Genomic DNA, 46416 nt, shown 5'->3' on the forward strand with positions numbered 1-46416 from the left:
GAGGCAAGGTTGTCACTGAGCGCGCGCAGCGACGTGGCGAGGCGGTTCTCGGTGTCGCCGCTCTGGGTCGCGATCGATCGAAGGCGGGCGTCGAAATGCTCGAGTTCAGCCGTCACCGCACGCGCGCGCTCGCTCAAGCCATCGGCCTGGTGGCGATGGCGCTCGAGGCGCTCGGCGATCGCGGCATCGAGCTCGCCCAGCATGTGTTCGATACGTGCCAGTGCGTGGCGTTCCTGTTCAACCTGACGGGTCTGCCGTTCCTGTGCCGTGGAGGCGAATTGCGCGTCACGCTCACGCAGGCGCGCATCGACGTCTTCGGCCTGGGCGGAGATCGCGGAAAGGCGTTCACCGAGAAGGCGCAGCGCGGCGTCCTGGCTGGCGCTGATACGCTCTTCGGTCGAGCCGATGTCGCTACGAAGCGCGGAGGCTCGCTGGCCGAGTTGCGCCATCGCGTTGTCGTGGGCGGCGGAGAGCTCGGCCTGGGCGCCTTGCTGTTCGTCGCGCAGCGCCGCGAAGTTCGCGCGAACCTCGTTCCCGGCGATCTGCTGCGCCTCGGCGATGCTGCGGGCGACCACGCCGCATTCCTCGCGCAGAGCCGAAAGGCGCGCGCGCAATGACGTCAGGCTGCTGGCTTCGTTCTCGTCCAGTTGCTCGCGGGTCTGGTTGATTTCGCCTTGCAATGCGTTGGCGCGCGTGCGGATCGAGGCAAGGGCCTGGACTTCGTGGCGTTCAAGTTCGGTGCGGAATTGCTCGCCCTGCTCGGCGAGTGCGGCAAAGCGCTTGCGCGCCAGGACTTCCAGGTCTTCGCACTGCCCGGCGAACTGCGCGAGCGCCGCGTCGACGGATGTGCGCACCGATGCGATCTGGCGCTCGTTGGCCTGGCCGAATTCGTTCAGCCGATGGAAGCCACTGATCATTTCCTCCAGTTGGCCATGCGCCATGCGCCCGGCGTTCGCGATGTTGCTGGTGACGTCCTTGGCCGAACTGGCGATGACCGGCAGTTGCCCGCGCAGACGTTCCATGTTGTCGAGCGCGGTGCTGCTCACGCTGGCGATCGTCTCGACCCGGCCGTTGTTCTCGAGGACGAGTTCCTGCAATCGCTGGGCGTTCGTCGAAAGCCGCTCGGTGGCGAGCCGGCCCAGCGATTCGAGGTCGCGGGCCTGCGCTGCTACGAATTCGCGCGCCAGGCTGAGCTCGCGGTTGACGCTGACCAGGCGTTGCTCGAGGTTCGCGCTTTCGTGCGACAGTGTGCGCGCGACATCGCCGAAACGTTTGCCCTCACGTGCGGAATGCCGCAGCGCCAGTAGCCAGACGAGGCCGACAAGAAGCAGCGGGACGCACCATTGGGTCACGAGCGCGGGAACATCGGAAAACGCGATGCCGGCCTTGAGTGCGGGCCACTGGGAGGCGACGAAAAGTCCACTCCAGCCCAGCGCCGTGATGCCTGCAAGCATGGGCACAAGCCAGGCCCGCGATGCGTCGGGATCCCATTCGGGCTCCGCCGAAGCATTCCCCGAGACCCAGGCCATATCCCAATCGCCTTCGCTCTCGGCGTCCTTTTCGCCGTTCGTCGAGAGGGCGTCGCGCAGCCGGGTTTCCTCGGTGCCTTGCGCGTTGGTGCCATGCGCATTGGTGGCGTCCTCGGCGGGTGTGCCGCCGAACGATATGATCCTGCTATCCCCAGACATGGTGGGAGGATACCACGACGGGGGGCTCAGGAAACCCCGGATTAAGACTTGGTCTCGTAAGCTGGGGATATGGCGTACGAGGCTGGAGCTTTCGAGGCGACGTTCGCGGCGGCTGCAGGGGGCGACCCCCAATTGCTTGCCGAGCTTCGCGAGGCGTACCGCGAGAGCGTGGTGCGCCAGATCGATCTGCTCGTTCGCGCGCGCTGCGATGGGAATTGGGAACTGGCCGCGACGCGGCTGCGAGGTCTTGCCGCCAGCTTTCATTCCGGGGAATTGCTGGGTCTTGCCGAGGATGCCCTTGCCAGTGCCCCGGGAGAGCCGAGGGTCATTCGCCGTCTTTGTGCCTATATCGACGCCTTTCCGAAGAGTTGAGCGCGCCGGCGCTTGGCACGTGGCGGCGTGCGCCCTAGATAGGGGCTCGTCGGTGGAGTGAATGATCTGCGAATAGCCTTGATATCGATGACGGAGCCTGCCGTCGCCGGACAGCCGTACCCGCGTGCGGCCCTGCGTGTGGCGGGAGCGAGCCTGGCGCAGCATCAGCTCGGGCTCGCGCTGGCACTCAAGTGCCATCGCATCATCTGTCTTGCGCGCGAGGTCTCGCCCGAAGTGATCGCGGTCCAGCGACTTGCCGAAGACGCGGGCGTTCAGTTCTACATTGCCTCGGGGCCGCGCCAGGTCTGCGCCCAGGTCAACGCCTGCGACGATTTCATCATGATCACCGAGGGACTCTTCGCCGATCCGGCGGGCGTGGTGCCGATGGTCGAGGCGGCAAGCAACGTCGTCCTCGTCCAGCCCGTCGAAGGAGCGCAGACGGCGGGCTTCGAGCGCATCGACCTCAATCGCTGCGCCGCCGGACTTGCGCGTTTGCCGGGAAGCCTGGTGGAGCGCCTTTGCGAAGTCCCCGACGAATCCGACACCATCTCGATCCTCACCCGCATTGCATTGCAATCGCGCGCGGAAATGCGTGAGGTTCCCGCCACGTTTCGTACCGGAGTTTCCTGGCGTCTCATCCGCAGCGAGGCCGAGGCCATCGAGATCGAACGGGAATGGCTGAACCAACAGTTCACCGGGCCGGGGCTTCATTCGCCCGGCCGCCTGCTTGCGCAATATGGTGCGCTGGCCTTCGGCGCTTCACTGCTCCAAGTGGGGCGCGCAAGCAACGTCATCAGCGTCGCGGTCGTCGCGCTCCTGGCACTGGCGGCCTTCCTGGCCTGGCTGGGCGTGACGGTTCCGGGCTTTGTGTGCGCCGGCGTGGCGTGGATCATGATCGAGGCCGGCCGACGCCTGCGGGCGGCTGAAAGGCGGCCCCTGGGGGTACTCGTCCCGGCGATCGAGAGAGCCGATGCGATGATCTGGCTGGTCGACCTGGCGCTGGTCGGGCTGGTGCTCGCGGCCACCGCTGCCATTCCCGGACAGAGCGTGCTGACGTGGTTCTTTGCGCCGGTGACGCTGTTTCTGTTGCTGACGCTGGCCCCGCGCACGCTCGATGCCCGGACGGCGGCCTGGATTGGCGATAGGGCGGTGCTGGCACTCGTGCTCGCGGTGGCGACGGTCTTCGGGCAGGTCCTGACGGTCGTCCAGGTCGTCGCCTTGCTGATTCTCGTGGCCCAACTTCTTCTTGTGAAGCGCCCTTAGATATAACCTCGATTTAACCAAGGCCGGTTTAGGCAGGCGGGATGAACGATCAGGTTTCACACACGGACAGTGCCCGTCAGGTCGAACGCCTCATGGGCGAGGAACTATCCCGTGGAGACGCGTCCGCGCAAACCGTTCTGCCGATCCTGAGGCACCTGATTTCCGCTGAGGACAATTCGGTGTTCAGCGACGAGATACTCGCCCGGGTGCGCGGGATGCTGAACGACCTCGCCGCCCAGTTGCTGGAAGCCCTGCGCGATCATACAGGCGAGCGGGCGGCCGATGAAGAGGCTCACGGCCAGTCGGCAAGCCTCGCGCAGGCCTTCATCGATAATCCCGAGTTGCTTGCCCATGTGCACGCCCTCGCGCTCGAATGGCAATTGTCCGAGCGTTTGCAGGCGCGCCTGGCACTCGATCCCGTGGTCTCGCCTCTGCTCCAGGCCCTCATCGCGTCGTCGGACCAGGCGACGCAGGACACCGCGATGCGGTTTCTCGCGGCCCAGGCGCGCTGGTGCCAGGCCCAGCGTCGCATGCGCTTGCCGCTTGGCGAGCTGCCCGGCGAACTGCTTCACGCGGCCTTGATGACCCTTCGCGTACTGCGCATCGAGGATCGCGCGTTCCTCGACAGGTGCGCGCAGGTCGAAAGCGAAATTCGCGCGCGCTACGATGAAGGCGCCTCACGGCTTGGCCTTGCCTCGCACCTCCTCTTCACCTTGGGGGGAGGGGCCCAGGCCGCCCTTTCGGTCGCCAGCGCCGGGCCCGCGCTTTTCCTCAGCGCTTTGGGGTTGGCCTCGGGGCAGGACCGCGATCTCGTGGTCTATTCGACCCACGAGAGCCAGATGGCGCGTTTCGCGCTCGCGCTGCGAGCCTCGGGGCTCAAGGGTAATGCGGTCGAACAGGAATTCCTGGCGATACATCCCGAAGTTCTTTTGCCCGAAGGGTTCGGGGCGATCGGTGTCGATCGGGCGGCGGCGCTGCTCAACGCCGGGTACGGCGCGAACTGATGCGCTCCGATGGCACCATTCTCGCCCGCGGCTTGAGCGATGGAGAGGATTTCCTGCTGAGCGCCGACGAACCGCTCGCGGGATTGCACTTGCGGTGCGGGGGCCAGTTGCCCGGCCCGATCGCGGTTCCCGAATTGCTCGAACTCGTACGCAAGGCACGGCGCTATGGTTTTCGCCTGGCGCGTGCGGTTTCGGCGCAGGACGGATCCGAGATCGTCACGGCCTGGGTCGAAGCCGAGCCGCGCGACGGTTCGCAAGGATGTGAAATTCGTGTTCGCAACTGGCGAAGCGCTCCCCAGCCGGCCGAGGACTCGACGGCCAGCGAGGCGCGGCGTGCCACGACCGACCGGCATCTGGCGGAACTTTCGGCCCGGCTCGATGCTGGCCAGCGGGTTCTCGCAGTGGAGACCGACAATCCCGAATTGGGAGGCATCGCCGCGGCGATGGAAGCGGGCATCGGCCGGCCTTGGACTGACTTCCTTCCCCCCGAGAATGTGACCCATCAACAGCCGCTGCACTGGAGGTTGCTGGATGGCACGCGCGTGATCGTCGCCGGTTCAACGCGGACCTTCCAGGTCCGGCTTATTCCCGCGATGCAACCCGGTTTCGATCCGGCGGGCTTCGAATTGCTGCTGCTCTCGGACGAGCCGCCGCCACGGCTTGGCCCAGTTGGCGCGGGCGCCTTGCCGACGAACCGGCGCGGCCTCGTCGGGCAGGAGCTTGCGCCCGTGCTTCGCCAACCGATCTCGCGTATCATCGCCAATGCCGAGACGATCCGCACCCGCATGGCGGGGCCATTGCCCGACGCCTACGCGGGTTACGCGAGCGAGATTTCGAGCGCGGGCCGGCTCCTTCTCGATCTGCTCGACGATCTTTCCGATCTCGAAGTCGTCGAGGCACGCGATTTCCAGACCGCACCCGACCAGATCGACCTCGGCGAGGTATCCCGTCAGGCGGCGGGCATTCTGAACGTGCGCGCCCGTGAAAAGGCGATCACGCTGCTCGCTCCGGGGGCGGACGCCAGTCTCGGCGCAATTGCCGAGTTTCGCAGGGTTCTCCAGATCCTGCTCAACCTGATCGGCAATGCGATCCGCTATTCCCCGCATGGGTCGCGGATCTGGATCGATCTGGAGCGGGCTGGAGCGATGGTTCGCGTCGTGGTGCGTGATGAAGGGCCGGGCTTGACCAGCGACCAGCAGGCGCGGGTCTTTGACAAGTTCGAACGGCTTGGGCGCTTTGGTGACGGGGGATCGGGCCTCGGTCTGTTCATTTCCCGCCGTCTGGCGCGCGCGATGGGCGGCGATCTTACCGTTGAGAGCGCCGAAGGCGAGGGCGCCCGCTTTATCCTTACGGTCCCGGCCGACCCGGACGCAATCTAGCCGCACCGGCGCGATTTCGCGTGTCCGTCAGGCAGGTGAATGGCTCCGCCTTGGCGCGGGAGGATGCGCTGCGCGTTCGTATCGAGCGCCTTTCAGATGCCTCCACAACGAAAAAGGCCCCCGCTTTCGCGAGGGCCGATTTCGTTCAGAAGCCCGTCAAGGGCTGCCTGATCAACGCTTGCCGAGCGGCACGTAGTCGCGCTGCGTCGGGCCGGTGTAGAGCTGGCGCGGACGGCCGATGCGCTGGCCGGGATCCGAGATCATTTCGTTCCACTGCGCGACCCAGCCCACGGTGCGGGCGAGCGCGAAGAGCACGGTGAACATGTCGGTCGGGAAGCCGATCGCCGAAAGCACGACGCCCGAGTAGAAGTCGACATTCGGGAAGAGCTTCTTCTCGATGAAGTACGGATCGTTGAGCGCGATTTCCTCGAGGCGCATGGCGGTCTCGAAGAGCGGATCGGTGACGTTGAGCGCTTCGAAGACTTCGCGGACGGTCGACTGCATGACGGTCGCGCGCGGGTCGTAGTTCTTGTAGACGCGGTGACCGAAGCCCATGAGACGGAACGGATCGTTCTTGTCCTTGGCACGTTCGATGTAGTGCGGAATGCGGTCCGGAGTGCCGATTTCACGCAGCATGTTGAGGCAGGCTTCGTTCGCGCCGCCGTGGGCCGGGCCCCAGAGGCATGCGATGCCGGCCGCGATGCACGCGAAGGGGTTGGCACCCGACGAACCGGCGAGGCGCACGGTCGAGGTCGACGCGTTCTGCTCATGGTCGGCGTGGAGGATGAAGATGCGGTCCATCGCCTTTTCGACGGCGGGGATCACTTCGTATTCCTCGGCGGGAACGCCGAACGTCATGCGCAGGAAGTTGCCCGTGTACGACAGATTGTTGTCGGGGTAGAGCATGGGCTGGCCGACCGAGTACTTGTACGCGGCTGCCGCGATCGTCGGCATCTTGGCGATCAGGCGGTGGCTGGCGATCTTGCGCTGCTCGGGATCGGTGATGTCGGTCGAGTCGTGGTAGAACGCCGAAAGCGCACCGACGATACCGCACATGATCGCCATCGGGTGCGCGTCACGACGGAAACCCTGGTAGAAGTGACGCAGCTGCTCGTGGATCATCGTGTGGCGGCTGATCGTGTATTCGAACTTCGAGAGTTCGTCCTGGCTCGGCAATTCACCGTTGAGCAGCAGGTAGCTGACTTCCATGAACGAGGAGCTCTCGGCGAGCTGGCCGATCGGATAGCCGCGGTGCAGCAGGACACCCTGGTCGCCGTCGATGTAGGTGAGCGCGGATTCGCAGCTCGCCGTCGAGGTAAACCCGGGGTCATAGGTGAACTTACCGGTCTGGCCGTAGAGCTTGCGGATGTCGATGACCTCCGGCCCAACGCTGCCCTTCAGGACGGGGTACTCGAAATCCGCGCCGTCCGCGCTCAGTTTAACCTGATCACCCACCAGTTCTTACTCCTTATGCTTGTGTCTCGGTCTCCTCCCCGGCCTGCGCAGCGATGCGCGCGAGACTTTCGTCCCGGCCCAGGAGTACCAATACGTCGAAAATCCCCGGCGAAGTCGTCTGACCCGTCAGGGCTGCCCGCAGCGGTTGTGCAAGCTTGCCGAGGCCCAGTTCGAGCTCTCCGGCCATTGCCTTAAGGCTGGCTTCCAGCGCCTCGAGGTTCCATTCGGAAACCGCGTTCAGTCGCTCATGAATTGCGGCCAGGCGCTCGCGCGCCTCGTCGGTCAGGAGCTTCTGTGCCTTCTCGGTCATATCGAGAGGGCGCTTGGCGAAAAGGAAGGCAGCGCCTTCTGCAAGTTCGTTGAGATCCTTGGCGCGGACCTTGAGTTCGGCCATCGCGCGCGCCAGCAGGTCCTTGTCCGCGTCCGCGTATCCGGCCGCGACAAGGCGCGGCAGCACGAGCTCGGCAAGATAGCTGTCGTCGGCTTCGCGCAGATAGTGGCCATTGAGATTGAGCAGCTTGGCGAGGTCGAAGCGCGAGGCGCCCTTATTGACGTTGACGATGTCGAACCATTCGACCGCCTGGTCGCGGCTGATGATTTCCTCGTCGCCATGGCCCCAGCCAAGACGCAGCAGGTAGTTGAACACCGCGTCGGGAAGCAGGCCCATCTCGTCGCGATAGGCATCGACGCCGAGCGCCCCGTGGCGCTTGGAAAGCTTGGCTCCGTCGGCGCCGTGAATCAGCGGGATATGCGCGTAGACCGGGTCGTCCCAGCCGCCCTCGATCGCGTTCATCGCGCGCAGGATGACGAGCTGGCGGAAGGCGTTGTTGATGTGGTCGTCGCCGCGGATGACGTGGGTCACGCCCATGTCGCGGTCGTCGACGACGACGGCGAGCATGTAGGTGGGCGTGCCGTCCGACCGCAGGATCACGAAATCGTCGAGTTCGCGGTTCTGGACGGTGATTGCGCCCTGGACCTGATCCTCGATCGTCGTCTCGCCCTCACGCGGCGCCTTGATGCGCACGACATAGGCGTCGCCGTCCGGCCATGTCGATGCGTCCGCGTCGCGCCATTCGCTGTCGATGCGGAACGGGCGGCGCTCTTCCTGTGCCTTCTGGCGGCGTTCGGCGAGCTGCTCGCTGGTCAGGTAGCAGCGATAGGCGTGCCCGGCCTCAAGCAGTTGCGCCGCGACCTGGGCATGGCGGTCCGAGCGCGCGAACTGGAAGACGGGCTCTTCGTCCCCGGCCAGGCCCAGCCACGAGAGTCCGTCGAAGATGGCCCCGATCGCGGCGTCGGTCGAGCGAGCACGATCGGTGTCCTCGATGCGAAGCAGGTACTTGCCACCGTGGTGGCGCGCGAAAAGCCAGTTGAACAGCGCCGTTCGGGCACCACCGATGTGGAGGAAGCCGGTTGGCGAGGGGGCAAAGCGCGTAACGACGGCCTTCGTGCCGTTCGATCCGCTCGATGCACTACCACTTGCCATTTTCATCACCTTCCTGTCCAATTCCGGGGATGGCGCAAGAGGCCGTGATCCCCGGTGAATTCATGAGCCCGGACCCTGCGTCCGGGGCCGCTGCACTGCGGCGTCGGCAATGGAACAGCGAACGCAACTTGTCGAGTGCTTTGGCGGCAATTGAAGGATTTCTTTCGCAATCGGGTCACGATCATCTCCCGTGGCTTTGCGTAGCCTTCGGCGCTGGAATCGTGGCCTGGTTCGCGCTTCCCTTGCCGGCCTTCTGGATCGCGTTGATTTCGTTGTGCCTTGCAGCAAGCCTTGCGGCTCACGTCTTATGGCGGCGATTTGGTGTCTACGCGTACCTGTCGCAAGCTTTTTTTTGGATTCCCTTGCTGCTCGCGGCTGGGTGTGCCCTTATCTGGGCGCGTTCGGAGCTCGTCGGCACGGCGCCGATCGAGAGGCCGATCCTTGCGAGCCTGAGCGGGCGCGTGTTGTCGGTCGAGACGCAATCCGCGCTCGGGCGTCGTCGTCTGATTGTGGCGACGCGCGAACCCGGAACAGGCCGTGCGATCCGGATTCGGGTGAATTTGCCCGATCCTGTGGGTTTACAGGATGCTGTGCCCAAGCTCGCACCGGGCATGCTGGTGCGCTTTTCCGCCCGGCTCATGCCGCCCGCGCCTCCAATGTTGCCGGGGGGGTACAATTTCGCCCGTACGGCCTGGTTTTCCGGTCTCGCGGCCAGCGGCACGGTTACCGGGCGGATCGACGTGCTCGACGATACGCGCCGGGCAGGACGTGTCGCCGAGTTGCGGCAGCGGATCTCTGCACATGTGCTCGAGCGGGTGAATGGCCCCGGGGCGGGGATCGCGGCCGCGCTTGCCTCTGGCGAGAGAGGGGCAATCGACGCGCGGGATGACCAAGCCATGCGCGATTCCGGACTGGCTCACCTCCTCGCCATCAGCGGCCTGCATGTGAGCGCAGTCATCGGGCTTCTCTATGTCCTGACCCTGCGCGGGCTTGCACTTTGGCCCGCCCTGGCGCTGCGGGTTCGCCTGCCGATCGTCGCCGGCGGCTGCGGAGCCCTGGGCGGGATCGGCTATACCTTGATGACCGGGGCGCAAGTGCCGACGGTCAGGTCTTGCATTGCGGCGCTCCTCGTCCTGCTTGCACTGGCGCTCGGGCGCGCACCGCTTTCGGTCCGGATGCTGACGGTCGCCGCGTTCGGCGTGCTGGCGCTGTGGCCCGAGACCATTACCGGACCAAGCTTCCAGATGAGCTTTGCCGCAGTCCTTGCGCTGGTTGCGCTCTCATCGAGCGCTTGGATGCACCGTTTCCTCGCTTCGAGGGACGAAGGCGTCATCCTTCGGGTCCTGCGCTGGTTGGCCTTGCTGATGCTCTCGGGGCTGGTGATCGAGCTGGCACTGATGCCGATTGCCTTGTTTCATTTCCACCGCGCAGGGATCTATGGTTCGCTTGCCAACCTCGTCGCGATCCCGATGACGACCTTCGTGATCATGCCTGGCCTCGTCTTCGCCCTCGCGGCCGATCTCGTAGGCCTTGGTGCGCCGCTTTGGTGGACCGTCGGGCGTGCGATCGAGATCATCCTCGCGATCGCGCACTGGGTTTCCGCGCGGCCCGGTGCCGTCACCGTCTTGCCAAGCCAGGGGGGGGCGGTGTTCGCGCTCTTCGTTGCCGGTGGCCTCTGGTTGGGGCTCTGGACCGGTCGAATCCGCATGCTGGGGCTGATACCGGCTGCGCTCGGCACCTTCAGTCTCGCCCAGCTTGAGCCCCCGGACCTGTTGATCGCGGGCGATGGCCGCAATGTCGGTATCGTGACGCAGGTGGATGGCGAGCCATCGCTAGCGTTGTTGCGGCCCAGCCGAAGCGATTACGTGCGGGAGAACTTCCTCGAGCTGGCGGGGTTGCGCGGAGAGGCCGGAGACCTCGGCGAGCACGCTGACGCACGATGCTCGCTCGATTTCTGCACGTTTGCGCTCGAGCGCGATGGCCAAACCTGGACGATCCTGCTTTCCCGGACCCGCGACCCGGTATCCGAGAGGGAACTTGCGGCCGCCTGCGACCGCGCCGACATCGTGATTGCCGACCGCTGGTTGCCGCGCAGTTGCCGTCCACGCTGGCTGAAGGCCGATCGCAGGCTGCTGAGCGGGACAGGCGGTCTCAGCGTCTATCTTGCGGCCGGGCGCGTGACGAGCGTAGCACAGGGGGAAGGCGAACACGGGTGGTGGCGATCAGCTCGTCCGCCTTCGGAGCTCACCGAGGTGGCTGCGCCCGCCTTGTCCGATATGGCAGGACGGCTACCCGCCGAGGTTCAGTGGTAACGGCGCAGCAAGCCTGCGAGCTTGCCCTGGACCTCGACTTCGTCCGGCCCGTAGATCTGAGGTTCGTAGGCGGCATTGGCCGGGTCGAGTCGGATCATACCTCCCTCGCGGCGCAGGAATTTCAGGGTCGCTTCCTCACCACGGATGAGGGCCACGATGATTTCGCCATCGCGTGCCGTCCCCGTGCGCTTCACCAGCGCGAAATCGCCATCGAGGATGCCAGCTTCGACCATCGAGTCGCCCGAAACCTCGAGGGCGTAATGTTCGCCCGAGCCCAGGAGAGCAGCTGGCACGGGGAGCATCGCCTGTCCTTCCAGTGCCTCGATCGGGACGCCCGCAGCGATCCGGCCGTGAAGCGGGATTTCGACGACATCGTTGGCAGGCATGGGAAGCGAGCGCGAAGCCGGAACGGCGCTCGCAGGTTCGCTGGTTTGCGAGCCTGGCGCCGAGGAGGAGGGGCCATCTTCGGCGCGGCGCAGGACTTCGAGAGCGCGGGCACGGTTGGGCAGGCGCCGGATGAAGCCGCGTTCCTCGAGCGCCGAGATCAGGCGATGGACCCCCGACTTGGACTTGAGGTCGAGCGCTTCCTTCATCTCTTCGAAGCTGGGCGAGATGCCGGTGTCGTCAAGCCGGGTCTGGATGAACCGGAGCAATTCATGCTGCTTGCGGGTCAACATCGTCGCTGCCTTCTTTCTTGCGCCTGCCGAAGCCCGAACAAGGAAGAGTTCGGCCTTCAACGGTTTTCAGGAATGTTCCAATCGTGAACATTGCAAGAACAATTAAGCAACGAAAATACACCCGTCAAGCGATACCACCATTTCCGAGCGGGTAAACGCGAACCGCCCCGCCAGCTGCGAGCAATGCGCTGTTCGCGGGGCGATCTATGAGCACGTTGCTGGCCGCCAGGGCCGCGAGAGCGCCGCTGTCCTGGGTCTTCGCGGTCTCTACCCTTTCGCCATTCCAGATGCCGCGCAGGAACTCGCGGCGCGGACCGGTGGGGGGCAGTTCGTTGGCGAGCAGGGTGGTCACGGCGAGCGGGAGTGGCCTTGCCGCACCGAGTAATGCGCGCAGCAGCGGCAGCAGGAAATGGTAGCCGGTCACCAGCGCCGAGACCGGATTTCCCGGCAGGCCGACGATGACCTGCCGGCGTTGGCTGCGCTGGCGCGTCGCGACGAGGAGCGGCTTGCCGGGTTTGATGGCGATGCGCCAGAAGTCGATCGTCGCACCCCATTCCGCGAGGGCTGGCCGGATGAGATCGTGATCGCCCACAGAGGCGCCGCCGCTGGTGACGATGACGTCGGCATGCGCGGCCTGTTCGAAGGCGTTCAGCAGTGCTTCAAGCGTGTCGGCGACCGGGCCGATCCGCGTCACCGGAACCGCGAGATCGGCCACCATCGCCTCGAGCATGGCGCCGTTGCTCGCGGGGATCTGGTGGCGCTCGCAGGTTTCGGGATCGGCGGAAAGCTCGTCGCCGCTGTCGATGATGGCAACGTGCGGGCATCGGAATACCGGCAAATGCTTGTGGCCGGCCGAAACCGCGAGCGCGATCTGAGCGGGGCCGATCCGCGTGCCGGCGGGAAGGATTTCACGTCCGTCGACGAAATCGGCGCCGGCGCGGCGTACGTGACGATCCTGGGGGCTCGGCGCGGTTCCAGTGAGACGCAGCGCATTGCCGTCGCGGGCCATGTCTTCCTGGACGATGACCGCGGCGGCATTGTCGGGCAGGAGCGCGCCGGTCGAGATGCGCACGGCCTCTCCGGCGCTCAGCGATCCGGAGTAAGGGTGACCGGCGGCGCTTTCGCCAATGATGCGCCACGGTCCAGCGAGATCGCTGTCGTACACCGCGTAGCCGTCCATCGCCGAGAGGTGCGCAGCGGGCTGCGTGCGGCGCGCCGTGAGCGGCTCGGCAAGGTAGCGCCCGATCGCGCCCGCCATATCGACATGTTCGCGCGGCATCGGGTCGGCGAGCGCGAAGAGGCGGGCCTGGGCGACCTCGAGCGGGATGGGCGACGCCTTCGCGGGAGCTTCCGTGGTGTTCATGCCCAGTCGCTGGCCTTCCAGTGCCCCGACTTGCCGCCCTGCTTCTCGACGAGACGAATGTCGGAGATGACCATGCCTTTGTCGAGCGCCTTGGCCATGTCGTAGATCGTCACCAACGCGATCGAGACGGCGGTGATCGCCTCCATTTCGACTCCGGTCCTGCCCGTCACGGCGGCCGTCGCGCTGGCGCGGATCGCGCCGGTGAATTCCTGTTCGTCCTCGAAGGCGAAATCGAGGTTCACCGCGTCGATCGCCAATGCGTGGCACATCGGGATGAGCTCGGAAGTCTTCTTTGCGGCCATGATGCCGGCGATGCGTGCGGTTCCCAGTACGTCACCCTTGGGGGCATTGCCGGCCTTGATCGCGGCGAGCGCTTCGGCGGTCATCGTGATCGTGCCCGAGGCGACGGCGAGGCGGCGCGTCTCGGCCTTTTCGCCGACATCGACCATGCGGGCGGTTCCGTCCGTGTCGATGTGGGTGAGGGAGGTGCTCAAGCCGGGGCTCCTTTGGCGCAAGGTTGCAGTCAGATCGTCGCAGTTCGGGAAAGAACTCGTCACCCTCTTTCCGTCTGCGCTCTATGCGCAAAGGCCAAAGGGAACGGGCGATTAGGGATCACGCGCGGCGATGGTGCAACCTTTGCAGATCGGCCACGTGCAGGACAGCCCTTTTCAGGCGCCGGTGAGAAGCGCGCGGGTGGCCGCTTCGACGTCGGCCTCGCGCATCAGGCTTTCGCCGACGAGGAAAGTGCGCGCGCCGCAGGTGGAGAGGCGCACCAGATCCTCGTGCCGGTTGATCCCGCTCTCGGAGACAAGAAGCGCGCCCTCGGGCGCCAAAGGCGCGAGGCGTTCGGTGATGCCGATGTCGGTGACGAAGCGCTTGAGGTCTCGATTGTTGACGCCAATAAGTCTTGATTTCAAGAGGCTTGCGCGTTCCATTTCAAGTTCGTTGTGAACTTCGACAAGGCAATCCATGCCACGTTCGTGCGCCGCGGCCTCGATCTCGGCCATTTGCACGTCGTCGAGCGCGGCGACGATGATGAGGATCGCGTCGGCTCCGATCGCACGCGCTTCGGCCACCTGCCAGGGGTCGATCATGAAGTCCTTGCGGATCACCGGCAGCGCCACGGCGGCGCGCGCGGCGACCAGGAAATCCTCGTGACCCTGGAAGTAGGGCGCGTCGGTCAGGATCGAGAGGCAGGCCGCGCCGCCCTTTTCGTAAGCCATGGCGTGCTCGGCCGGGTGGAAATCGGGTCGGATCAGGCCTTTGGACGGACTTGCCTTCTTGATTTCGGCGATCAGCGCGAAGCCGTCGGCAGCTTTCGCCCGCAGCGCCGCCTCGAAGCCGCGCGGGGCGCTCTGGAACGAGGCCTGCGCGTCGAGCTCGGAAAGCGTCGAGAGGGTCTTACGCACCGCGACTTCGCCGCGTTTGGTCTCACAGATTTCGGTCAGCTTGTCGGACATCGTCTTCTCTTCGTGATGGGGCGGGATGGGGTTTGTGCCCACGGACGCCCGGCGCGATCAGGGCTGCGTGGCTGCGATCCAGCAATTGAGCAGGGCATTGGCAAGGCCCTTGTCGATGGCTTCGGCGGCTTCCTCGACGCCTTCGGCCCAGCTTTGCGCTTCGCCCGCTACCATCAGCGCGGCGGCCGCATTGAGCAGCACCGCGTCGCGATAGGCGCCAGGCTCGCCCTCGAGCAGGCGGCGCAGCGCGGCCGCGTTGTAGGCCGGATCGCCGCCGCGGATGGCATCGACCGGCGCCGTCATAAGCCCGAGCTCCGCTGCCGTGATGCGCTTCATCGAGACTTCACGGCCGAGCACTTCGGCCACTTCGTTGCCGCCTCCCAGGCTCAGTTCGTCGAGCCCTTCGTCGCCCGAAATGACCATCGCGTGCTCGATCCCGAGCCGGGCGATGGCCTCGGCGTAAATCGGCACGTAGGCCGGGCGCGCGATACCCACGAGCTGGCGGCGGACATTCGCGGGATTGGCGAGCGGGCCCATCAGGTTGAAGATCGTGCGTTCGCCGATCGCCTTGCGGATCGGCATGATGCGGCCCATCGCCGGATGGTGCTTGCCCGCGAAAAGGAAGCCGATGCCGATCTCGCGCAAGGTTTCCTCAGCGGTTTCGGCGGCGCGGTCGAGATTGATGCCGAGCGCCTCGAGCGTGTCGGCCGCGCCCGACTTGGAGCTGGCGGCGCGGTTGCCGTGCTTGGCGACGGGAACGTTGCAGGCCGCGACGACCAGGCTGACGGCCGTCGAGACGTTGAGCGTGTGGTGCCCATCGCCGCCCGTGCCGCACACGTCGATCGCGCCTTCAGGGGCCGCAACCGGTATCATCCGCTCGCGCATCGCGCGCGCTGCGCCGGCGATCTCGCTGGCGTTCTCGCCGCGCTTCGAGAGGGCGACAAGGAAGGTTTTGATCGCCTCGTCCTCGACACGGCCGTCGAGGATCGCGGCGAAGGCCTCGTGGGCCTCGGCCTCCTCGATCGGGTGCGCGGGATCGGGCAGGGTGATCATGGTGCTCATGCCGCCGAGAGCCGTGCGGGCATCCTGGCTTCGAGACCGCAGATCTTCAGGAAGTTGGCGAGCATGGCGTGGCCGTGCTCGGTCGCGATCGACTCGGGGTGGAACTGCACGCCGTGGATCGGCAGTTCGGCATGTCGAAAGCCCATCACGTGGCCGTCGTCCGAGCGGCAGTTGACGAGGAGGCATTCGGGAATGTCCTCGACGATCAGCGAATGGTAGCGCGTCGCGGTGAAGGGCGAGGGCAGGCCTTCGAAGAGGCCGGTATCGTCGTGCGTCATACGCGAGGTCTTGCCGTGCATCAGCCCACCGCGCACGACCTTGCCGCCGAAGTACTGGCCGATCGACTGGTGGCCGAGGCACACGCCCAAGAGAGGGACGCCTGCCTTCGCCGCCGCACCGACGAGATCGAGACTGATCCCGGCCTCGTTGGGGGTGCAGGGGCCCGGCGAGATGAGGAAGCCCTTCGCACCCGAAGCGAGTGCCTCCTCGATCGTGAGCGCGTCGTTGCGCACCACCTTCACTTCGGCGCCCAGTTCCATGACGTAGTGGACCAGGTTCCAGGTGAAGCTGTCGTAGTTGTCGATGACGAGGATCATGGCTTTCCCTTTCTCCCTTGCGCCTTTGCGCGTTTCTCCACGACGATCAAGGGGCCAAGCTCGGGCCCGCCGTCGACGCGGCCATGTTCGGGGTCCCACAGCGAGGAGACCGAGCCGTCGAGGAACAGCGCGTTGCGGCACTGGAGCACGTCGCGGAAGTAGCGCGCGAGCTTGCCGAACGAGACCGGCTCCTCGGAAATGACGAAATGGGCCTGCCCGATCGCGTCGACGCCGACGCCGTTGCGCAGCTTCTTCGAGGTGCCGTCCTCGTCGATCGCAGGGTGCAGCTTGCCCTCGATCACCAGCATCGGGCCCGACTGGGTGCCGAAATCGGGGCGGTGGTCGATCTTGCCGGCGAAGTCCTCGGAACTGACCACGCGCCAGTGGCCCGTGGAATCGCCAAAGAAGACGCCATTGGGCTTCATGTGGAAATTGCCCGGCCCGTCGTTGGTGTTGAGCGCGTGGAGGCGCTGGCCATCCTCGACGTAGTAGCCGATCGGATAGCCTGCGCTGTCGAACATCCCCGCGTTCATCGCGAAGGCGACCGCCGGGCTTCCAGCGGGACGGCTGACCGCGAGCTGGCTCATCGTACGGTAGGGCTTGCCACCCTTGGGGGCGAGCACGGTGTGGATCGTGTTGCGCCCGGGCACGGCGGTGCAATGCGTGAAGGCCGCGCCTTCGAACTGCGCGCTCTCGCAAGGCGGCGGAGGCGGAGCCTCGGGCCCCTTGTCCGATTTCGACGAACAGGCGGCAAGCAGAACAAGAGGCAGCGCGAGCCCGGCGACCGACAGCCGCCGTAGTGCCGTCATTGCCCGAAGCCCGGCTCTCCGGCGACGCGGATCGCCTCGCGTGCGGCGGCGAAAAGCGCGCCGGACTTGTGGAGGCACTCGTTCTGCTCGGAAACCGGATCGCTGTCGGCGACGATGCCCGCGCCCGCCTGGACGTGGAGCACGCCATCCTTGAGCACGCCGGTGCGCAGAACGATGCACGAATCGACCGAGCCGTCGGGCGAGAAATAGCCCACACCGCCCGCATAGGCCCCGCGCGTCTCGGGTTCGAGTTCGGCAATGATCTGGCAGGCACGCACTTTGGGCGCGCCCGAGACGGTACCTGCCGGAAATCCGGCGAAGACCGCGTCGATGGCGTCGCTTCGTGCGGTGTCGAGCGTGCCGACCACGTTCGACACGATGTGCATGACGTGGCTGTACCGCTCGATCGTGTAGCTGTCGGTCACTTCGACCGAGCCGGCGGTCGAAACGCGGCCGACGTCGTTGCGCCCGAGGTCGAGCAGCATGAGATGCTCGGCACGTTCCTTCTCGTCGGCGAGCAGGCTGCTCTCGTTCGCCTTGTCCTCGGCTTCGTTTCTGCCGCGCGGACGGGTGCCCGCGATCGGTCGGATCGTGACTTGCGGCTGCCCCTCTTCGTCCTTCCGCACGCGCACGAGAATCTCGGGGCTCGAGCCGATCAGCGCAAAGCCGGGCAGATCGAGGAAATAGAGGAACGGCGAGGGGTTCACGCGGCGAAGCGCACGGTAGAGCGCAAGCGGCGGCAGGGGGAACTCGCACGTAAAGCGCTGGGCGAGGACGATCTGGAAGATGTCGCCCGCCTCGATGTAGTCCTTGGCGCGCGCCACCATCGCCTCGTATTCGCCGTCCGCCAGCACCGGGGTCTGCACCGGTTGGGGCAGGTCGGCGAGGAGGGGGGCAGCGGGAACCGGCTGCGCAAGGCGGCGCAGGGTTTCCTCGATGCGCTCTTCGGCGCTGGCGACCAGCGCCGCGGGTTCCCCGGCCGAGGGCCAGAGCGGTGCGACGCAGAACAGCTCGTCGCCGAGCGAATCGAACACCAGCAGAACCGAGGGGCGCACGAAGAGCATGTCGGGCACGTCGAGCGCGCTTTGGGCTGCACGCGGCAGCTTCTCGACAAGGCCGATCGTTTCATAGCCGAAGTAGCCGACCACGCAGGCAAGCGCGGGGGGGAGTTCGGCAGGAACGTCGATCCGGCAGCTTTCGACGAGCGCGCGTAGTTCGACGAGGCTGTCGCCAGGCAGCGCCGCGAAAGCTTCCGGTGCCTGTTTCCAGTTGCGGTTGATCTCGCAGCCATGGCCTTGGGCGCGGAACACCAGGTCGGGATCGAGCCCGAGCAGACTGTAGCGCCCGCGCGCCGCGCCGCCTTCGACCGATTCGAGCAGGAAGTCGCCGCGGCCGTCCTCGAACAGCTTGAGTGCGGCGCCCACCGGCGTCTCGGTATCGGCCACGAGCCTGCGCCAGACCAGCGCCGGCTTTCCGTTGGAAAGCTGGTCGAGGGCGTCCTTGCGGATCGCGTCGCTGGGCGTCTGGCGCTGTGTGGTCATGGTCCTGTCAGGTGCTGGAGTTGACGTATTGGAGATAAGTGCCGGGCGCGATCAGGCGCCGGGGGCGGGAACGCCCGCCGCGCTGCCGCCGAGGCGGTCCTTGACGGCCTTGATGGTCGCGGCGTTCTTCTCGACCTTGAGGTCCTTGGCCACTGCCTTGCTCAGTGCGGTCACGAAGCCTTCGCCGAGCTGGCCACCCAGTTCCTTGCGGGCCTGCGCGATGATTGCGTCGGACTGTACCTTGCCGGGGGTGATGTCCTTGAGCTGGACGACGAACCATCCGCGTTCGCCCTCAGCCGACTGCACCTTCACGCTGTCCTTGGTCATGTGGAACATGAGCGAGACGGGCGGGGGCACCTGGCGGCCCGACTGAAGCGCACGGCTGAGCGTCGCGCGCGACATGCCGACTTGTTCGATCGGGGGCAGCTGGCGGCCGAGGTCCGCCATCGCGGCGTTCATCGACTTGCCCTTGGCCATCTCGGCCTGGACCTTGAGCGCGGCGGCCTTGGCGGCCTTCGAGCCCGTGTCCATCGCCCAGGCGGCCTTCACGTCGTCCTTGATCTCGTCGAAGGGCGCCGGCGCGGACGGAGTGATCTGGGTCACGTCGTAGATCACGAAAGGACGGCTGGCGGAGAAGTCCTGGCCCTGGCCCATCTGGGTGAGCTGGGGCTGCTCCTGGTCCATCTTGAAGGCTGTCGGCAGCAGCGCCTTGAGGCCGTCATCGACGCTTTCGCCTTGCGTCATGTAGACGCGGCCGTCGGCGGTGACCGGTTTGGTCGACTGCACTTCGACGCCGAGCGACTTGGCGACTTCGGGCAGGCTCGCGCCGTTCGAGAACTTGTCCTCGATGCCTTCGAGCTTGGCGGCGAAAGCCTTGCGCCGTTCGTCGGTCTGGATTTCCTTGACCAGCTCGTCCTTGACCTCGTCAAGAGTGCGGGCGGGCTTGGTATCGGCTTCCTCGACGCGCACGACGTTCCAGCCCAGGGCCGACTTGGCGGGCTCGGCGAGGCTGCCGACGGGGGCCGCGAAGACGGCGTCGGCGACGGCCTTGGAGAACTGGTCGCTAAGTTCCTTGCGGCTGAAGAACTCAAGCTTGGCGGCCGAGAGCCCCTTGGCCTTGGCCGCGTCCTCGAGCGTCTTGCCGCCCTTGACCGCGGCGACGATGGCCTTGGCGTCGGCTTCGCTGGGCGCGATCACCTGGCTGATGCGACGATCGTCCTTGGCGGCGTAGCGGGCTTCGTCCTTCTTGTATTGGGCCGCGATCTGCGCGTCGCTGGGGGCCGCGGGCTCGGGCAAGCTGTCCATGGTGAACGTGGCATAGCGCAGCACGCGGCGCTCGGGGCGGATGAAGGCGCTGGTATGGCCCTTGTAGAACGCGGCCAGCGTCTTGTCGTCGGGCGCGTCCTTGGGGGCGAACAGCATCGAGGGCAGCGCGAGCACCGACCCGCTGCGCGTCTCGTCGATGAGGGCCGCGTAGCGCTTGGTGATGAAGGCAGGCATGACCGCGCCGAATTGCGCCGGCGTTGCCAGCTGCTGGCCGACGAGGCCGCGCGCGATGTCCTCGCGCAGGCTCTTTTCGGACAGGCCCTGCTGCGCCAGTGCCTGGCGGAACGCGTTCTGGTCGAACTTGCCGTCGACGCCCTGGAATGCCGGGATCTGGGCGATTTCGCTGTCGATCAGACGGTCGCCCGCGACCACGCCGTGCTCCTTGCCGAATACGAACAGCGCCGAACGCTCGATCAGCTGGTCGAGGATGGCCTCGAGACCACCCTGCGCGACGAGCTGGCTCATCGAGGCCTGCGGGTTGTTCTGCTGGACGCGCGCGAGTGCCGCGTTGGCGCCTTGCGACAGATCGTTGGCGGTGATGGCCTGGTCGCCGACGCTGGCAACATTGGTGCCGTCCGACGCGCCGGCGCCGCTGCGCATGCCCGCGATGTCGCCGCTGGCGAAGGCCAGTGCGATGAGTACGAGCACGGCGAGGGCGATGACGCCGCCGATCTTGGACTTGATGAACGATCTGAAGAAGCTGAGCATGTCTTGTCCGGCCGTTAGTGAGCGGTCTGTGAGGCGCTTTCCCGCTCAGGATAAACCCGAAGGGAAAGCGGGAAACGGGCGAGGCTTTAGGGGGGCTTTGCCCGTCCTGCAATGGCGACTCGACCCTTTGGGCACGATTCCTGTCCTGATCCGGGTCGCAGAGGGGGCAGGCAACTTCCCAAAGCTACTGGCGCAGCGCTTCTGAACGATGGCTTGCCGACGCATCCTGGTTGGCAGCGCCTTCTGGCGCAACGGCACTGGATGCACGTGCGATGATGGCGTGGCGAACCTGAGGGTAAACGCGAGGTGCATAATAAGCAGTGGAAAGAGAAATCTCCCCCGGCTTTGACAAATCCGCTAGTGCTGGCCTAGCAGCGCCCCGCTACAACGGCCTTCCGATTCCCGTTCGCCGGGAAGTTCGTTCGGTTTGGCGTCGATTTGATCAAGGGACCAAGATGGCTGGATTGCCTTACATCGTCGGAAACTGGAAAATGAACGGCACCCGCGCGATGCTCAACGAAGTGCGCGCGATTGATCGTGCCGCGGGCCGTTTCCCGCGTGTGCAGGTGGCGATCGCGCCGCCCGCAACGCTCATCTACCGGGCCCGCGAAGCCGCCGAGATCATCGGTGTGGGCGGGCAGGATTGCCATGTCGAAGAGAGCGGCGCCTTCACCGGTGATATTTCGGCGGTGATGCTCAAGGACGCGGGCGCCGACTTTACGATCGTGGGGCATTCCGAACGTCGCACCGTGCATGGTGAGAGCGACGCCGTGGTCAAGGCCAAGGCCGAGACCGCGATCGGTGCCGGTCTGGGCGTCATTCTCTGCGTCGGCGAGAGCGAAGCGCAGCGCGATGCCGGCGAGGCCGAGGCGGTCGTCGCCGCGCAAGTCGCCGCTTCGTGTCCGCAGGGCGAACAGGCGCCGGAAAAGTTTTCGGTGGCCTATGAGCCGATCTGGGCCATCGGCACCGGGCGCGTGCCCTCGATCGAGGACGTCGAGGCGATGCACCGCGCGATCCGCGCCAAGCTCGTCGATCTTTACGGTGCGAGCGGCGAGGGTGTGCGCATTCTTTACGGCGGTTCGGTCAAGTCCGACAACGCCTCCGAACTGCTGAGCGTGCCCGAAGTGGGTGGCGCCCTCGTCGGCGGCGCCAGTCTGAGTGCGGAAAGCTTCCTCGCGATCGTCGGTGCTGCGGCCTCGTTGGTCGCGGACTGATCGCGAGCGCCCCATCCTGTCGCCAGCCCGGCCAGCTCCTGCGGGAGCTCGGCGGAGTGCCGGGGCAGGGGGCTGGTGCAAATCCCGTCCCGGGCCGGGTTGCGTTCGGGGGGCGTAGCGCTTATCTGCGCCGCTTGTGAATGCGGATCGCGAGGGCTTTTCGCGGGCCCCTTTTGAAAGCTGAGATTGAGGCAATGTTTGTTTTTCTGACCGTCGTTCAGGCGCTGGTGGCAGCCGCCCTGGTCGGTGTTATCCTGGTCCAGAAGTCCGAAGGCGGTGGTCTCGGCGTCGGTGGCGGCAACCCCTCGGGGCTGATGTCGGCGCGCGGCGCGGCGGATTTCCTGACCCGTTCGACGGCGGTCCTGGCTGGCCTCTTCGTGGTCCTGAGCATCATTCTCGCCGCCATGGCGGTCGATGCCAACAACGGTAGCGATATCGACACCTCGCTCCAGCGCGGCGCGGCCCCGGCTGCGACGCCTTCGGCTCCGGCCGATCCGCTGGCGGGAGCCGCCGGCAACGAATCGGGGGCAGGCACGGCGGATGGTTCCGCTACGCCGGCCAAGGACGATCCGTTGTCGGGAGCTGCGCAGCAGTAACGGCATGGCGGGGCGGATCCCTTGGCTTTGTGCTGGATCGGCCCCGAAGACGCTCCCATTCATCTTTGCAACCGAAATGCCGTCTGGCGTAGTCAGGCGGTATTTTATTGAGTTTGATCCTGTGGAAACGGGTTCTTGGCGCTTGCGCTGAACCCCCCACCCAATTTAAGGCCCAATTCCCATGGCGCGGCACATCTTCATCACCGGCGGCGTGGTCTCCTCGCTTGGCAAGGGCCTTATGGCCGCCAGCCTGGCCGCGTTGCTGCAGGCCCGTGGGTTCCGAGTGCGAATCCGCAAGTTCGACCCCTATCTCAACGTCGACCCCGGCACGATGAGCCCCTACCAGCACGGCGAGGTCTTCGTGACCGACGATGGTGCGGAGGCGGATCTCGACCTTGGTCACTACGAGCGTTTCACCGGCGTTTCGGCACACCAGGGCGACAACATCACCTCGGGCCGCATCTACCAGGACATCATCGCCAAGGAGCGCCGCGGCGATTACCTCGGCGCCACTGTCCAGGTGATCCCGCACGTCACCGATGCGATCAAGGACTTCGCGCAGGCCGATACCGACGACCTCGACTTCGTGCTGTGCGAAGTGGGCGGTACCGTCGGCGACATCGAAGGCCTGCCCTTCATCGAGGCACTGCGCCAGATGCGCAACGAGCTCGGCCGTGAGAACACCTGCTTCGTCCACGTCACGCTGGTGCCCTACATCGCGGCGGCCGGTGAGCTGAAGACCAAGCCGACGCAGCACTCGGTGCGCGAGATGACCGGCCTTGGCATCCAGCCCGACATCCTCCTGTGCCGCTGTGAGCACGAGCTGCCCGAGGGCGAGCGCGCCAAGATCGCGCTGTTCTGCAACGTGCGCCGTGAAGCGGTCATCCCCGCGCTCGACGCGCCCAACATTTACGCGGTGCCCCTTCAGTACCACGCCGAGGGGCTCGACGCGGAAGTGCTGCACCACTTCGGCCTCAACTCGCCCGCGCCCGAGCTTTCGCGCTGGACCGGGATCGTCGATCGCTTCCAGAACCCCGAAGGCGAAGTCACCATCGGCGTGGTCGGCAAGTACGTCGGCTTGCCCGATGCCTACAAGTCGCTCAACGAAGCGCTCGTCCATGGCGGCATGGCCAACAAGGTGAAGGTCCATATCAAGTGGATCGATGCCGAGGTCTTCGAGAAGTCCGACAGCGAGATCGCGCATGCGCTTGAGCCGATGCACGGAATTCTCGTGCCGGGCGGCTTCGGCGAGCGAGGCACCGAGGGCAAGATCGCCGCGGTGCGCTTCGCACGCGAACGCAACGTGCCCTTCTTCGGGATTTGCCTGGGCATGCAGATGGCCTGCATCGAAGGCGCCCGCTCGGCGGGTATCGAGAAGGCGAGCTCGACCGAGTTCGGCCCGACCGAAGAGCCGGTGGTGGGCATCATCACCGAGTGGATGGGCAAGGAAGGCCTCGAGACGCGCGCCGAAGGCGGCGACCTTGGCGGCACCATGCGCCTGGGCGCCTACACGGCCAAGCTGGACGGCAACAGCCAGGTTTCCTCGATCTATGGCGGCGCGACCGAGATTTCGGAGCGTCATCGCCACCGTTACGAGGTCAACGGCAAGTACCGCGACGCGCTTGAAAAGGATGGGCTGATCTTCTCGGGCATGTCGCCCGACGGCTTGCTGCCCGAGATCGTCGAGCGTCCCGACCACCCGTTCTTCGTGGGCGTGCAGTTCCACCCCGAACTCAAGTCGCGTCCGTTCGAGCCGCATCCGCTGTTCTCGGGCTTCGTGGCCGCGGCCCTCCAGCACTCGCGCCTGGTCTGAGCAAATGACGATGGGCGCAGCGGCTCATGGCGCTCGCCCGGTCGGCGTCGGCATCATCGGCAATGGCATGGCGACGCGGGTGTTTCACGCGCCCTACATCGCCGCCTGCCCGCAGCTCGACTTGCGCGCGGTGGTCAGTCGCCGCGCGGACGCCGCGCCGCCGGTGCCTGGCCTTGCGATCGTGCCCGACATCGATGCCTTGCTGTCGGATCCGCAGATTGAACTGGTTGTCGTCGCGACGCCCAGCGCCAGCCACGTGGAACTGGCCGGGCAGGCCTTGGCGGCTGGCAAGCACGTCGTGGTTGAAAAGCCCTTCGCGCTTGATTTCGGCTCGGCGCGCGATCTCGTTGCGCAGGCCGAGGTGGCCGGTCGGCTCGTCACCGCGTTCCACAACCGGCGCTGGGACGCCGATTTCCTCGCCGTGAAGTCCGCGATCGCACAGGGCGCAATTGGGCGCGTCGTCCATTTCGAATCGCACTTCGACCGCTTCCGCCCCGAAGTGCGCGAGCGTTGGCGTGAAGACGGCTCGCCCGGATCGGGCGTCTGGTATGATCTTGGCCCGCACCTTGTCGACCAGACATTGCAGCTTTTCGGCATGCCCGATGCGGTCAGCGCCGATATCGCCTGCCTTCGTGAAGGCGCGCGCGGGGCCGATTTCGTCCATGTCGTGCTCCATTATGCGCGAATGCGCGCCGTGCTCCATGCGGGCATGTGCGTGGCGGGCGGCGAGGCTCGGTTCCGGGTCCACGGAACCGATGGTTCGCTGCTCAAGATGGGGATCGATCCACAGGAGGCACAGTCGGTCGCCGGGCTGCGGCCGGGCGATGCGGATTGGGGCCACGACCCCGAGCCATTGGTGCGTTATGACGCCGCGGGCCAACGTCACGAGAGCGCACTGCCGCGCGGATGCCAGCAGGAATTTTACGCCCGGCTCGCCCGCGCGTGCCGGGGCGAGGCTGCCTTGCCCGCACTTCCTGACGAAATTCTCGGCGTTCAGAAGGTCATCGATGCGGCGCTGGCGTCGAGCGCCGAAGGTCGGCGCGTCGCCCTCTAGCCATCAGCCGACCGCGCAGCGGGCGTTGCGGCCCGAACGCCTGACCCGTTAGAGCGGCACGTCGGCGCAGGCGCGCCACTGCGCGGGCGCGCGCGATTGCACTTTGCATGCCCGCAACGCGAAGCTTGCGGTGACCGTGCCGCGAATGCGCGCGACCTGGGGCCACGAAAAAGGGCGACCTGCGCTTGGCAGGCCGCCCTCGAACATCTGGGCGCCATTCCGGACTTCCGGGAGGGCCCGGCGTGGGTCAGGCGGCGGCGGAGTCCCGGTCCGCGTCGTCCGCGTCGCTTTCGATCACGGTCAGCGTGTTGCCGCCGATGGCGATCTTCTTGGGCTTCATCGCCTCGGGGATTTCGCGCACCAGATCGATCACAAGCAGACCATCGGCGAGGTCCGCCTTGTCGACGCGCACGTAGTCGGCAAGTTCGAAGCGGCGATCGAAGCCGCGCTGGGCGATGCCGACATGGAGGAAATCGCCTTCACCCGGTTCCTCGGGCTTGCGGCCCTTGACCACGAGCAGGTTGGCCTGCGCGGTGATGTCGATATCCTCGGGCTTGAAGCCAGCCACGGCGAGCGTGATGCGATAGGCATCCTCGCCACGGCGTTCGATATTGAAGGGCGGATACTTGTCGCCCGCGCTCACGCGGTTCTGGTTCTCGAGCATGTCGAAGAGACGGTCGAAACCGACCATGGAGCGGCGATAAGGCGAAAAATCGATACGGTTCATGACAAAAATCCTCATCTGAGCAATCTTCGTGGATGAAGCCCGGCAATCCGGCGCTTCGGCATCGTGTCATCCCCGTGTGGGCCATGACACGTTCACCTAGATATGATAGCGCAGGGGCAATTCAAGGGCTCGACACGCGCCCTTTTGCAATCACCCAGGAGATCCCCCGCATGAGCCAGGCCAAGGTCGAAATCTATTCCAAGTGGGGATGCCCCTACTGCGTGGCCGCCAAGGCCCTGTTCGACCAGAAGGGCGTGGCCTACGAGGAGTACGACGTGACCATGGGTGGCCCCTTGCGCGACGAGATGGAAGCGCGCGTTCCGGGTGCCCGAACGGTTCCCCAGATCCTCGTCGACGACAAGGCCTACGGCGGGTTCGACGACGTCAATGCCCTCGATCGGGCGGGCAAGCTGGACCCGATCCTGGGCCTCTGAGAGCCGGGCGAGAGCGGAGATGCGCGCCGCGCTGTTGCAGATGACCAGCGGGATCGACCCGCAGGTGAGTGCCGCCACGATCGGCACCGCCATCGCGCGGGCGCGCGAGGGCGGTGCTGCGATGCTGTTCACACCCGAAATGTCGAACCTGCTCGACCGCCAGCGCGAGCGCGCGGCGGAGAAGATCGTGTCCGAGGCCGCGGATCCGGTCCTGGCCGCGGTGCGCGAGGCCGCCGCGCGCGAAGGCGTCTGGGTGCACTTGGGTTCGCTCGCCGTACGGCCCGAGGGTGGGGACGGGCGCTACGCCAACCGTGCCTTCGTGATCGACGACAAGGGCGCGATCCGCGCGCGCTATGACAAGATCCACATGTTCGACGTCGACCTCGCAAGTGGTGAGAGCTGGCGCGAATCAAAGGCTTATGCGCCGGGCGAGGAGGTCGTCACGCTCGATACCCCGCTTGGGCGGCTCGGCCTTGCGATCTGTTACGACATCCGTTTTCCGGCGCTGTTCGAAGCCTTGGGCCGTGCGCGGTGCGACGTGATCGCGATTCCCGCCGCCTTCACTGTGCCCACCGGCAAGGCGCACTGGCATCTCTTGCAACGCGCGCGCGCCGTCGAGGCGAGCGCCTTCGTGCTCTCGGCCGCGCAAGTGGGCCGTCACGAGGACGGGCGCGAGACCTATGGCCATTCGCTCGCGGTCGATCCCTGGGGGTCGGTGCTGCTCGACATGGGCGGGGCCGAGGATGGGGGGGAGCCGGGGCTTGCCTTCGTCGACCTCGATCCCGCGCGCTTGGCCGAAGTCCGCGCGCAATTGCCCAGCCTCGCCAACCGACGCTACTTGCCAAGTGCCGGCTAATCGCCAAATAGGCCACGCATGATTGTCTACGATCTGGAATGCCGCGACCAGGGGCACCGCTTCGAAGGATGGTTCAAGTCCTCCGACGATTTCGTGCGCCAGAAGGAGAAGGGGCTGGTTTCCTGCCCATTCTGTGGGGGTGGGGATGTGGACAAGGCGGTCCAGGCGCCGCGCCTTGCACGCAAGGGCAACCAGTTGCCGCAACTTGCGCGCGCGCCGCGTTCGCAACCGGTTGGTGACGCCCCGTCGGGTGAAAGCGGGCGGGCGGCCCTGGCGGTTCCCGTCGCGCCGGTCGCCTCGCACGAACTTCCCGCCAAGACGCTCGAACTGATCGACAAGCTGGCCGAAATGCAGGCCCGCGCGCTCAAGTCCTCGCGCTACGTCGGCGGATCCTTTGCCGAGAATGCGCGGGCAATGCACTATGGCGAACGCGAGGCCGAGCCGATCCACGGCGAGACGAGCCTCAGCGATGCGCAGGAGCTGCTCGAGGAAGGCATTTCGGTTGTTCCGCTGCCGTTTCCCATCGTCTCACCCGACGAAACCAACTGATGCCTTGCCAACCGATCCAGGGACCGGAAACGCGCGATCAGGCGATTGCCAAGCCCCTCGCGCCTCGCTAGGACGCGCTTGCGTGCGCCCGTAGCTCAGCCGGATAGAGCACCAGATTCCTAATCTGGGGGCCATGGGTTCGAATCCCGTCGGGCGCACCAGTTCGAGACTTAGAAAAAGCCCCCGGATTTTCCGGGGGCTTTTTCGTTGCCTGTCAGCGTTCCGAATTTGCGGCAGGGCCGTAGAGGATGCCGTTGAATAGGAATTTGAAGGTGGGGTAGGGCTGTGCGCGCTGGGTCACTTCGGGGCCCATCACGAAGAGCTTGCCCTTGCCGAGCGTGACGTCGGCGATCGCGGTGGTGCCTTCGAGGCGTTCCTGCCCCACCGCCCATCCGCTGCGCAGAGGGCTGGCGCTGTCGTACCACGAGACCTGCGTCACCTGTCCGGCCTCGCCGGTCAGTTTGAACGACTGGCTGCGGTCGAAGAACAAGGTGACCTCGTCCGCGACGCCGTAGGCGAGCGGCTGGCGTGGGTCGACGCGCGCTTCGAGGAGGGCGCCGGGGATGAAGAACTCCTTGGTCGAGAGGCCCTTGAGCGTGCCGTCCTCGTCCTTGGCGAGAGCAGGGCGAAGAGGGGCCTTCAGCATGGTCGCGAGCTGCGCGGCGTTGCCGATGGCGATGATCGTGCCGCCGCCCTGGGCGAAGGCGGAAAGGGCAGGGGCCGTCTTGGCGGCCGTCACGAGGCCGAGTTCGGAGCGATAGTTCGCAGGGATCTTTGCAGCGTCCGGCATCTTCGAGGTGCGTCCGGCCCAAGGACCGTCCTTGACCGGGGGCACCGTGCCGTTGGCGAAGACGAGCACGTCGTAGCGGGCCTTGAGGTTCCCCTTGTCGAGCGCGCTCGGGTAGACCACCTCGAAGGGGAATTCGTACCGTTCGAGCAGCCAGCGCGTCCAGCCCGAGGCGATGACGCCGCCGTACTGGTCGACGAGCCCGACGCGCACCGGCCTGATCGGGAGCGTGGCGCCGGTGGGCGCGGTGTCCAGGGCATAGGCATCGATACCGAGCCCCGCGAGCGAGCCCGTGACGATCTTCGCGGCTTGTGCCGAAGCCGGAATCCACACCGCGCCGGGGGCGAAGTCCACGCCATCGGCCGTGGTCGCCGACTGGAGCCAGGATACGGGCAACCCGGCCTTGAGCAGGCGGTTGGTGAGGATGAAGCTGTTGTTGGTCTCGTGGCGCACGAGCCAGCCTGCGCGGCCCTCGCCGATGACGCGCCCGGCGGGTACCGTGATCAGGTCGGTGACCGGGCCGGCCGGTACGTCGAGCGTCTCGAACACGCGCGCATAGTCGACGCCCATCTGCTCGGAGAGCGTGTACCCGGTGATGTCGTAAGGCGCCTTGGGCGGGCCGCCGGGGTAGGCGAGGTCGTGTGGGTGGTCTTGCGGCTCGAACATGTCGAGCACGTGCGGGCGGTAGGCCTGCGCGGTCTTCACGATCCACGATCCGGCGGGGTAGCTCTGGCCCGATGCGGTGAACGCTTGGCGTGCCTCGAGGACTTCGACGCCGTTCTTGAGGAGCGCATTGAGGAAGGCGACGGTGGTGGGCAGGTCGCGCTGGCCACGTGGGATCACGTAGGCGCGCGGGTCGCGGCGCGCAGGATCTTCGAGCACTTCGCCATAGAGCTTGGGATCGACCGGCTTGGCGCGGTCATGGCCTTCCTTGGCGTTGGGGTCGGGCCGATCCTTGCCTGCCGCCTCGAGCGCGTCAATTCGCTGCGGTGTGGTTGTCCAGCTGTCCTTGAGGCCCCGCTCGATGCCGTTGCGCCCCATGCGGTAGTAGTTGAACAGGAGTCGGTCGCGGTTGCGCGAGGCGTAGTCGAGCACCGCGCGGTCGAGGCTCCACTGGTATTCGAGGCTGTCCGCCAGGTGCCATTCGCGTGGCGCGATCGGCAGCGGCTTGTCGTTGTCGGGGAGCTGCACTTCGGGCACGAGCGGGATCGTCATTGGCGTCGGGCTGCCGATGATCTCGGTCAGGAGGCCGATGGCGTTATGGAAGTAGGCGACCGAGCGCTCCATGCCGTTGTGCCAGGTGGAGTAGGGCGCGGCGCTGCGCATGCCCGAACCGCCCTTGCCCTCGGCGATCAGGCGGCTGTGCATGGTCGAGCCCAATTCCTGGAGCTCGGTCATGATCAGCGGGTCGTAGTTGTAGTTGAAGGGATCGCGGAACGGCGGCACGAATACGACCATGCCCGCAGGCCCCGTCTGGTGCTGGTTGAACACGATCTGGGGATACCATTCGCGAAACAGCACGCGGTTGACGGCCTCGGTCTCGGGCATCTGCGCCATGAAGCTGTCGCGGTTGTTATCGTGCCCGACGTACTTCTGGTAGAGCCTCGGGATCGTGTCGAATTCGCGCTTCTTGGGGTCTTTCTCGCGCATGTACCAGTCGGCGACGAGCTGGAGGCCGTCGGGGTTGTCCTGGCCGAAGAGGATGATCACGTCGTCGAGGATGCGCTTCGTCTCGGCGTCGCTTTGGGTCAGCATGCGGTAGAGAACGTGGATCTGCGACTGGGTGGTGACCGTCTCGGTGGCGTGCATCCCGGCATCGATCCACACGAAGGCCTTGCCTTCATCCGCCAGCCCGCGGGCGGTGGCATCGTCGAGCCCCTCGGCGCGCGCCAGCTTTGCGTTGATCGCCTTGTAGTGGTCGAGCCGGGCCAGATTTTCGGGAGAGGACACCACGGCCACCCACATCGTGCGGCCTTGCGCGCTCTTGCCGATGTCGATCAGCTTGATGCGGTCCGACTGGCTGGCGAGTTTCTTGAGATAGGCCTCGTACTGGGTGTAGTTGGCGAGGAAGTAGTCGCTGCCGGGTTCTTGCGGAAAGCTCTCGGCGGGCGTCGAGACGCCCAGCGTATTGGACGGCGATATCTGGGCGTAGCCCGGCGAGGTCATCAAGAGGGCGATCGCCGTGAAGCCGATCGTCCCGCGCCAAATCCGCATGTCCTGTCTCCTGTTCGCGCATGACCTCACGGCCGTGCGGCTTCGTTGCCGTCACGCCGCGCAAGGCAAGCTCTTTCATACAAGGCAGGAATTTCTGGAAATGCGTGCGCCCCGATCCCCGCCTGAGGGGCAGGTTGGCCTGCTGCGAGCGCGAAGGCAACCGGCGCCGTGGAACTCTCCCCGGTGGGCCGCGACGTCTGGAAGGCAGGCGTGGCTTGAAGAGAGTTTGCGCCGACATCGGGGCGGGGTGTGCGGGGGGGGGACGATGTCGGCGCTCCGCCCGCTTAGCCAGTGTACCTGATGCGAAGCTGATGGGAACCGGGCCGATTTTCGATTGTGCCGCGCCCCGCGGTACCGGCTCAGCGAGGCGCCTCGTCGCGAATGCCCGGACGCCGGGGTTTCAGCGGCTGGCCGATGGTCATGACGACGAGCAGTCCGCTGCCATCGGGGCGGTCCTTCAGCCACAACGAGCCGCCCAGCAGGCCCAGCGCCTTGCTGGCGATCGAGAGCCCCAGGCCACTCCCCGAGGTCGCCAGCGAACCATGTTCGAAGCGGTGTGTCATGCGTTCGCGTTCGGAACGGGCGATACCCGGACCCCGGTCGGCGACCGTTACGACGAGGCGGTCCTCGCCACGCACCAGCGCGATGTCGAGCCGCCCACCCTCGCGCGCATGACGCGTGGCGTTGCCGATGACCGCGGCGAGCGCAATCTGCAGCAGCGCCGCGTCACAGTTCCAGCGCACGACGTGATCGGGCGTGACACTGCATTCCATCGCGTCGGCGGGTAGGTTGATGAGGGCGTCGGCGACGACGTCGGCGACGAGGGCGTGAACGTCGACAGAGCGCAGCGCGAGCGACGTCGCGTTGAGACGGGCGAGCACCAGCATCCCCTCGATCAGGTTGTGGGCGCGATCGACCATCGCGACGAGGCGGGAGAAATCCTCGCAAGTGGCGGCGGCGTCGAGCTTGCGCACCATCTGGGCCTGCGCACGGATCGCGGCGAGTGGGGTGCGCAGTTCGTGCGCCACGTCGTCGGTGAAGGCCTGCTCGAGCTCGTAGGCGCCGCCGAGGCGGTCGAAGAGCCGGTTGAGCGACGAGATGATCGGGCCGAAATCGCTCGGCCATTCCTCGGGTGCGAGCGGTTCGAGATCCGAGAGCGAGCGGGCATTGAGGGTGGAGGCGAGGCGCTCGACCTGGGCGAAGCCCTTGTGAAGCGTCCACCAGAGCACCATCGTCGCGGCGAGCAGCAATCCCACCAGCGGCACGGCGAGCTCGCTCAGCATGCGCACGATCGAGAATTCGCGCATGCCCCCGCGTTCGGCCACCACGATCAGGAGGCCAGGGGTGGTGCCTTCGAGCCCGAAGCTGCGCCATTGGTCGCCCAGCGCGGTGAAGGTGTGAAGCCCGGTTCGCCGGGGGACGAGCCGCGCAGGTCCGCCTTCGCCCGACTGGGTCACGATGCGGCCTTTCCAGAACACGATGAACATGCACGAATCGTAGGAGGCCTGGAAAGCCTGCGCGTCCTCGGAGGAGATCAGGGGATTGCCATCGGCGGCGATGATCTGGTTCTGGCGCACGAGCACGCCGCTGGTGAGCTCGTCCTGCATCATCACCTCGAGCAGCCGGGCGGCGCTGATCAGTTGCGCGTCCGAGGCGTTGCCGATCTCGCGCTGCGCGACGAGATATAGGATCGCGCCGATCGCGAGGCCGGTGAGGCCCAGCAGCAGCAGCACGCGGCGATAGAGCTGAAGCGAGAGCGAGGAGCGTTTCACGAGGTCTGCTCGCCCACCATGTAGCCCAGGCCTCGCGCGGTGCGGATGAAATCGCGGCCGAGCTTTCGGCGCAGCGCGGAAATGGCGACTTCGACGGTGTTCGATTCGGCCCAGTTGTCCTGGTCGTAGAGTTCGGCCTCGAGGTCGGCCTTCGAGACGAAACGCCGGCTGCGGCGCATGAGCAGGGCGAGAACGCGAAATTCCTTGGCGGTGAGCTGGACCGCTTCGCCTGCCTGCGTGGCGACGTGGCCGGCCACGTCGAGCGTCACCGATCCCACGCTCAGAGTGTCGTTCGTGCGCCCGTCGCTGCGGCGCAATTGGGCGCGGATGCGGGCCGCGAGCTCATCGAGGTCGACGGGTTTGACCACGTAGTCATCGGCCCCGGCGTCGAGTCCGGCGATGCGTTGCTGGGTGCGATCGAATGCGGTCACGATGATGACCGGAGTGGCGTGGCGCGCGGCGCGCAGTTCGCGAAGGACGTGGAGCCCGTCGCCGTGGGGCAGGCCGATGTCGAGAAGGATCACGTCGTACTCGTTCCAGCGTGCCGCAGCCAGGGCATCGTCGCCGCGGGTGAACAGGTCGACGATATAGCCATCGAGGTCGAGCGCGCGACGGATGGTCGGGCCAAGGTCCGGATCGTCTTCCGCAAGCAGGAGGCGGGGCAACGCGAGAGCTCCGAAAGCGAGGGATAGGTGGGTGCGAAAACCGGGGGTTACGCTGGGAATCGGGGCGCGTCAAACGGCGAGCAGAGGCGCGTCTTCCATAAGGTTGGCATCAGGTTTGCGGAATAGAGGACGGCGTCCGGACGTGCGCGGCACACGCGTCCACGGTGCAACGTGTACCCCAAGGCGACTACAGATTTATGACATTTCCGATTTCCTCGCCGACTGGCGCGAATTGGTCCACCCTCGAGGCGCCCCTTGGCGCGGATGGCCGGGCGGATGCGGATGGCCTGGCGCCCTGTGTGGCGCTTGTGGGCTGCGATGGCTCGGGCAAGTCGACGCTCGCGCGCGACATTACCGCGCTGCTCGACCGCCGCGCGCCGACCCGCACGATGTATCTCGGCCTCGGCACCGGCGATCTCGGGCGCCGCATCGGACGCCTTCCGTTGATCGGCAAGCTGGCCGAACGCTATCTCGGCGGCAAGGCCAGGAAGGCGCACTCCTCGCCGGACAAGCGCTTGCCCGGGCTGGCGACCGCGCTTGTCATGTACGGTTTTTCGCGCGCGCGCAGGCGCCGCTTCGATCGCGTGCTGGCCTTCCGTCGCCAGGGTATCCGGGTCATCACCGATCGCTATCCGCAAGCCGAACTGCCCGGCAGTTTCGACGGTCCCGGGCTCTCGTGGCTGCGCCGTGGCTCGCCGCTGGTCGAGCGGTTGGCCGCGCGCGAGCGTCGGCTTTACGAGGACATGGCCGCCTATCGTCCGACCCTGATCATCCGCCTCAACGTCGATGTCGAGACGGCGCTTGCACGCAAGTCCGACCACACCCGCGAATTGCTCGAGAAGAAGCTCGCGATCGTGCCGACCTTGAACTTCGCCGGGGCGCATATCGTCGACATCGATGCGACCCGTCCTTATAGCGAGGTCCTCGAGACGGTTCTGGCCCTGATTCAGGCGGTAATGGCAGCATGAACGATGGTAGCTTCAATCCAGCCCCGCTGATCGCGGTGGTCGGTTGCGATGGTTCGGGCAAGTCGACGCTGACCGGCGAACTGCTTGAGTGGCTTGACGCGCAGCGGCCCACCGTGAGCTGTCACCTGGGCAAGCAGTCGGGCAATATCGGGCGCCAGATCGCACGGTTGCCGATGTTCGGGCGCAAGCTCGACACCTCGATCCAGGCCAAGGCACGCACCGCGCAAAGCGAGCGTGGCCCGGGTTTGCTGGCGGCGCTGGTGATCTACCTCTTCGCGCTGCGCCGCGTGCGCCGGTTCCGGCGCATGCAGCGGCTGCGCGCGGGCGGAAACATGATCCTCGCTGACCGTTTTCCGCAAGTCGCGGTGCCCGGCGCGATGGACGGGCCCGGCCTCGCCACCGCGCGCCCGACCGGGCTCGTCGGCTGGCTCGCGCGCTCCGAGCGGCGCCTGTTCGACGAGATGGCTTCGCACGAGCCCGATCTCGTGCTTCGCCTCAACGTCTCGCTCGAGACCGCGCTGGCGCGCAAGCCCGACCACCGGCCCCAGTCACTCGCCCGCAAGATCGAGGAATTGCCCAAGCTACGCTTCGGCGGGGCTCCGATCGTCGAGCTCGATTCGCACGAGCCGATCGAGAACGTGCTGGCGTCGGCCAAGGCGGCCGTCGCCGAGCGCCTGGCTGGACGCGTGAAGTGGAGCATGGTGGCCTGATGGTTGCGAGCTCGCTCAAGCGCTGGTTTTCCGATGGTGTGTTCCGCACGATCCTGCGCAACGCTTCCTATCTCGCTTCGGGCAAGCTGGGCGGTGCGCTGCTCGGGCTGATCGCGCTGGCCTGCGCGGGACGCGGGATGAGCGCCGCGCTGTTCGGCACGCTCATCCTCATCCACTCCTACGCCAACGGCGTGGGCGCGGTGGTCAAGTTCCAGACCTGGCAGTTCATCGTGCGCTACGGCACTCCGGCGCTCGAACGCGGCGACATGGCGACCTTGCGCGACGTCACCGGGTTCTCGGTGGGGCTCGACCTTGCCAGCGGCCTTGTCGGCATGGTTTGTGGCATGGTGGCCTTGCCTTGGGCGGTCGATTGGCTGGGCATCGGGCGCGAGCACCTGCCGCTGATGGTGCTTTACTGCCTCCTAATCCCGACGATGACCGCGGCGACGCCGACCGGCGTGCTGCGCGTGTTCGACCGTTTCGACCAGATCGCCCTGCAGCAACTGGTAACCCCGCTGCTGCGCGGCGTCGGAGCGCTGATCGCCTATTTCGGTGGCTTCGGCTTTGCCGGGTTCGTTGCAACCTGGTTCGTGGCCGACCTCGCGGGCGACCTGTGCCTATGGGTGCTGGCGGTGCGGGAGCTGCGCCGGCACGAGCAGTTGGGGGCGCTGAAGCCGGGACTGTTCGGTCCCGCGCGGCGGCTCAGCAAGTCGTGGAGCTTCGTGTGGACGACCAATGTCGCCCATTCGATCTGGGCGGCCTGGGGGCCAGTGAGCAATCTCATCGTGGGCGCACTGCTGGGACCGGCGGCGGCGGGCCTGTTCAAGATCGCGGCGACTTTCTTCGATTCGGCCAGCAAGCCGGCCGACCTGCTCCAGCGCAGCTTCTACCCCGAGATCATGCGCCTCGATCCGGCGAGCGCGCATCCCTGGCACCTTGCGCTTCGCAGTGCGGCGCTTTCGGCGGTGATTGCCTTCCTCGTGCTGGTCGTGGTGAGCCTTGGCGGCGAGCCGGTGATCGACCTGGTGTTCGGCGCGCGTTACGTGGCCGCCTTCGATCTGCTGCAGCTGATGACGGTCTCGCTGATCGTCGCGATGGCGGCGTTCCCGCTCGAATCGCTGCTCTACATGGCGGGGCGCGAGCGTTCGGCGCTGGTGGCACAGGCCGCCTCGGCGGCGGGCTATGCGGTCCTGCTTGTGGTGCTGGTCCACTTCTTCGGCTTGTGGGGAGCGGGGCTCGCCTATGTCGCGGGCGTTGTGCTCAAGACGCTGTTCATGCTGGTGCCTACCTTCTGGGCTTATCGCTTGCGCCATGAACTCGTCCACGAAAACATGATCGGAGCCGCGGCATGAACGCCTTTCCGCGCCCGGTGCTGGCCGCGCTGTTCGACGCGGTGGAACTGAACGACGTCGTCGATCCGGTGGTCCGCCTGCCGCAACCGCTGCCGCTGGCCTGCGACGCGGCGCAGATGCAGCGCTGCTTTGCCCTGTGCCTGCAATTCTGGGAGGAGGGTGCCGATCGCACCGAACTGCTTGCGCTAACCCGTACGCTTCTGCGAACCGGCGATCTCAGCGCGGATGCACGCCGACGCTACAAGCTGATCCGCGCCCGCTACAAGCAGTTGCGCTTCGCGCTCGTACTCTACACCGCACAGCACAAGGTTCCGCCGCTGCTGCGCGCCAAGGTGGCGGTGCTCGGCCATTTGCAGGATGCCTTCAAGCTCGAGCGGCGGCGCGCGGTGACGGGGTATGCGATGGTCCTGAGGGCATTGCTGAGCTGGCCCGCCTGGCGTGCGGTGCGCCGCGAAATCGCGGGAGTGAAGATCGACGATGCCGAGGGCTTCGAGCGCTTTCGCAAGAGCGAGATCGCGCGCCTGCGCCGTTGGCTGGCCGAGCCCGAGATTACCGCGCACCGTTTCCACGCGATGCGCAAGATCGTCAGCCGGCAGGTCTCGTTCTACGACACCTTGCGTTCGCTCGAGCCCGACGAGCGCTATCTTGGTATGTCGCGCTACCTGAGCGCGATCAACGGATTGATGGGCAGCCAGCACGACGACCTCGTCGACGAGGCGTTTGCAGGGCGGCGCGACTACCACCGCGATGGGGTAGCCCTCTCGGACGATGTGCGCGCACGCCTGCAGGCGCTCGTCGCAGCCTATCCGGCCGAAGAACCGTTGCCACGCACGCGCCTGCGCAAGGCCCAGGCGCCCCGGGTCCGCCCCTCTTGATCAGGCCGGCGTCACCACCGCACGAATGAGGTCGCTCGCGCGCTCGGCCACGGCGAGCGTCGCGGCGTTGGTCATCGCCTGTGGGATGGAAGGGAACACCGAGGCGTCGACGACCCTGAGGCGCGCGACACCGCGTACGCGACATGCGGTATCGACGACCGCACTCTCGTCCCCCTCGCGCCCCATGCGGCAGGTCGAGACCGGATGGAAGAAAGGCGAGGCACTGCGGCGAACGTGCTCGGCGAGCGCCTGTCCGTGGATGGCGGGACCGGGATAGATTTCTCGGGCGGCCCACTCGGCCATGGCCGGATCCGCGACCAGCGCGCGCGCCATCTCGACACCCTCGACCAGCACCGCGACGTCGGTCGCGTTCTCGAGATAGGCTGGGTCGATCACCGCCGGGGCCAGCGGGTCCGCGCTTGCGAGTGTCAGGCGGCCTTCGCTGCGCGGGTACATCAGCGAGGGCACGATCGAGAACGGATTGGCGGGCGCGGGGCCGATGTGGGGCAGCAGGAACGGTACCGAAAGCGCCATGAGCTGCAGGTCGGCCCAGCCCGGCGAATGGCGGCTTTGCGCGATCACCATCGTTTCGCAGTGGTTGTAGTGCGAGGCGGGGAGCGGCTTGGCGGCGGAAAAGCACAGGCCCGCCATCAGGGGATGGTCATGCAGCGATCGGCCCACACCCGGCAGCGCGGCGGTGACCGCGATGTCGTGCCGGGCCAGTTCCTCGGGATCGCCGATGCCCGACAGCAGGAGCAGGCGCGGAGAGTCGATGGCGCCTGCCGAAAGTATCGTCTCGTCCGCCTCGACGCTGCGGGTCGTGCCCGCAAGCGCAAGTTCGACACCGCTGCAGGCGCCGTTCGCGACCCGGACCTTGAGCACCTGGGCGCCAGTGATCACGGCAAGGTTGGGCCGCGGGCGGACCGGATCGAGGAAGGCGCTGGCGGCGGTGTCGCGCTTTCCTTCGCGGATCGTCAGCTGGCTCCAGATCGTGCCGTCGGCGCGCGCGCCGTTCCAGTCGGGATTGAGCGCATGGCCCTGGTTTACCCCTGCCTTCGCGATCGCCACGGAATAAGGGTTCTGGTCGGGGAGCGAGCCGAGCTGGAGGACGTGGAGCGGACCTTCGCCGCCGCGCCACTCGTCACCGCCGTCCGAGGCGGTCTCCAGGCGCTTGAAATAGGGCAGCAGCCCGGCGAAACTCCAGCCCTGGTCACCAGTCGCCTCGGCCCAGGCGTCATAGGCCTCGTGCGGTCCACGCTGGTAGCCCAGCGCATTGATCAGTGTCGAGCCGCCGAGGCCCTTGCCCCGCGGCTCGGGGACCGAGCGTCCATCGAGGCCTTCCTGCGGCGTCGAGCGGTACTTCCAGTCGTAGGCGCCACCGGCTAGCGACGGCCAGGCCGGGGGTGCGTCGACCGCGGGGTCGTGCACCGCTTCACCTGCCTCGAGCAGGAGCACCCGGCGCTGCCCGTCTTCGCTCAGCCGCCGTGCGAGCACGCAGCCGGCCGAGCCGCCGCCCACGATCACGATATCCCAGCGCTGGTCCAGAAGAGTTTCGGGGGCGGTTCGAGTGCCGCCTCGTGTCGCGCTAACGCCTGCGCGCGGCAGGAGCATCCCGGCGGCTGCGCAGGCCCCCGCGGCAAGGATGCGCCGACGCGCCAGCGACGTGCGGTGGTGCCTCGAGGTGGTCATGGCGCGTGCTCCTTCTCGCCTTTTGGGTGTCCCCATTTTGCGAGGACGGAAATGAAAGAGGCCGGCGCTTCGTGAAAGCGCCGGCCCGACCGTACCTTCAGAACTTGTAGCGAAAGCCTCCGCGCACGATACGTGGCTCTTGCGGGTAGGTGTTGCCGAAGACCCCGGCGATGAACACCAGCGCCGAGGCGTAGTCCTTCGCGTTGGTGACGTTTGTGGCCTGCAGGTAGACCTCGAGCTTGTCGCTCGGGTTCTTCCAGGTGACCGAGGCGTTGGCGCGGGTGTAGCCGGGCACCAGGCTCGCCGCGTAATTGGCGACCTGGCCATAGTATTCGTCGCGGTGGTTGACGTCGCCCGCAAAGACCAGCGAACCCGCGCTTTCGCCCAGGCCCAGCTCGTACGAGCCACCCGCCTGCCACTGCCAGCGCGAGATAAGTGGCAGTCGCTCCGCACCCAGCAGGTAGGCCTGGGAGGTTTCCGCAAGTTCGGTGTACTTGTCGTTGGTGTAGGCCCCGCTGGCGAAGAGCGAGAGGCCTTTGGCGGGGGTCACACCCGCTTCCCATTCGATGCCCCAGATGCGCGCACCGGCCGCGTTCTGGGTGATGAACGAGCCGCCGCCGATGTCGGCCAGCGTCTGCAGGTCCTTCAGGTCCTCGTAATAGGCTGCGATGTTGAGATGCGCCTTGCGATCAAAGCCCTGCAGCTTGAGGCCACCTTCGTAGGACCACACCGTTTCGGGCTTGTAGGCCGAGCCGTAGTTGGTCGGGTCGGCGACGACGAGCGAGTTGAAGCCGCCCGCGCGATAGCCCTTCGAGACCGTGGCGTAGGCCATGATGTCGGGGGTGAAGTCGTACTGGAGGTTGAAGCGCGGCGTCCACACGTTGGCCTTGACGCTTGCCGTGCTGGCGACGAGGTCCGCGTCGGTGCCCGCACCATTCGGCGAGAGGCCAAGGAAGTTCTTGTCGTCGTGGCTGAAGCGCAGGCCGACCGTCGCGGTCAGCTTGTCGAGCAGCTTGTAATCGACCTGGGCGTAACCTGCGAGGCTCTCGGAATCCTGGTCGAAGCGGCTCGGCTGGTAGCTCAGGCCATAGGCCGCCAGCTCGTCGTTGAAGGTCTGCTCGGACTTTTCCTTGAAGTAGAAGCCGCCCACGATCCAGTTTAGCCGGTCGTCGAGCGCGCTGCCGAGCGCCTGGAGTTCCTCGCTGAACTGGTGCTGGCGCGCGGTGCTGCTGCGGTAGAAGCCGGCGATGGTCTGGCCCGAGTACGGATCATCGTAGCCACCCGAGAAGTCCATCGCCCAGTTGTCGGTCAGGTGCTGGTAGGCGGTGATCGAGCGCACCTTCACGCTGCCGAAGTCGTAGCCGAGGTGACCCGAGAGGCTCTTCTGGCGGGTGTCGCCATCCGCTTCGCGCGGGGTATTCGAGGTGTAGAAGCCGCTGCTTGCACCGCCGCCGTTGGTGACGTCGACCGGAACGTAGTACTGGCCGTCCGAAAGGCTTGCGCTGGTGCGCCCGGTTACGCTCGCCTCGAGGTTGGGGACGTCATAGATGCCGAGCGCGATCTGGCCGCCGTAGCGGGTGAAGGTACCCACGCGCTTGTCGAGCGTGGCGTCGTACATCCAGCCTTTGTCGCGGTGGTCGTAGAAGCCCGAGGCGGCCAGCGCGATGTGGTCGGTGAGCGCCATGCCCACGCTGCCCTTGATCTTGGTTTCCTGGTAGCTCGCGTAGCTGAGGTCGGTGTTGAACCAGGTTGATCCGTCGGGCTGGCGGGTGACCAGCTTGATCGCGCCGGTCATCGAGTTGCGGCCATAAAGCGTGCCCTGGGGTCCACGCAGGACCTCGACGCGCTCGATGTCGGCGAGATCGTAGTTCGCAGCCGAGAGCCGCGATTGGTAGACGTCGTCGATGTAGATCGCGACCGGCGATTCCGAGGTGCTCGTGCCGCCGTTCTGCTCGAAGGCGCCACGCATGCTGATCTGCACGGCGTTGGGCGAGGCGGTGACCGGCTGGATGTTGAGACCGGGCGTCTGCGCTGCGATGTTCTCCATCTTCACCACGCCGCGGTCCTGCAGCATGCTGGCGGTGAAGGCGCTGATCGCGACGGGGGTATCCTGCAAAGTGGTTTCGCGGCGCTGGGCGGTGACGATGATGTCGCCGCCGTTCTGGTCGGCCGCTTGCGTGGAAGAGCTGCTAGCCTGGGCGGCCGCAATGCCCGGCGTGCACAGGGCGGCGCTGGCGAGAAGAACGGGCACGATCGATTTCATGGAACGAGAACTCCCTGAATTCTTGTGGGGTATCGGGGGGATGTGCGGGCCGCGTCTTGCGGCGTCCTCGCACCGGCAGTTGAAGGGTTTTGGGCCGATCCGGCCGGTAATCGGCCGATCAGGTCCCAACCGAAGCTGGCGGCAGGGGCAAGTCCTTGTGGTGTCTGCGGAACGCGCGGCAAACGATCACGTGTCGGACTTGGAAGGTGCGCATGGGTTTGCCTGGAACCTGTTGACATCGGCGCGTCCGGCCCTCGGTCCCGACTCGCTGCAGTTGCGAAAAAACTGGCTCACGTGGCCACTTTAGTGTTTGAAATCCGGGTTTTGACCGATTGTCGGATAGTTATGCGCATTTCGGCGCGGCCTGTAACCACCTGAGGTGGCGCAATGGACATGAAAATTGTGTAATTTACACAATTTCAGGAGGAGGCCGCTTCCGGAAGGGCGTTTCGATCTTCCGCTCCGGCGCATGTGAGCACGCACCGATCCGGCGCTACGGTCGATGCGCAAGGCCACACCTGAAACGCGCCGGGACAGCGGGTGGGGCCGCGCCCCGGTTCCGTTCGTTTCTGCGGAAACCCAGCTGGGGTTCGATTGACTTGCGCGCCAGGCCTTATCACAGTCGCCGCCGGGCATTTTTCAGGGGTTGCAATTGTCTTTCCATACCAAGGCGCTTGGCGGCGCACTCGTTTTCGCGTCGGTCTCGCTCGGCGCACTGGCCTTTAGTGCATCGGCACTGGCCAATCCGATCGAACAGACCAAGGGCGCGTTCGAGGACAAGTTCCGCCAGCTCGAGGGCGAGGAATGGCCCACGCCCACCGACTACCGCAACGCATCGGGCGCGCCGGGCTACCGCTATTGGCAGCAGAAGGTGGACTATGACGTCACGGCGCGGCTCGACGAGGGCAAGCGCTCCGTCAGCGGCCTTGAGACGATCACCTACCGCAACAATTCGCCCGACAGCCTGCCTTACCTGTGGCTGCTGCTCGACCAGAACAACTACAAGCGCGATTCGCTTTCCGAGCTGACCCGCACCGTCTCGGGCGACACCATCAGCCTTGCCGAAGTGCGCCGCGCCAAGCGGATGCAGGAGTGGGAAGGGGGCTTCACCATTGCCTCGGTGCGCGACGCATCGGGTGCGGCGCTGCCGTTCACGGTGGTCGACAGCCTGCTGCGCATCGATCTTGCCCAGGCGGTTGCGGGCAACGGCGGCGAAACGCAGCTCACCATCGAATGGTCCTTTCCGATGGTCGAGAACAAGGTCGTCGGCGGTCGTTCCGGCTACGAATGCTTCACCGCCGCCGGCGAGGACGGCAACTGCATCTTCGAGGGCGCACAGTGGTTCCCCCGCCTTGCGGTCTATTCGGACTACGAAGGCTGGCACAACAAGGCCTTCCTCGGTTCTGGCGAGTTCACGCTTGAGTTCGGCGACTATCGCGTCGCGCTGACGGTCCCGTCCGACCATGTCGTGGCCGCGACCGGTGTTCTCCAGAACCCGGAGGCCGCGCTCACGCCTGCGCAGCGCCAGCGCCTCGAACAGGCGCGCGGCGCCACCAGCCCGGTCTACGTCGTCACCCCCGAGGAAGCCGCCGCCGCCGAGGGGCGCAAGGCGTCGGGCGAGAAGACCTGGGTCTTTTCGGCCGAGAACGTACGCGATTTCGGCTGGGCCTCCTCGCGCAAGTTCGCCTGGGACGCGATGGGCGTGAAGCAGGACTATGCCGATCAGCCGCTGGTCATGGCGATGAGCTTCTACCCCAAGGAAGCGCGCCCCTTGTGGGATGCCTATTCGACCAAGTCGATCGCCCACACGATCGACGTCTACGGGCATTTTGCGTTTCCCTATCCCTATCCGGTCGCGCAGTCGGTCAACGGGCCCGTGGGCGGCATGGAATACCCGATGATCACCTTCAACGGGCCGCGTCCGATCAAGGACCGGAAAACCGGAAACCTGACCTATACCGAGCGCGCCAAGTACGGCCTCATCGGGGTGGTCATCCACGAGGTCGGGCACGACTGGTTCCCGATGATCGTCAATTCGGACGAGCGGCAGTGGACCTGGATGGACGAGGGGCTCAACACCTTCCTTCAGTTCCAGGCGGAGAAGCTGTGGGACAAGGACTTCCCCGCGCGCCGGGGCGAGCCCAAGGATATCGCCGAATACATGCTCAGCCAGGACCAGGTCCCGCTGATGACCCAGTCGGATTCGGTGCTCCAGTTCGGTGCCAACGGCTACGGCAAGCCCGCCACCGCGCTCACCATCCTGCGCGAGACGGTGCTGGGCCGCGAGCTGTTCGACCGGGCTTTCCGCGAATACGCCACGCGCTGGCGCTTCAAGCACCCCACGCCCTACGACTTTTTCCGCACGATGGAGGAAAGCAGCGGCGTCGACCTCGACTGGTTCTGGCGCGGCTGGTTCTATTCGACCGACCACGTCGACATCTCGCTCGACAAGGTGGTCAAGGCCACCCTCGAACCGGCTGATGCCGACGCGGCGGCCAAGGCGCGCAAGGCCCGGCGCGAGGGCGATCCCGGTTCGCTGACTGCCGCGCGCAACACGCAAAAGACGGTTGTCGAGCGCGATCCGGCCACCCGCGACTTCTACGACGGCATCGATCCGCTCGACGCCACCGCCAAGGACCGGACGAAGGCGAACGAGGCTTACGCCGATCTCACGCCCGAGGAACGCGCGGCGCGCGGCGTCACCGACAACTTCTACCGCTTCGCGTTTTCGAACAAGGGCGGCCTCGTCATGCCGGTGATCCTGAAGATGGACTTCACCGACGGGACTTCGCACACCGCGCGCATTCCCGCCGAGATCTGGCGCCACGACAGCCGCAAGGTGACCTGGCAGTACGTGACCGACAAGACGCTCAAGTCCGCCGAGCTCGACCCGCTTTGGGAAACGGCCGACGCGGACCGTTCGAACAACGTTTACACCGGCGCAATCGAACCGGCGGTACTGGAAGTCGAGACGTCCAAGGACGCGGAGAACCGGATGAAGGATTCGAACGTCAAGGTCCTGCCCGGATCGCTGCGCACTTATGATGCGCCGGGCAAGGAGTGAACCGGTGAAACCTGCCCTGCTTCGGCTGGCGGCCGCATTGGTGGTTCCTGCCACGCTCGCCGCGCTTCCCGTACCCGTCGCCGCGCACCGTGGTCACGATGCGATGAGCTTCGTGCGCGTGGGTGAGGGCGGGGCGCTCAGCGTCTCGCACCGTTTCGAAACGCACGACATCGAACCCGCGCTTGCCGAGATCGCCCCCGAGGCGCAACCCAGCCTCGACGATCCCGAGGCCGTCGCGGCGCTCAAGGCCTATGTCCAGCGTCGTTTCGCAGTCACGGCGGACGGGCGCGGCGTGGAGCTGCACATCACCGGCGCCGAGATCGGCGCGAGCGAGGTGCGCATCGAACTGGCGGGCACTTTGCCCAAGGGCGCGAAAAGCCTCGGGATCGGCTGCACGATCCTGCGCGACGTCTATCCCGGTCAGGTCGACCAGGTGGTCGTCGATACCGGCAAGGCCGTGCGCACCCTGCGTTTCGCTGGGAGCGAAGTGCAGGGCGTCTTGCTGCGCTGAAGCGCGTTCAATAGGCGGCCTGGAAGCTCACGAAGAAGCTGCGCCCACTCGCGGGGAAGCCATCGGTCAGCACGTAGTAGTCGTCGAAGAGGTTGCGCGCGCCCAGGCTGAATGACGTGCCCTCGCGCAGCTCGTAGCGTGCGGTAAGGTTGGCGAGCGCGTAGCTGCCGGTGCGGTAGTAGAGCGCGCCGTCCGTGGTCACTGTCCAGCGGTTCGACGCGATGTCCATGTTGGGGAGCACGTGGAGCTTCGCGAGTGGCGCGAGGTCGGCCCAGACGAAGGCCTTGTGCGTGGGCACCCCGGTCGGTTCGAAGGCACTGTCGGTGGGATCGTCAAGGTCGCGCTGGGTCCAGGTGTAGTTGCCGCCAAGCGACAGCCAGGAGGCCACCTGCGCGTCGAGCGCGAGTTCCGCCCCGTAGTAGTCGCCATGGCCCAGGTTCCGGCTCTGGGTCACCGAGGTCCCTTGGTAGGTCATCGGGAAGGCGACGATCACGTTGGTGAGGTGCGCATAGAAAACGGCGCCCGATGCTTCCACCGGTCCGAAGCGGTGTGAGGCGCCGATCTCGTAGTTGGTCGCGCGCTCGGCCTTGAGCTTGGGGTTCGATACCGCGCCACCGAAACTGGTCGAGAAGCGCTCGGAGAGCGTGGGAAACCGCGTGCGCGAGGAGACGCTGGCATGTGCGCTCGTCGCGGCATCGGGAGTCCAGGTGAGCTGCCCTTGCGCGTTGAAGGCGCTGCCGTTGCTGAGCGCGTAGTCGATGTAGGCGCCGCTCGAATAGTCCTGCGCCTTCCTGAGATCGCGCCAGTCGAAGCTTACCCCGGTGGTCAGGTCGAGCTTCGGCGCGAGCGACAGGCGGTTTTCGGCCGCCAGGCTGTAGGTGTCCTCTTCGGAGGTCTGGTGCGGCTCGGTCACGCCGGTTGCGAAGCTTTTCTGCCACTCGACATGCTTGTCGCGGCGGTAGTGTGCGGCGAGGCTGAGCGCGTCGGCGTCGGTCACGTCCAGGTCGAGCCGGGCCGAGCCGCCCCAGGCGGTATCGGCGTACCAGCTGTCGAACGAGCGGCCCTTGACGCGGGTGGTCTGCGTTGCGTCGTCGTAGGCGCTCAGCAGGTTGTCGAAGCTGTTGCGATAGACCTTGGTGCGCAAGGTCGCGCGGTCGCCGAGGGCGGTCTTCGAGAGGAAGTAGAGGCTGTCGATGTTCCAGTAGGGCCAGGTCCAGTTGCGCTGGCTGGAAGCGCCATCGGTGACGTGAAGCGGGGCGTTCTTCGCGCCTTCCTGCCGGGTGTAGCTCAGCGAATATTCGTCGGCGGCGTTGGGCGTGAAGCCGATCTTGGCGTTCACGCGCCAGTCGCGCGTGCGTGAAAAGTCGCGGTGTCCACCGTCTTCGGCCGAGCCTTCGGTGGGGGCGTAGCCGCCCGGTAGGTCCCAGTGATCCTGGAAATTGCGCGTGAAGCTGGCTTGCGCGTACCACAGGTCCTGCTTCGTGCCGAGGACGCCATAGACGTTGTAGCCCGCGTACTCCGCCTTGCGCCCGAGATTGAGCGTGCCGCCTGCGCGCGCCTCGAGCGGTTCGCCCGGCTTGGACGTGACGAGGTTGATCGCGCCGCCCATTGCGCCCGGACCGTCGAGCACCGAGGCATAGCCTTTGGCGACCTGCACCTCGGCAATGTCGGCGGTGAGGGCTCTGTTGCAAACTCTGATGCGGTTGCCAAGGTTGGGCCCTTGGATTGGTAAGGTCGGTTGTGATGGACGATTTCAAAGGGCGGCATTTTACCGGCGAGGTCATCCTATGGGCGGTCCGCTGGTA

Annotated in this window: 37 protein-coding genes and 1 tRNA gene (1 of these 38 cut by a window edge); 19 read left to right on the forward strand and 19 right to left on the reverse strand. The window is 66.2% G+C overall.

The window, feature by feature from the left end; genetic code table 11:
* Positions 1-1688, reverse strand: partial view of a coiled-coil domain-containing protein gene (locus HT136_RS15280; RefSeq protein WP_214200654.1) — the 5' portion only. Its footprint begins 1084 nt before the window's first position; 1688 of the gene's 2772 nt are visible here — the first part of the coding sequence; its start codon is at positions 1686-1688; the stop codon falls past the left edge of the window.
* Between the two features lie 69 nt (positions 1689-1757).
* Between HT136_RS15280 and HT136_RS15285 the strand changes: the two genes are divergently transcribed.
* The 4 genes from HT136_RS15285 to HT136_RS15300 all read left to right on the forward strand — a co-directional run bounded on the left by HT136_RS15285 (position 1758) and on the right by HT136_RS15300 (position 5706).
* Entirely contained in the window at positions 1758-2060 is a 303-nt protein-coding gene (locus tag HT136_RS15285; protein WP_214200655.1) for an Hpt domain-containing protein, read from the forward strand.
* Positions 2061-2147: 87 nt separating this feature from the next.
* On the forward strand, positions 2148-3323 hold the full coding sequence (locus tag HT136_RS15290; protein ID WP_214200656.1) for a hypothetical protein: 1176 nt from the start codon (positions 2148-2150) through the stop codon (positions 3321-3323).
* Positions 3324-3364: 41 nt separating this feature from the next.
* Entirely contained in the window at positions 3365-4327 is a 963-nt protein-coding gene (locus HT136_RS15295; protein WP_214200657.1) for a hypothetical protein, read from the forward strand.
* Positions 4327-5706 carry a sensor histidine kinase gene (locus HT136_RS15300; protein WP_214200658.1) on the forward strand — a complete coding sequence of 460 codons (1380 nt, stop codon included), beginning with the start codon at positions 4327-4329 and terminating at the stop codon, positions 5704-5706. Before HT136_RS15295 ends, HT136_RS15300 begins: the two co-directional genes overlap by 1 nt.
* Before the next feature lie 171 nt (positions 5707-5877).
* Here the strand turns inward: HT136_RS15300 and HT136_RS15305 are convergent, their stop codons facing one another.
* Positions 5878-7161: a citrate synthase gene (locus tag HT136_RS15305; RefSeq protein ID WP_214200659.1), complete on the reverse strand. Its 1284-nt coding sequence runs from the start codon at positions 7159-7161 to the stop codon at positions 5878-5880.
* 13 nt (positions 7162-7174) lie between these two features.
* Entirely contained in the window at positions 7175-8644 is a 1470-nt protein-coding gene (gene gltX / locus HT136_RS15310; RefSeq protein WP_214200660.1) for a glutamate--tRNA ligase, read from the reverse strand.
* A 44-nt stretch (positions 8645-8688) separates the two neighbouring features.
* Between gltX and HT136_RS15315 the strand changes: the two genes are divergently transcribed.
* Entirely contained in the window at positions 8689-10956 is a 2268-nt protein-coding gene (locus HT136_RS15315; RefSeq protein WP_343222205.1) for a ComEC/Rec2 family competence protein, read from the forward strand.
* Here HT136_RS15315 and lexA read toward each other — a convergent pair.
* From lexA to HT136_RS15360, 9 genes are all read right to left on the reverse strand, one after another.
* Positions 10947-11633: a transcriptional repressor LexA gene (gene lexA, locus HT136_RS15320; protein ID WP_214200662.1), complete on the reverse strand. Its 687-nt coding sequence runs from the start codon at positions 11631-11633 to the stop codon at positions 10947-10949. The two genes, HT136_RS15315 and lexA, sit on opposite strands and share 10 nt — an antisense overlap.
* 124 nt (positions 11634-11757) lie before the next feature.
* Positions 11758-12996, reverse strand: coding sequence for a molybdopterin molybdotransferase MoeA (locus HT136_RS15325; RefSeq protein WP_214200663.1), 1239 nt, complete (start codon positions 12994-12996; stop codon positions 11758-11760).
* Positions 12993-13490 carry a cyclic pyranopterin monophosphate synthase MoaC gene (gene moaC, locus HT136_RS15330; RefSeq protein ID WP_214200664.1) on the reverse strand — a complete coding sequence of 166 codons (498 nt, stop codon included), beginning with the start codon at positions 13488-13490 and terminating at the stop codon, positions 12993-12995. Before moaC ends, HT136_RS15325 begins: the two co-directional genes overlap by 4 nt.
* A gap of 174 nt (positions 13491-13664) precedes the next feature.
* Positions 13665-14456, reverse strand: a complete 792-nt coding sequence (trpC, locus tag HT136_RS15335; RefSeq protein WP_214200665.1) for an indole-3-glycerol phosphate synthase TrpC — start codon at positions 14454-14456, stop codon at positions 13665-13667.
* A 57-nt stretch (positions 14457-14513) separates the two neighbouring features.
* A complete protein-coding gene (gene trpD, locus HT136_RS15340; RefSeq protein WP_214200705.1) occupies positions 14514-15509 on the reverse strand; it encodes an anthranilate phosphoribosyltransferase in 996 nt (331 codons plus the stop codon).
* A 5-nt stretch (positions 15510-15514) separates the two neighbouring features.
* The gene (locus tag HT136_RS15345; RefSeq protein WP_214200666.1) at positions 15515-16114 is read right to left on the reverse strand and encodes an anthranilate synthase component II; all 600 of its coding nucleotides are present in this window, start codon (positions 16112-16114) and stop codon (positions 15515-15517) included.
* Positions 16111-16923, reverse strand: coding sequence for a phosphodiester glycosidase family protein (locus tag HT136_RS15350; RefSeq protein ID WP_214200667.1), 813 nt, complete (start codon positions 16921-16923; stop codon positions 16111-16113). The genes HT136_RS15345 and HT136_RS15350 overlap by 4 nt, the downstream gene beginning before the upstream one ends.
* Positions 16920-18464, reverse strand: a complete 1545-nt coding sequence (locus HT136_RS15355; protein ID WP_214200668.1) for an anthranilate synthase component I family protein — start codon at positions 18462-18464, stop codon at positions 16920-16922. Before HT136_RS15355 ends, HT136_RS15350 begins: the two co-directional genes overlap by 4 nt.
* 51 nt (positions 18465-18515) lie before the next feature.
* On the reverse strand, positions 18516-20498 hold the full coding sequence (locus tag HT136_RS15360; protein WP_214200669.1) for a peptidylprolyl isomerase: 1983 nt from the start codon (positions 20496-20498) through the stop codon (positions 18516-18518).
* 455 nt (positions 20499-20953) lie between these two features.
* On the opposite strand from HT136_RS15360, the gene tpiA reads away from it, so the two are divergent.
* The 4 genes from tpiA to HT136_RS15380 all read left to right on the forward strand — a co-directional run bounded on the left by tpiA (position 20954) and on the right by HT136_RS15380 (position 25175).
* Positions 20954-21712, forward strand: a complete 759-nt coding sequence (tpiA, locus tag HT136_RS15365; RefSeq protein ID WP_214200670.1) for a triose-phosphate isomerase — start codon at positions 20954-20956, stop codon at positions 21710-21712.
* 194 nt (positions 21713-21906) lie between these two features.
* Complete coding sequence (gene secG / locus HT136_RS15370) at positions 21907-22308, forward strand: preprotein translocase subunit SecG (RefSeq protein WP_214200671.1); 402 nt, start codon at positions 21907-21909, stop codon at positions 22306-22308.
* Between the two features lie 181 nt (positions 22309-22489).
* Complete coding sequence (gene pyrG / locus HT136_RS15375; RefSeq protein ID WP_214200672.1) at positions 22490-24121, forward strand: CTP synthase; 1632 nt, start codon at positions 22490-22492, stop codon at positions 24119-24121.
* Positions 24122-24125: 4 nt separating this feature from the next.
* Positions 24126-25175 (forward strand): oxidoreductase, encoded by a 1050-nt coding sequence (locus tag HT136_RS15380; protein ID WP_246543746.1) that lies wholly within the window; start codon positions 24126-24128, stop codon positions 25173-25175.
* A 247-nt stretch (positions 25176-25422) separates the two neighbouring features.
* Here HT136_RS15380 and HT136_RS15385 read toward each other — a convergent pair whose 3' ends face one another.
* Entirely contained in the window at positions 25423-25902 is a 480-nt protein-coding gene (locus HT136_RS15385) for an Hsp20 family protein (protein WP_214200673.1), read from the reverse strand.
* A 170-nt stretch (positions 25903-26072) separates the two neighbouring features.
* Here HT136_RS15385 and grxC point away from each other — a divergent pair, with 170 nt between their 5' ends.
* The 4 genes from grxC (at position 26073) to HT136_RS15405 (ending at position 27902) form a co-directional block, all read left to right on the forward strand.
* Positions 26073-26336 (forward strand): glutaredoxin 3, encoded by a 264-nt coding sequence (gene grxC, locus HT136_RS15390; RefSeq protein ID WP_214200674.1) that lies wholly within the window; start codon positions 26073-26075, stop codon positions 26334-26336.
* Positions 26337-26355: 19 nt separating this feature from the next.
* On the forward strand, positions 26356-27192 hold the full coding sequence (locus HT136_RS15395) for a carbon-nitrogen hydrolase family protein (protein ID WP_214200675.1): 837 nt from the start codon (positions 26356-26358) through the stop codon (positions 27190-27192).
* Between the two features lie 18 nt (positions 27193-27210).
* Complete coding sequence (locus HT136_RS15400) at positions 27211-27741, forward strand: DUF1178 family protein (RefSeq protein WP_214200676.1); 531 nt, start codon at positions 27211-27213, stop codon at positions 27739-27741.
* 84 nt (positions 27742-27825) lie between these two features.
* Positions 27826-27902: transfer RNA gene (locus HT136_RS15405), tRNA-Arg, on the forward strand.
* A 53-nt stretch (positions 27903-27955) separates the two neighbouring features.
* Here HT136_RS15405 and HT136_RS15410 read toward each other — a convergent pair.
* The 3 genes from HT136_RS15410 to HT136_RS15420 all read right to left on the reverse strand — a co-directional run bounded on the left by HT136_RS15410 (position 27956) and on the right by HT136_RS15420 (position 33179).
* Complete coding sequence (locus HT136_RS15410; RefSeq protein WP_246543747.1) at positions 27956-30742, reverse strand: M14 family metallopeptidase; 2787 nt, start codon at positions 30740-30742, stop codon at positions 27956-27958.
* A gap of 359 nt (positions 30743-31101) precedes the next feature.
* Positions 31102-32514 carry a sensor histidine kinase gene (locus HT136_RS26620; RefSeq protein ID WP_214200677.1) on the reverse strand — a complete coding sequence of 471 codons (1413 nt, stop codon included), beginning with the start codon at positions 32512-32514 and terminating at the stop codon, positions 31102-31104.
* Positions 32511-33179, reverse strand: a complete 669-nt coding sequence (locus HT136_RS15420; protein WP_214200678.1) for a response regulator transcription factor — start codon at positions 33177-33179, stop codon at positions 32511-32513. Before HT136_RS15420 ends, HT136_RS26620 begins: the two co-directional genes overlap by 4 nt.
* 197 nt (positions 33180-33376) lie before the next feature.
* Between HT136_RS15420 and HT136_RS15425 the strand changes: the two genes are divergently transcribed.
* From HT136_RS15425 to HT136_RS15440, 4 genes are read left to right on the forward strand one after another with little or no spacing between them, the layout of a single operon-like run.
* A complete protein-coding gene (locus HT136_RS15425; RefSeq protein ID WP_214200679.1) occupies positions 33377-34147 on the forward strand; it encodes a nucleoside/nucleotide kinase family protein in 771 nt (256 codons plus the stop codon).
* The gene (locus HT136_RS15430) at positions 34144-34857 is read left to right on the forward strand and encodes a nucleoside/nucleotide kinase family protein (protein ID WP_214200680.1); all 714 of its coding nucleotides are present in this window, start codon (positions 34144-34146) and stop codon (positions 34855-34857) included. Before HT136_RS15425 ends, HT136_RS15430 begins: the two co-directional genes overlap by 4 nt.
* Positions 34857-36209: a lipopolysaccharide biosynthesis protein gene (locus tag HT136_RS15435; RefSeq protein ID WP_214200681.1), complete on the forward strand. Its 1353-nt coding sequence runs from the start codon at positions 34857-34859 to the stop codon at positions 36207-36209. The genes HT136_RS15430 and HT136_RS15435 overlap by 1 nt, the downstream gene beginning before the upstream one ends.
* Positions 36206-37084 carry a hypothetical protein gene (locus HT136_RS15440; RefSeq protein WP_214200682.1) on the forward strand — a complete coding sequence of 293 codons (879 nt, stop codon included), beginning with the start codon at positions 36206-36208 and terminating at the stop codon, positions 37082-37084. Before HT136_RS15435 ends, HT136_RS15440 begins: the two co-directional genes overlap by 4 nt.
* On the opposite strand, the gene HT136_RS15445 is transcribed toward HT136_RS15440, so the two are convergent.
* Positions 37085-38773, reverse strand: coding sequence for a GMC family oxidoreductase (locus HT136_RS15445; RefSeq protein ID WP_214200683.1), 1689 nt, complete (start codon positions 38771-38773; stop codon positions 37085-37087).
* Positions 38774-38870: 97 nt separating this feature from the next.
* Positions 38871-41036, reverse strand: coding sequence for a TonB-dependent receptor (locus HT136_RS15450; RefSeq protein WP_214200684.1), 2166 nt, complete (start codon positions 41034-41036; stop codon positions 38871-38873).
* A 652-nt stretch (positions 41037-41688) separates the two neighbouring features.
* On the opposite strand from HT136_RS15450, the gene HT136_RS15455 reads away from it, so the two are divergent.
* Both HT136_RS15455 and HT136_RS15460 read left to right on the forward strand, forming a co-directional pair.
* A complete protein-coding gene (locus HT136_RS15455; protein ID WP_246543748.1) occupies positions 41689-44100 on the forward strand; it encodes a M1 family metallopeptidase in 2412 nt (803 codons plus the stop codon).
* A gap of 4 nt (positions 44101-44104) precedes the next feature.
* Positions 44105-44611 (forward strand): DUF6702 family protein, encoded by a 507-nt coding sequence (locus HT136_RS15460; RefSeq protein WP_214200685.1) that lies wholly within the window; start codon positions 44105-44107, stop codon positions 44609-44611.
* Between the two features lie 7 nt (positions 44612-44618).
* On the opposite strand, the gene HT136_RS15465 is transcribed toward HT136_RS15460, so the two are convergent.
* Complete coding sequence (locus HT136_RS15465; RefSeq protein ID WP_343222206.1) at positions 44619-46268, reverse strand: TonB-dependent receptor; 1650 nt, start codon at positions 46266-46268, stop codon at positions 44619-44621.
* Positions 46269-46416: the final 148 nt, after the last annotated feature.

This window comes from Novosphingobium profundi, from assembly GCF_018491765.1.
Taxonomy (GTDB): Bacteria; Pseudomonadota; Alphaproteobacteria; order Sphingomonadales; family Sphingomonadaceae; genus Novosphingobium; species Novosphingobium profundi.

Bases quoted from the DNA above. Each gene is read 5' to 3' on its own strand.
- gltX (WP_214200660.1), bottom strand. From the start codon at position 8,644: ATGGCAAGTGGTAGTGCATCGAGCGGATCGAACGGCACGAAGGCCGTC.
- HT136_RS15360 (WP_214200669.1), bottom strand. From the start codon at position 20,498: ATGCTCAGCTTCTTCAGATCGTTCATCAAGTCCAAGATCGGCGGCGTC.
- HT136_RS15445 (WP_214200683.1), bottom strand. From the start codon at position 38,773: ATGACCACCTCGAGGCACCACCGCACGTCGCTGGCGCGTCGGCGCATC.
- HT136_RS15345 (WP_214200666.1), bottom strand. From the start codon at position 16,114: ATGATCCTCGTCATCGACAACTACGACAGCTTCACCTGGAACCTGGTC.
- trpD (WP_214200705.1), bottom strand. From the start codon at position 15,509: ATGATCACCCTGCCCGATCCCGCGCACCCGATCGAGGAGGCCGAGGCC.
- grxC (WP_214200674.1), top strand. From the start codon at position 26,073: ATGAGCCAGGCCAAGGTCGAAATCTATTCCAAGTGGGGATGCCCCTAC.
- HT136_RS15380 (WP_246543746.1), top strand. From the start codon at position 24,126: ATGACGATGGGCGCAGCGGCTCATGGCGCTCGCCCGGTCGGCGTCGGC.
- HT136_RS15435 (WP_214200681.1), top strand. From the start codon at position 34,857: ATGGTTGCGAGCTCGCTCAAGCGCTGGTTTTCCGATGGTGTGTTCCGC.
- HT136_RS15400 (WP_214200676.1), top strand. From the start codon at position 27,211: ATGATTGTCTACGATCTGGAATGCCGCGACCAGGGGCACCGCTTCGAA.
- HT136_RS15450 (WP_214200684.1), bottom strand. From the start codon at position 41,036: ATGAAATCGATCGTGCCCGTTCTTCTCGCCAGCGCCGCCCTGTGCACG.
- HT136_RS15285 (WP_214200655.1), top strand. From the start codon at position 1,758: ATGGCGTACGAGGCTGGAGCTTTCGAGGCGACGTTCGCGGCGGCTGCA.
- HT136_RS15295 (WP_214200657.1), top strand. From the start codon at position 3,365: ATGAACGATCAGGTTTCACACACGGACAGTGCCCGTCAGGTCGAACGC.
- HT136_RS15385 (WP_214200673.1), bottom strand. From the start codon at position 25,902: ATGAACCGTATCGATTTTTCGCCTTATCGCCGCTCCATGGTCGGTTTC.
- HT136_RS15410 (WP_246543747.1), bottom strand. From the start codon at position 30,742: ATGCGGATTTGGCGCGGGACGATCGGCTTCACGGCGATCGCCCTCTTG.
- HT136_RS15395 (WP_214200675.1), top strand. From the start codon at position 26,356: ATGCGCGCCGCGCTGTTGCAGATGACCAGCGGGATCGACCCGCAGGTG.
- HT136_RS15355 (WP_214200668.1), bottom strand. From the start codon at position 18,464: ATGACCACACAGCGCCAGACGCCCAGCGACGCGATCCGCAAGGACGCC.
- HT136_RS15325 (WP_214200663.1), bottom strand. From the start codon at position 12,996: ATGAACACCACGGAAGCTCCCGCGAAGGCGTCGCCCATCCCGCTCGAG.
- tpiA (WP_214200670.1), top strand. From the start codon at position 20,954: ATGGCTGGATTGCCTTACATCGTCGGAAACTGGAAAATGAACGGCACC.
- secG (WP_214200671.1), top strand. From the start codon at position 21,907: ATGTTTGTTTTTCTGACCGTCGTTCAGGCGCTGGTGGCAGCCGCCCTG.
- HT136_RS15440 (WP_214200682.1), top strand. From the start codon at position 36,206: ATGAACGCCTTTCCGCGCCCGGTGCTGGCCGCGCTGTTCGACGCGGTG.
- trpC (WP_214200665.1), bottom strand. From the start codon at position 14,456: ATGTCCGACAAGCTGACCGAAATCTGTGAGACCAAACGCGGCGAAGTC.
- HT136_RS15300 (WP_214200658.1), top strand. From the start codon at position 4,327: ATGCGCTCCGATGGCACCATTCTCGCCCGCGGCTTGAGCGATGGAGAG.
- HT136_RS15430 (WP_214200680.1), top strand. From the start codon at position 34,144: ATGAACGATGGTAGCTTCAATCCAGCCCCGCTGATCGCGGTGGTCGGT.
- lexA (WP_214200662.1), bottom strand. From the start codon at position 11,633: ATGTTGACCCGCAAGCAGCATGAATTGCTCCGGTTCATCCAGACCCGG.
- HT136_RS15425 (WP_214200679.1), top strand. From the start codon at position 33,377: ATGACATTTCCGATTTCCTCGCCGACTGGCGCGAATTGGTCCACCCTC.
- HT136_RS15290 (WP_214200656.1), top strand. From the start codon at position 2,148: ATGACGGAGCCTGCCGTCGCCGGACAGCCGTACCCGCGTGCGGCCCTG.
- HT136_RS15350 (WP_214200667.1), bottom strand. From the start codon at position 16,923: ATGACGGCACTACGGCGGCTGTCGGTCGCCGGGCTCGCGCTGCCTCTT.
- pyrG (WP_214200672.1), top strand. From the start codon at position 22,490: ATGGCGCGGCACATCTTCATCACCGGCGGCGTGGTCTCCTCGCTTGGC.